Annotated in this window: 47 protein-coding genes (1 of these 47 only partly in view); 30 read left to right on the forward strand and 17 right to left on the reverse strand. The window is 43.0% G+C overall.

Annotated elements, in window-relative coordinates; genetic code table 11:
* Positions 1-148: 148 nt before the first annotated feature.
* Positions 149-1,504, reverse strand: coding sequence for a hypothetical protein (locus A136_RS19150; protein WP_017063834.1), 1,356 nt, complete (start codon positions 1,502-1,504; stop codon positions 149-151).
* Positions 1,505-1,532: 28 nt separating this feature from the next.
* Here A136_RS19150 and A136_RS19155 point away from each other — a divergent pair, with 28 nt between their 5' ends.
* The gene (locus A136_RS19155; RefSeq protein WP_017063835.1) at positions 1,533-2,441 is read left to right on the forward strand and encodes a CvfB family protein; all 909 of its coding nucleotides are present in this window, start codon (positions 1,533-1,535) and stop codon (positions 2,439-2,441) included.
* Between the two features lie 26 nt (positions 2,442-2,467).
* Here A136_RS19155 and A136_RS19160 read toward each other — a convergent pair whose 3' ends face one another.
* The 5 genes from A136_RS19160 to A136_RS19180 form a co-directional block, all read right to left on the reverse strand.
* Complete coding sequence (locus A136_RS19160; protein ID WP_017063708.1) at positions 2,468-3,661, reverse strand: ISL3 family transposase; 1,194 nt, start codon at positions 3,659-3,661, stop codon at positions 2,468-2,470.
* 379 nt (positions 3,662-4,040) lie between these two features.
* A complete protein-coding gene (rsmF, locus tag A136_RS19165) occupies positions 4,041-5,462 on the reverse strand; it encodes a 16S rRNA (cytosine(1407)-C(5))-methyltransferase RsmF (RefSeq protein WP_017063836.1) in 1,422 nt (473 codons plus the stop codon).
* 149 nt (positions 5,463-5,611) lie between these two features.
* Positions 5,612-8,269, reverse strand: a complete 2,658-nt coding sequence (locus A136_RS19170; RefSeq protein ID WP_017063837.1) for an MlaD family protein — start codon at positions 8,267-8,269, stop codon at positions 5,612-5,614.
* Positions 8,256-9,539, reverse strand: coding sequence for a paraquat-inducible protein A (locus tag A136_RS19175; protein ID WP_029235164.1), 1,284 nt, complete (start codon positions 9,537-9,539; stop codon positions 8,256-8,258). The genes A136_RS19170 and A136_RS19175 overlap by 14 nt, the downstream gene beginning before the upstream one ends.
* A 54-nt stretch (positions 9,540-9,593) precedes the next feature.
* On the reverse strand, positions 9,594-11,390 hold the full coding sequence (locus A136_RS19180; protein ID WP_017063840.1) for an ABC transporter ATP-binding protein: 1,797 nt from the start codon (positions 11,388-11,390) through the stop codon (positions 9,594-9,596).
* A gap of 89 nt (positions 11,391-11,479) precedes the next feature.
* On the opposite strand from A136_RS19180, the gene A136_RS19185 reads away from it, so the two are divergent.
* The 14 genes from A136_RS19185 to rmf all read left to right on the forward strand — a co-directional run bounded on the left by A136_RS19185 (position 11,480) and on the right by rmf (position 33,028).
* Entirely contained in the window at positions 11,480-11,971 is a 492-nt protein-coding gene (locus A136_RS19185; RefSeq protein WP_017063841.1) for a GAF domain-containing protein, read from the forward strand.
* Positions 11,972-12,068: 97 nt separating this feature from the next.
* Positions 12,069-12,692 (forward strand): RNA chaperone ProQ, encoded by a 624-nt coding sequence (proQ, locus tag A136_RS19190; protein ID WP_017063842.1) that lies wholly within the window; start codon positions 12,069-12,071, stop codon positions 12,690-12,692.
* A 17-nt stretch (positions 12,693-12,709) separates the two neighbouring features.
* Positions 12,710-14,704 (forward strand): carboxy terminal-processing peptidase, encoded by a 1,995-nt coding sequence (prc, locus tag A136_RS19195; protein WP_017063843.1) that lies wholly within the window; start codon positions 12,710-12,712, stop codon positions 14,702-14,704.
* A 322-nt stretch (positions 14,705-15,026) separates the two neighbouring features.
* On the forward strand, positions 15,027-15,710 hold the full coding sequence (locus A136_RS19200) for a hypothetical protein (protein ID WP_017059686.1): 684 nt from the start codon (positions 15,027-15,029) through the stop codon (positions 15,708-15,710).
* Positions 15,711-15,928: 218 nt separating this feature from the next.
* Positions 15,929-18,535: an aminopeptidase N gene (pepN, locus tag A136_RS19205; RefSeq protein WP_017063844.1), complete on the forward strand. Its 2,607-nt coding sequence runs from the start codon at positions 15,929-15,931 to the stop codon at positions 18,533-18,535.
* A 219-nt stretch (positions 18,536-18,754) separates the two neighbouring features.
* Entirely contained in the window at positions 18,755-18,973 is a 219-nt protein-coding gene (locus A136_RS22410) for a DUF2835 domain-containing protein (RefSeq protein WP_081325156.1), read from the forward strand.
* Positions 18,974-19,201: 228 nt separating this feature from the next.
* Positions 19,202-24,043, forward strand: coding sequence for an NAD-glutamate dehydrogenase (locus tag A136_RS19210; RefSeq protein WP_017063846.1), 4,842 nt, complete (start codon positions 19,202-19,204; stop codon positions 24,041-24,043).
* 330 nt (positions 24,044-24,373) lie between these two features.
* Positions 24,374-25,384 carry a quinone-dependent dihydroorotate dehydrogenase gene (pyrD, locus tag A136_RS19215; RefSeq protein ID WP_017063847.1) on the forward strand — a complete coding sequence of 337 codons (1,011 nt, stop codon included), beginning with the start codon at positions 24,374-24,376 and terminating at the stop codon, positions 25,382-25,384.
* A 206-nt stretch (positions 25,385-25,590) separates the two neighbouring features.
* Positions 25,591-26,139: a cell division protein ZapC gene (locus tag A136_RS19220; RefSeq protein ID WP_017063848.1), complete on the forward strand. Its 549-nt coding sequence runs from the start codon at positions 25,591-25,593 to the stop codon at positions 26,137-26,139.
* A 507-nt stretch (positions 26,140-26,646) separates the two neighbouring features.
* Positions 26,647-28,767, forward strand: a complete 2,121-nt coding sequence (rlmKL, locus tag A136_RS19225; protein ID WP_017059679.1) for a bifunctional 23S rRNA (guanine(2069)-N(7))-methyltransferase RlmK/23S rRNA (guanine(2445)-N(2))-methyltransferase RlmL — start codon at positions 26,647-26,649, stop codon at positions 28,765-28,767.
* A gap of 25 nt (positions 28,768-28,792) precedes the next feature.
* A complete protein-coding gene (locus A136_RS19230; RefSeq protein ID WP_019823251.1) occupies positions 28,793-29,053 on the forward strand; it encodes a glutaredoxin family protein in 261 nt (86 codons plus the stop codon).
* On the forward strand, positions 29,031-30,947 hold the full coding sequence (locus A136_RS19235; protein ID WP_017063849.1) for an ABC transporter ATP-binding protein: 1,917 nt from the start codon (positions 29,031-29,033) through the stop codon (positions 30,945-30,947). Before A136_RS19230 ends, A136_RS19235 begins: the two co-directional genes overlap by 23 nt.
* A gap of 9 nt (positions 30,948-30,956) precedes the next feature.
* Entirely contained in the window at positions 30,957-32,693 is a 1,737-nt protein-coding gene (locus A136_RS19240) for a DUF3466 family protein (protein WP_017063850.1), read from the forward strand.
* A gap of 161 nt (positions 32,694-32,854) precedes the next feature.
* Positions 32,855-33,028, forward strand: coding sequence for a ribosome modulation factor (rmf, locus tag A136_RS19245; RefSeq protein WP_017059676.1), 174 nt, complete (start codon positions 32,855-32,857; stop codon positions 33,026-33,028).
* A gap of 252 nt (positions 33,029-33,280) precedes the next feature.
* On the opposite strand, the gene fabA is transcribed toward rmf, so the two are convergent.
* Positions 33,281-33,796: a bifunctional 3-hydroxydecanoyl-ACP dehydratase/trans-2-decenoyl-ACP isomerase gene (gene fabA / locus A136_RS19250; protein WP_017059675.1), complete on the reverse strand. Its 516-nt coding sequence runs from the start codon at positions 33,794-33,796 to the stop codon at positions 33,281-33,283.
* A gap of 70 nt (positions 33,797-33,866) precedes the next feature.
* Entirely contained in the window at positions 33,867-35,519 is a 1,653-nt protein-coding gene (locus A136_RS19255; RefSeq protein WP_017063851.1) for an AAA family ATPase, read from the reverse strand.
* Between the two features lie 189 nt (positions 35,520-35,708).
* Between A136_RS19255 and matP the strand changes: the two genes are divergently transcribed.
* The 4 genes from matP (at position 35,709) to A136_RS19275 (ending at position 38,278) form a co-directional block, all read left to right on the forward strand.
* Positions 35,709-36,164: a macrodomain Ter protein MatP gene (gene matP, locus A136_RS19260; protein WP_017059673.1), complete on the forward strand. Its 456-nt coding sequence runs from the start codon at positions 35,709-35,711 to the stop codon at positions 36,162-36,164.
* A gap of 23 nt (positions 36,165-36,187) precedes the next feature.
* The gene (locus A136_RS19265) at positions 36,188-36,496 is read left to right on the forward strand and encodes a DUF3634 family protein (RefSeq protein ID WP_017059672.1); all 309 of its coding nucleotides are present in this window, start codon (positions 36,188-36,190) and stop codon (positions 36,494-36,496) included.
* A 105-nt stretch (positions 36,497-36,601) separates the two neighbouring features.
* Entirely contained in the window at positions 36,602-36,913 is a 312-nt protein-coding gene (locus A136_RS23065; RefSeq protein ID WP_017059671.1) for a hypothetical protein, read from the forward strand.
* A gap of 144 nt (positions 36,914-37,057) precedes the next feature.
* Positions 37,058-38,278 (forward strand): hypothetical protein, encoded by a 1,221-nt coding sequence (locus tag A136_RS19275; RefSeq protein ID WP_017063852.1) that lies wholly within the window; start codon positions 37,058-37,060, stop codon positions 38,276-38,278.
* 100 nt (positions 38,279-38,378) lie between these two features.
* Here A136_RS19275 and A136_RS19280 read toward each other — a convergent pair whose 3' ends face one another.
* From A136_RS19280 to A136_RS19300, 5 genes are all read right to left on the reverse strand, one after another.
* Positions 38,379-38,981: a DUF2971 domain-containing protein gene (locus A136_RS19280; RefSeq protein ID WP_017063853.1), complete on the reverse strand. Its 603-nt coding sequence runs from the start codon at positions 38,979-38,981 to the stop codon at positions 38,379-38,381.
* A gap of 338 nt (positions 38,982-39,319) precedes the next feature.
* The gene (locus tag A136_RS19285; RefSeq protein ID WP_017059668.1) at positions 39,320-39,922 is read right to left on the reverse strand and encodes a porin family protein; all 603 of its coding nucleotides are present in this window, start codon (positions 39,920-39,922) and stop codon (positions 39,320-39,322) included.
* A 932-nt stretch (positions 39,923-40,854) separates the two neighbouring features.
* Positions 40,855-42,576: an ATP-binding protein gene (locus tag A136_RS19290; RefSeq protein ID WP_017063854.1), complete on the reverse strand. Its 1,722-nt coding sequence runs from the start codon at positions 42,574-42,576 to the stop codon at positions 40,855-40,857.
* Entirely contained in the window at positions 42,576-43,760 is a 1,185-nt protein-coding gene (locus tag A136_RS19295) for an FIST signal transduction protein (protein WP_017063855.1), read from the reverse strand. Before A136_RS19295 ends, A136_RS19290 begins: the two co-directional genes overlap by 1 nt.
* 114 nt (positions 43,761-43,874) lie before the next feature.
* A complete protein-coding gene (locus A136_RS19300; RefSeq protein ID WP_017063856.1) occupies positions 43,875-44,240 on the reverse strand; it encodes a hypothetical protein in 366 nt (121 codons plus the stop codon).
* Between the two features lie 252 nt (positions 44,241-44,492).
* Between A136_RS19300 and ccoN the strand changes: the two genes are divergently transcribed.
* The 10 genes from ccoN (at position 44,493) to uspE (ending at position 53,497) form a co-directional block, all read left to right on the forward strand.
* Complete coding sequence (gene ccoN / locus A136_RS19305; protein ID WP_009846707.1) at positions 44,493-45,926, forward strand: cytochrome-c oxidase, cbb3-type subunit I; 1,434 nt, start codon at positions 44,493-44,495, stop codon at positions 45,924-45,926.
* An 11-nt stretch (positions 45,927-45,937) separates the two neighbouring features.
* Complete coding sequence (gene ccoO, locus A136_RS19310; protein WP_017059643.1) at positions 45,938-46,558, forward strand: cytochrome-c oxidase, cbb3-type subunit II; 621 nt, start codon at positions 45,938-45,940, stop codon at positions 46,556-46,558.
* A gap of 9 nt (positions 46,559-46,567) precedes the next feature.
* Positions 46,568-46,741 (forward strand): CcoQ/FixQ family Cbb3-type cytochrome c oxidase assembly chaperone, encoded by a 174-nt coding sequence (locus A136_RS19315; RefSeq protein WP_004733679.1) that lies wholly within the window; start codon positions 46,568-46,570, stop codon positions 46,739-46,741.
* Positions 46,741-47,715, forward strand: a complete 975-nt coding sequence (ccoP, locus tag A136_RS19320; protein WP_017063857.1) for a cytochrome-c oxidase, cbb3-type subunit III — start codon at positions 46,741-46,743, stop codon at positions 47,713-47,715. Before A136_RS19315 ends, ccoP begins: the two co-directional genes overlap by 1 nt.
* A gap of 108 nt (positions 47,716-47,823) precedes the next feature.
* Complete coding sequence (locus A136_RS19325; protein ID WP_017059641.1) at positions 47,824-48,303, forward strand: FixH family protein; 480 nt, start codon at positions 47,824-47,826, stop codon at positions 48,301-48,303.
* Positions 48,304-48,308: 5 nt separating this feature from the next.
* Positions 48,309-50,681 carry a heavy metal translocating P-type ATPase gene (locus tag A136_RS19330; protein ID WP_029235165.1) on the forward strand — a complete coding sequence of 791 codons (2,373 nt, stop codon included), beginning with the start codon at positions 48,309-48,311 and terminating at the stop codon, positions 50,679-50,681.
* Positions 50,681-50,917, forward strand: coding sequence for a cbb3-type cytochrome oxidase assembly protein CcoS (gene ccoS, locus A136_RS19335; protein WP_017059639.1), 237 nt, complete (start codon positions 50,681-50,683; stop codon positions 50,915-50,917). The genes A136_RS19330 and ccoS overlap by 1 nt, the downstream gene beginning before the upstream one ends.
* Positions 50,907-51,581 carry a sulfite exporter TauE/SafE family protein gene (locus A136_RS19340; RefSeq protein WP_017063859.1) on the forward strand — a complete coding sequence of 225 codons (675 nt, stop codon included), beginning with the start codon at positions 50,907-50,909 and terminating at the stop codon, positions 51,579-51,581. The genes ccoS and A136_RS19340 overlap by 11 nt, the downstream gene beginning before the upstream one ends.
* 86 nt (positions 51,582-51,667) lie before the next feature.
* Entirely contained in the window at positions 51,668-52,414 is a 747-nt protein-coding gene (locus A136_RS19345) for an FNR family transcription factor (RefSeq protein ID WP_017059637.1), read from the forward strand.
* 132 nt (positions 52,415-52,546) lie between these two features.
* The gene (gene uspE / locus A136_RS19350) at positions 52,547-53,497 is read left to right on the forward strand and encodes a universal stress protein UspE (protein WP_017063860.1); all 951 of its coding nucleotides are present in this window, start codon (positions 52,547-52,549) and stop codon (positions 53,495-53,497) included.
* A 103-nt stretch (positions 53,498-53,600) separates the two neighbouring features.
* On the opposite strand, the gene ttcA is transcribed toward uspE, so the two are convergent.
* From ttcA to A136_RS19370, 4 genes are all read right to left on the reverse strand, one after another.
* Positions 53,601-54,494, reverse strand: coding sequence for a tRNA 2-thiocytidine(32) synthetase TtcA (gene ttcA / locus A136_RS19355; RefSeq protein WP_017063861.1), 894 nt, complete (start codon positions 54,492-54,494; stop codon positions 53,601-53,603).
* A 319-nt stretch (positions 54,495-54,813) separates the two neighbouring features.
* Positions 54,814-55,464: a DUF2987 domain-containing protein gene (locus A136_RS19360; RefSeq protein ID WP_017063862.1), complete on the reverse strand. Its 651-nt coding sequence runs from the start codon at positions 55,462-55,464 to the stop codon at positions 54,814-54,816.
* Between the two features lie 122 nt (positions 55,465-55,586).
* The gene (locus tag A136_RS19365; protein ID WP_017063863.1) at positions 55,587-56,438 is read right to left on the reverse strand and encodes a glucosaminidase domain-containing protein; all 852 of its coding nucleotides are present in this window, start codon (positions 56,436-56,438) and stop codon (positions 55,587-55,589) included.
* Positions 56,431-57,246 (reverse strand): membrane protein, encoded by an 816-nt coding sequence (locus tag A136_RS19370; RefSeq protein WP_017063864.1) that lies wholly within the window; start codon positions 57,244-57,246, stop codon positions 56,431-56,433. The genes A136_RS19365 and A136_RS19370 overlap by 8 nt, the downstream gene beginning before the upstream one ends.
* 329 nt (positions 57,247-57,575) lie before the next feature.
* Between A136_RS19370 and potA the strand changes: the two genes are divergently transcribed.
* Positions 57,576-57,671, forward strand: partial view of a spermidine/putrescine ABC transporter ATP-binding protein PotA gene (gene potA / locus A136_RS19375; protein ID WP_017063865.1) — the start only. 1,020 nt of this gene lie beyond the right edge of the window; the window shows 96 of its 1,116 coding nt (coding positions 1-96); its start codon is at positions 57,576-57,578; the stop codon falls past the right edge of the window.

A 57,671-nucleotide genomic window follows, 5' to 3' on the forward strand; every position in this document is an offset into this window, starting at 1 on the left:
GCTTACGCTTTCAATTAAGAAAGTCCCTTCAAGAAAATAGCGATTAAATAATAGATTTTGGTTTAGAAGTCATGGGTAACGTTGAAGAGATAAAACAACGGTATGTGAATGGTTTCCACATACCGTTATAGAGAACTTTATAACGGCTCTATGACTCTTGAGTGATCTGCTCAATATCAACTATTTTTGAACGGTTCATAACGATCTTCCAACGGTAGTAGGTTGGTTCGTTATCATGGTTGTTCTCTTTAATGATCAGGTTGAGAAGATGACGCTTTTCTACTGATTCGCGGCTCACTTGTCCTTCATTCAAGCGGTAGATCTTGTTTGAGCCTTTATCCATCAACCGTGTCAGCGCTCTTAGGCTGATCGATAACGTTTCACGAGTCTCCTCATAACCACTCATAAAGGTCGATGTCGACATCTCAGTATGAGAGCGGTAATGCAAGATTTGCTCTTCACGTTGTACCACACGCTTTTTACGGATCGACTGAATGCGATCTGCAAGCTTAGAAAAATTTGCGTAGTCCAACCATTCCAGTTTATGGCCTACTGACTTGTTGGTCGTTGGATCATAGTAACGACGCTTCCATTTTGGCTTGCCTTTACGCAGCCAGCGCCAAAGGATGTCTCTCAAGTCATCTTTAAAGATCTCACGCAGTGCGTAAATGAAAGACATTGCCACGATGAAAGAGGCGGTAATCTCACCAAGAAAGTCACGAGCCAAGATCACAGTAGTGGTCACGACAACCATCACCAAACCGGTCGCGATGCCTTTCACGGCACGCTTAACGTTCTTACCCATCGACGTTGTCTTTTCTTTAAGCACGATAGGGTGTTCAATCAAACGACGCAGCAAACGCATCTTGTTACTCAAGCGGGTAACGTCCTCTCGAACTCTTGCTGAGTTGTAGCGGTTCAGTTTACGGTGCGCGGTCTCTTTATCACAAAGCGTTAAGAGTCGTTCTTTAATCGTTGAATACTCACTACCTCGTGGCATGTGTGAAACGAGCGATAGGAACTTTTGCTCGGTATACCAAGATAGGTAGTTATCGATATTAGCGTAGTAGCGCTTGAGATTTTCTTCGTAAGGGATGCTTCGGCGTAGCTTCTTCAAGATATCTAAAGCCAATTCAATGACTTCATCTACTTCATCAGCCGTTACGTCGTCACTATCAGTTTTATTTAAGCTGCTGACTGCTTTATCTAACGCGATAACATATTGGTAGGCAAACAGACTCAAACTGACACGATACTGTGTTGTAGATAAGCGTCCACGTTTTGCCAAGCGACTGTGTACCAAAGGTAAAAGTGTTTTGTCACTATAGTAGGCACGTTTTTGAGTGATTGAGCTGTAGAAAAAGGCACTTTCAGAAAGCACTTCAGGAGTCAGTCCAAGTTCACCGGGAATGAATAGATAAACGTCCATGTCGAGCTTTTTGGTCTTAGCCATGGCATGGTTAATTTTAAGTGTTATCGCATCTTGTTTATCAACGGTGATCAACGATGTCTCCTAGAATGTAAAAATATGAATGAAACTAGCGAAAGCATATCAGAGATCACGTATAATCTCCGCCAAATTTAAAGTAGAGACAACCTTGATGATTAATATTGGTCAAATAAACAACTTAGAAGTAGTAAAACAAGCAGACTTCGGTGTATTCCTTGACGCGAGCGACTATGGAACCGTGTTGCTGCCGAAACGATTTACTCCTGAAGGTGTTGAAATTGGTCAAAAGCTAGATGTTTTCTTATACATAGATTCTGACAACCAGATCGCTGCAACGACTGAAAAACCAATAGCTCAAGTAGGCCAGTTTGGTTTGATGACGGTTGGAGGTGTTAACAGCACTGGTGCATTCATGAGCTGGGGCGTGAAAGGTAAAGACCTTCTTGTTCCTTTCAGCGAGCAGCGTGGCCGTTTAAACGAAGGTCAGTCAATCTTAGTATATGTGTATATCGATAAAGCATCGAGCCGTATCGTTGGTACAACGAAGTTCAACAAATGGTTAGACAACACGCCTGCGACTTATAAGCAAAATGAGCAAGTCGATCTCATTATCGCTGAGCGCAGCCAGTTAGGTTACAAAGCGATCGTGAACGGTGAACACTGGGGTATGATTTTCCCATCTGACATCATCGGTAAGCTGTTCATTGGTAAAACACTAAAAGGCTACATTAAAAACGTTCGTGAAGAAGACGGTAAGATTGATTTGTCTCTTCAGAAGGTTGGTGTGGCTAAGATGGATGACTTAAGCACTAAGGTTCTTGACCTGCTTGAGAAGAAAGGCGGTTACCTGCCTTTGAATGATAAGTCTTCTCCTGAAGTTATTTTCTCTGCATTCAGAACCAGCAAAGGTACGTTCAAGAAGACAATTGGTGGTCTATACAAATCTGGCAAGATCACTATCGACAAAGAAGGTATCAGCTTAGTTAAGTAAGCGGTCCTTTCGGTCAAAAAAAAGGTTCATCGCGGCTTTCCGGGGAAAGCCGCTTTTATCTTCAAGAAGAAGTAGTCGGTATCTCGATACCCATACCCCATTCGCTTGATTAGCTTTATCTTGTTGTTTATCCCTTCTAGGGTGCAGGTGTTTAGCGGATAACTTGCCGATGCGATAATACCGTGAAGATAAGGACTCAGTTTTCGTGCGAACTCTTTCAATGGCTTAATTCCACTCTCTTGTACTTGTGCCCACCAAGCCTCCCAGAGCCCTTTAGCATGTGCTTCTGATTCACAATACCAAAGCTCTTTGAGTTGTGCCCCGAGTATATAAGTGGTCATTAAGTCCTTATTGATATTCAATATTTCTGTAAGATAGCTGTCTTGCCGTGGATTTAAGTTGCCTCTATTTTTCAACAACACCCAGCGTGAGCGCTTGACCCATTGCCTCGCTTTTTTATCTTGCTTGAGTTTGTTGGCTTGGTCGACTCTGACTCTATCCATTACCTCACGACCGAACTTAGCAACAACATGGAATAAGTCGTAAACGATTTTTGCGTTCGGGCAGTGCGCTTGAACTTCAAGGTCAAAAGCCGTATTCATGTCCATCGCGACCGCTTCGATATTATTGCCATGCTTGCCTAACAGCTCGAAGAACGGTCGTATGTCCTTGCGGCTACGGCCTAACCCTATCCAAATGACTTGATGAGTCTTAGCGTCAGCAATGACCGTGGCATACCTATGCCCTTTAAAGATAGCGAACTCGTCCATGACGAGTTGCCTTAGCTCTTCCCATTTCACTGACGGCACCACTTGTCGAAGTCGGCGTTTATCTATCTCTTTAATGGTGTGCCAATGTACGCTCGTTAACTGGGAGATATGCTTAATGGGAAGAAGAGGCAGCAGTTGTTCTATATAACTTTTTAGGCGCTTCGTTATACGAGCATAAGGCTCTAACCAAGATAGAGACTCTGTTTTGATGCCGCAGTCACGACACTTAATTCTTCGTGTTTGAACGGAAAGTTCAACAGGAACACCGAGCAACATGGCTTCTTTCACATGACGCCATTGATACTCGTGGATAGCTTCGGCTTCAAGACCACAAAGGCACTTAGCCTCAGAGTTAGGTTTAAGAGTCAGGGTAATAAGTGATGCTGTCTGGTGAGACTTTACTATTTGAAAGCCTTCCCAGAATGAAGATAGGAAAGTATGATTCGGCATGAAAACGGTAGTTTGTGTATGATTTTTGTTTGGCGACTAAACCATATCACTTACTACCGTTTTTGTTTTTAGTTCCCGCTAATCCGCGATGAACCAAAAAAAAGCCCAAACCTTCCTGTTTGGGCTTAGGGGAAAGGGCTCCGAAGAGCCTACGCTAATCGTTTTAATCTTTTGACTGTTAGATTGAAGTCTAGTTTAGATTCTCTAAAGTGCAATTTTTCTTTTTGGAAATAGTGACTTGAATTGATATTTATATAATTAGCTGTTGATTTACAAGCGCTCGCACACTGACTTATATGGCCGATAGAATAGAAAAAGCCCAAACAATTAACGTTGTTTGGGCTTTTTGTTTATTAAGGTGTATTCAGTGCGAACGCTTTTAGAAAAGGTTCTTATCGCGCACGAGTTCGCGTGGTAAACCGTTCTTCACTCGGTTGCCAACCCACTTACCAAGGCCGATGATTGCACCATTGTACTTCACTAGTACTTCACCTTTTCCTGACAAGTTTTCAGGGCGAACATCGCGGCCCATGAACCATTCACGAGCATCTTCAATACTAAGCTCTACAACATTAGCTTCATTACCTGTTGCGAGCGTTGTCGCTACTTGGTGCTGCCAGCGGTAACCTTTTTTATGGGTTTCAGCGATCTTGATTCCCATGCGAGAAAAACGGAACTCACCGATCATCGGCTCTAGCGCTTCTGGGAATAGCCAAACGTCTTTGTCGCGAATCCAAACCTGAGTATCGCTTGGCAATTCGATATCGAGAGTACTCATTAGTTGTTCAGCGACTTCTTGCTGAGTTTTCTTTGATGCTTTTTCAAATGGGAATTTACCCATACGTTTTTTAACTTCTGGTGGAGTAACAGACGCTAGTTTACGGATACGTGCAACAAAGAAACCTTCAGAGTCATAGACCTGTGGGAAGATGTGAAGAAAGCCTTCTTCTGTCGTGGTTGCTTTTGCGTTGTCGAATAGTGATTCAAGAGATTCAAATTCAACCGCATCACCAAAGGTTTCTTTTAAGTGATGACACACTTGTTGGTTCTCTTCGGTGCTAAGCGTACACGTTGAGTAAACCAAAACACCATTAGGTTTAAGAGCATGGAATGCACTTTCAATCAGATCTTTTTGCGTGTCGGCAATATCGACCACAGATTGATACGTCCAGTTCTTCATCGCATCGGCGTCTTTACGAATGGTACCTTCGCCAGAGCAGGGTGCGTCTAGCAACACAGCATCAAACTGTTCTGGTAACCAACCACCAAAAACTCGACCGTCAAAGTTACTTAGAGCGGCATTACGAACGCCACAACGTTCGATGTTAGCGTGAAGGACTTTCACACGGCTTGCTGCATACTCATTGGCAACCAATACACCGCGATTATTCATTAGCGCAGCGATTTGCGTTGTTTTAGAGCCGGGTGCAGCCGCAGTGTCTAGCACCGCTTGGTAATCAGCTTCGCCTTGGAAAAGTGCCGAGGGTGGCATCATCGAGCTGGCTTCTTGGATGTAGAAAAGACCAGACATGTGTTCTGCCGTATTACCTAGTGGCGCTTCACTTTCGTCCGCTGTAATCCAAAAGCCCGTTTCACACCAAGGTACAGGTTCCAGTTCCCAGCCTTTCTCTTTTGCTCGTACTAGGAAGTCTTCAACACTGATTTTCAATGTGTTGATTCGAATACTTTTACGAAGTGGTTTTTGGCATGACGCAACAAAAGAAGCCATATCTAGATGACTAGGCATGATTGCTTCGATGTGCGTTAGGAATTCTTCAGGAATATATACGTTAGCGTGCAAAAGAGTATCTCGATTTATTGCATTAATGCGGGGAGTTTAAAGCAAAATGAGGCCGTCCTAAACCATATTTGCAGCAAACAACAAAAATGCAGCCTAATGGCTGCATTTTGATGAAGAATTAATCATCCAGAAACGTCAGAGAGTTCACTCTATGGACGAGGAATTGCGGTTCTCCATGATTTCCACTCATCTTCGGCTTGAGGATAGAGGTAGAAAGACTGATCTTCGCTTGCTACTGGTTGAAGTTCATTTGTCGGTGGCGTTGAGAATGTAATACCACCTCTTAACAAGCTGTCTACCGTTCCGGCTTTGATGTTTGCGCCTGACAGGCCGATAGAGACATCGACGCCCGACACGTTCCAGAACACGGTGTTTGCGCGGATTAGATACGCGTAGTCAGGTTCTATTTGAATCGTAGATATGATGCGATCAGCAAACTCGCCCAGCTGAACATCTATAACACTGCCAATTTCTAGTTCACGGAATAGGATAGGTGTACCTTCAGATACTGAGCCGCGCGTTTCGCTTTGCAGTTGGAATATCTTGCCTTCAGGCTGCACAGGTCCTTTGCTAAGCTCAAATTTCGTGTTTCTTTCACCTTTGCCCGGGTCTACGTTGATGTGTTTAGAGAGCAGCGCAGAGACGTTTTTGATGCCATTAAGGCCAATCTCAGGTTCTGCCAACCAGAAGTGACTGTTCGTCACGGCAATCTTGTCGACGTACTCAGGTAAAATACGCGCAGTAATTTCAATGCCGCCCTTGTTGAAGTTCGGAATCACCAAAGTAACCTCACCAACAGTGACACCTTGATATTTGATCGCCATGCCCTTGTTGACTTCTTGATCGCCAGAAGAGGTGATAGTAATCGCGCGGCCAAATTTTCGAGCAGATTTTGAATCTTTGTAAAGCTTCCACACGTCACCAAGTTTGTTGTCGATTCCCGGCAGAGAGTCAAAAGCAATACCGCCTTGGATAAGGGTTTTAACTGGTGCCGCTTTAATGCTGATACCCGATAGCGACGCATCAACCTCAACGCCTGATCGGTTCCAGAAAACAGTGTGCTTGTTGAGTAAGTGCGTGTAACGATTTTCGATTGTGACTTTGATTCTTACGCCACCGTCGGCAAGCTGAAAATCAGAAATACTACCCACTTGTAGGTTGCGGTAGAGGAGTGGACTGCCTTTAGAAATTGAAGGTAACTCACTGGCAAACAAAGAAAGTGTCTTTGAACCAGACTGATTAAACTTAGCAATTTCTGCTAACGACTTACTTTGGAAAAGTTGGTAGTCCGTTCGAGCTTCAGATTTACCTTCACTCACAAAGCTAATCGAGCCGGTAAGAAGCTGTTTTGCTGGTGGGACCGTAACACTCAAGCCTGATTCGGTTAGCTCTGCAGTCGCACTACCTGTCACAAAGAAACGGTTGTGGCTTTTGATAAGGTGCGCGTACTCATTATCGATAAGTGCATCCATGAAGACTTCGTGTTTATCAGAGCCCGTACCAACACCATCAACTAATCCCACATGGATGATAGAGCCAACGGCAATGCCTTTGTAGAGAAGTTGTGTACCGACATCTAACCCGAACGAATTGTTCGACGTTAAGCGAATCGCAACGGATTTCTCTTGTTCCTGACTGAATTCATTTTTGCGGATTGCAGTAAATCGACGCGCCTTTTCACCTTCACCCGGTACCAAGGTTAAAAAGTTACCTGTCACTAAATTGGCGATGTTTTTCATGCCAGTAAGCGACAGTTCAGCCTCTTCTAGAACGAATTTACTGCCGCTGTTTAAAAAGTCACTGAATGCCGGTTGGATAGCGGCAGATGCAACGACGTTTTCACGCCCTTCACTTAGCGATAAATCAGTGATTTGACCGATTTCAATGCCGCGATACATGATCGGAGCACCCGTTGCACTGATTTTATTATCATCGGGAACGGCAATCTTGATAGAGATACCTCGACCCGCTGTTTTCAGATCTGGGTAGAGTTTGAACTTAGTATTCATCTCAACCGGTTGGCCTTCTCCTGGAGAGTCGACCGCAATTGAACCGCCAAGCAATGCACTTAGGCTCTCTAAGCGAACATCAACACCAGAAAAGCCAATACTGGCACCTAAGCCACTGACATTCCAAAAACGGCTTTGGTCGGTAATGATATGGCTGTATTCATCTTTAATCGACGCTTGAATCGTAACGGATTTCGCGTTGTCGTTTAACTGGTAGTTGTAAACCTCACCAATTGGGATTTTACGATAAACGATTTGAGAGCCAACAGACACACCACCCAGATCTTTGGTCGTCAGTGAAATATTCAAACCTTCAGAAGCCAGCAAATCAGAAGGAGACGACTCTAAAGCCTGAAAAACGGTTTCTGGCTCTTCTTTAGTTTCGCTAGGGTGTATAGCGATATAGTTACCTGAAACAAGTGCATCTAACCCAGAGATACCAGACAAACTGGCCGTTGGCTTTACGAGCCAAAAACGTGTGCCTTTTGATAGTAGTTTCTTCGCTTCTGGGTAGATGTCAGCATCGACATAGATGCTCGATAGATCTTTGGATAAGGTGATGTCGCGCACCATACCCACCTCTAAGCCTTGGTAACGAATCGTTGTTCGACCTGCGACTAAACCTGCGGCATCTGAAAAGTATATCTGAACACGTTGGCCTGCATCGTGGATCGATTTCATGACCAACCAACCGGCTAATGCGACGGTTAATATCGGCAGAATCCACAAAGGTGAGATGCCTTTGTTTTTCCTTACTTCTGGTGAATATGACGTTTGTGATTGGTTATCGTTGTTCATTCACTGACTCATCTTTAGAGGTGTAGTTATCCCAAATTAGCCTAGGATCTAAGCTTTCCGCTGCTAGCATCGTGAGAACAACCACGACGCCAAAAGCGACTGCACCATAACCTGGTGTAAAGTTTAAAATTTGTCCGCGGTCGACCAAGGTCATCATGATCGAAATAACGAATAGATCCATAACCGACCATTTTCCCACCCATTTCACGATGAAATAGATGGTCATACGTTGTCTGTGGTAAATCGTACGCTTCATCTTGATACAGATTAAGATGTACGCGAGGCCCAGTATTTTCGCGACGGGAACGACGATACTGGCAATGAAAATGATCGCTGCAATGCCATACATATCGCTATTTATTAGCGACGCGACACCGGAAATTATTGTGTCTTCTAGCCTTTGTCCGTTGGTGATAAGGATAGAAATCGGAATGACGTTGGCTGGCACAATAGCCACTGATGCGGCAAACAACAGTGCCCATGTCTTCTGTATAGAGTAGGGCTTGCGGTGGTATAAGTCATGGTGACAACGCACGCAAGTATGCCCATCCGGTTGAGATAGGTGGCAGTTGTGACAGTGTACGTTCTTACTTTCAGTAAATGAGTAGTCAGATTCTTTTGTCCAAGCTTCCCAGTAGCGACGCACGCTGATGCGGCTTACCAACAATACACTGAAAAGCTGCAGAAGAATGAGGCCAACCAATCCAGGGCCGACAAAAATATCTGAGTAATCTTGCAGTTTGAAACATGAGACCGCCAAACTTACCAGAAACACATCCAACATCATCCAATGTTTTAATGTCTGGATGATGGCTAACGCATACCTAAATGGTGTAAAAAATTTGAATCGCAATGATAAATGGGTAATGAGTACCGAGCTACATACAAGCAACGGAGCGATCGAACTGCAGAACAGAATCAGCAAACCAAGCAAAGGGAAACCTTCGCCCATTAAGGTAAAGACGCCGGATGGTAAAGTCGCGGGTATCATGACACCAATCAAGCGAATACTGATGAATTCGAAAAAGTGCGATGGGATAAATAGCAATAAACAAGTGACAGCGATTGCTAGGTTTCCAGACAGGCTAGGGGTGCCTCCTCTATAAAGCTGAGTGCCACACCTTGGGCAGTAAGCGGATTTCCCTAAAGGGATGTCCATTTTATCAACGGGGAGTTCGCAGCCCTGACAAAGGCGCACTGAGCTACTATCGCATTGATGCTGAGTTGATAAAGGGTTGGTGGGGAATGGGGAGGTCACGCGACCTCCCAAGTTGAAACGTCAGTTAGGCTCGATGCCCGACTTAAATGCTTAGGACTACAAACATCAGGCGTGCGATTGCACACTGCCGTAGAGTGTTTGATAAAGTCCTTGTTGTTCAACCAATTCACCATGTGTTCCCGTTTGTGTTACTTGCCCATCTTCTAAAACATAGATTAGATCGGCCTGTTTCACCGCTGATAATCGATGAGCCACTATCAAAGTTGTGCGATCTTTCAAAAACTCGCTCAACGCTTTATGCAGTGCTGACTCTGTTGCTGTATCGAGTGCAGATGTCGCTTCATCAAGAATAACAAACTTAGGATTGCTCAGCACCATACGAGCTATTGCTAAGCGTTGTCGTTGACCGCCAGACAGTCGGACGCCATTCCTACCAATCTGTGTATCTAAGCCATTGCTGAGTTGCTTGATGACATCTTGCATTTGAGAGACTTCAAGCGCACGCCACAACGACATTTCATCGTATTCAGCACCAAGGGTCAGATTATGCCTCAATGTATCGTTAAAGAGTATAGGTTGTTGTAAAACAACGGCAATTTGATTACGTATTACATCAAAGCTGATGTCGTCGGTTGTTTCACCGTTATAGCGAATGCAACCTGAGTCCGCTTGGTAAACCCCAATTAGCAACTGGATTAAGGTAGATTTACCACCACCACTCGCACCCACCAAAGCGACTTTCTTACCTGCAGGGATGTGTAGTGATAGCCTATTTAAAACAGTGTTTTCTAATGTGTAAGAGAATGTAACGTCTTCGATGTCGACTGTCACTTCTTGATCTTCATAAAACGGGTTTACTTTGCTAATCGGGCGCTTCTCTTCTTCTAATTGAAGTAGATCGTTGATGCGTTGCAGTGCCGCTTTTGCACTATACCAAGAGAATTGAATCCCTAGCAGCTCTTGAACCGGGCCCAACATGAACCATAAGTAACCAAATACCGCAAAAATCTGACCAATGGTTAAGTCACTGAATAGAACCATTAGCATAGCGACAGCGCGGAAAAGCTCGAAACCCAACAAGAAGAGGAGAAACGAAACGCGGCCAGCAGCTTCAGATTGCCAAGCGTATTTGCCGGCATCGATTCTTACTTGGTTTGCTTGAATCTTAAGCTCATCGAGAAAAATGCGTTCTTTATTCGCTGCACGCAGTTGGTAAATACCATCTAAGGTTTCCACCAAGCGATTCTGAAAACGTTCGAAAGATTGGTTCTCGTACTTTTTAAGGTGCTTAACCTTGCTGCCTAGTTTACGAGAGAAATAAATAACAACAGGATTGACCAGTAGAATGAACAATCCTAAACGCCACTCTAACCACAACAGCACGATCGCTGTCCCGAACACGGTCAGGAAGCTGATGATAAATTTAGAAAGAGTCGAGCCAATGAACTTATCTATTGTCTCTATGTCTGTTATTAGGTGAGCATTAATACCGCCACTGCCTTTGGTTTCGTATTGTCTAATGCTAATGCGACCAAGCTTATCTATCATCTTGCTGCGCATTTGATAGGTAATTGTTTTGGACACAAGCGTAAACTGACGCCCTTGCAGAATGTTCAACGCTTGGCTAACGGAGCGCATGATAATCACTAACAACAAAGTTAGTGCTATATAGCCAGTCGGTGTTTGTAATGAAGATGGAAGTAGGTGGTTCATCATCTCTAAGCCTGAAGCGGGCTTATCGAGTAATACTTCATCAACCATTAATGGCATGAGCAACGGGATAGGGACACTAATGAGAGTTGCAAATATGGCAATAATGTTAGCAAACAGTAATTTGGACTTGTGTTTTTTTACTTGAGTTATTAACCAAGAACGGCTAATAGTGTCTTCTGAATTGTTCATTGTAATGAGAATAAGTCCTATTTAGTTTGATGGCCGCATTCTACTGCGTTCTCTTGATAATGGAAGTCTCAATTTAATTGGAAGTTAATATGAAAATAGAACATTACCAACGCTTAACCAAACAAGCCGTTGCATTAATTGAATCAGAAACCGATCTAACTGCTAATCTTGCTAATATCAGTTCATTATTATTCATGGAATTGGATGACTTGAATTGGGCGGGTTTCTATTTAATGAAGCAGGACCAAGCTAAGGAAAAAGACGAACTTGTACTGGGTCCTTTCCAAGGTCAACCTGCTTGTGTGCGAATTCCGGTAGGGCGTGGAGTGTGTGGAACTGCGGTTGCGTCGAATACAGTTCAGCGCATTCATGATGTTCATGAGTTCGAAGGTCACATCGCTTGTGACGCTGCAAGTAACTCAGAAATCGTTATTCCGTTCTCGATTGGCGGAAAAATAGCGGGTGTTCTTGATATCGATAGCCCAAATGTTGGCCGTTTTTCTCAAATTGACGAGGACGGATTGACATTTTTCATGGCAGAAGTGGAAAAGCTGCTTAATTCGCACGCGAACAAGGCATAAATTATTCTCTTACTGTGGTTTTTCCCAAGCATCTCTCTATAATACGTAAAAATATTTTCTTAATGCTCGCGGAAAACCGCAAAAACCAGGAACCCACATGGAAAACACTGAAAAGTTAAAAAACAGCAAAGAAGTTATCGCATATATTGCTGAATGTTTCCCTAAATGCTTTACTCTAGAAGGTGAAGCGAAGCCACTTAAAATTGGTATTTTTCAAGATCTTGCTGAACGTCTAAATGAAGACGAAAAAGTAAGTAAGACTCAGCTTCGTGCAGCGTTAAGACAGTACACATCATCATGGCGTTACCTGCACGGCGTAAAAGCTGGCGCAGAACGTGTTGACCTAGACGGCAACGCGTGTGGCACACTAGAAGAAGAGCACGTTGAACACGCTAAAGCTACACTTGCAGAAAGCAAAGCGAAAGTTCAGGCTCGTCGTAAAGAACAAGCACAAAAAGCTCGTGAAGAAGGCAAAGCGAAACCTAAGGCGAAGAAAGCTCAACAGCCTCGTCGTGAAGCGCCTAAAGCACCAAAAGTAGAAAAGCCTGTAGAAACACGCGCTTTGAATGCTGACGAATTCATCGCTGGCAAAGAAGTAAATGTGAACATGGGTAAAGGAAACATGGCTGCGACCATTGTTGAAATCAATAAGGAAGATGTGCGTGTTCAGTTAGCAAACGGCCTACAAATGGTTGTTAAAGCGGAGCACTTGCGCGCTTAAAGGAGATACTCCTACGCATGAAATGCCGTTCAAAATTGACACTGATTGCTGCTAGCTTTTGGCTAGCAGCTTCAGCTCAGGCTCTTGAAGCCAAATTAGATCAGGACGATTTACCTCTACTCGCTCCTGGGGTCCAACACGAAACTGCTAGTAAACGTGTTACTTCTCGATTTACTCGTTCTCACTATAAACACTTCAATCTTAACGATGATTTCTCTCAAGCTATCTTTAATCGTTACTTAGAGATGCTGGATTATAATCGTAATATCTTCACTCAAGCTGATATTGACTCTTTCTCTGCGTCATCTAAACAAATTGATGATCAGCTGAAATCGGGCAATAACCAGATTGCATTCGATGTTTATAATCTGTCTATGCAGAAGCGTTTTGAACGTTTTCAATATGCATTGTCTTTGCTAGATACAGAGATTAAGTTTGATACCGATGAAAGTATTGAGCTCAATCGTAGTGAAGCTGAGTGGCCAAAAGATATCGCTGAAGTGAATGAGCTTTGGAGAAAACGCGTTAAATATGATGCGTTGAATCTAAAACTTACTGGTAAAGAGTGGCCAGAGATTCAAGAAGTTTTGGAAAAGCGTTACAACAATGCGATGAAGCGTATTACGCAATCGCATAATGAAGATGCTTTCCAGATCTACATGAACGCATTTGCGCGTGAAGTTGATCCGCACACCAGTTACCTTTCTCCAAGAAATGCAGAACAATTCCAATCTGAGATGAACCTATCTCTAGAAGGTATTGGTGCTGTGCTTCAGATGACAGACGACTACACCGTTATTCGCTCTTTAGTTGCTGGTGGCCCTGCGTCAAACAGCAAACAATTGAGTGATGGAGACCGCATTGTTGGTGTTGGTCAAGATGGCGAAGAAATTGTTGATGTTATCGGCTGGCGTTTAGACGATGTAGTACAACTTATTAAAGGCCCTAAAGGGACCAAAGTTAAGCTACAGATCTTGCCAGATGGTAAAGATGCAAAAAGTCACGTTGTCACAATTGTTCGCGATAAGATTCGTTTAGAAGACCGCGCTGTTAAATCAGAAGTGATCGAGAAAGACGGCAAGAAAATTGGTGTATTAGAAGTACCAAGTTTCTACGTTGGCCTTTCTAAAGATACCGATAAACTGATCACCGAGCTTAAAGAGCAAGGTGTTGAAGGTATTATTGTTGACCTCCGAAACAACGGTGGTGGTGCACTGACTGAAGCAACTGAACTCTCTGGTTTGTTTATCAAAGAAGGACCTGTTGTTCAGGTTCGTGATAGCTACGGTCGTGTCAAAGTGAACAGCGATACTGATGGTCAAATCAGTTACCAAGGCCCGTTAACGGTATTGGTGAATCGCTACAGTGCTTCAGCGTCTGAAATCTTTGCAGCAGCGATGCAAGATTATGGCCGTGCAATTATCTTGGGTGAAAACTCTTTCGGTAAAGGTACGGTGCAACAGCATCGCTCTTTGAATCATATTTATGATTTGTTCGATAAAGAGTTAGGCTACGTTCAATACACAATCCAAAAATTCTACCGAATCAATGGTGGTAGTACGCAAAACAAGGGTGTAGTACCTGATATTGCTTACCCAACGCCAATTGATCCTGCAGATACTGGTGAAAGTGTTGAAGACAACGCTCTTCCTTGGGACAGCATCGACAAAGCGAAGTACTCAGTGTTACAGCGTAACGATGAGCAGATCGCAGCGTTGACGGCTAAACACGAAGCTCGTATCGCAACAGACATGGAATTTGGCTTTATCGCGCAAGATATTGAAAAATATAAGGCAGATAAAGACGACAATGACCTTTCTCTGAATGAAAAGGTTCGTCAACAAGAGAGTGATGATGCGGATGCGCTTCGTCTAGAGCGTATTAACCAACGTCAAAAAGCCGCTAAGTTAGAGGCATTTAAAACGTTGGATGATATTCCAAAAGACTACGAAGCCCCGGATGCTTATCTTGATGAATCAGTTGCTATCATGCTGGATATGATCAAGAAATAAACAAAATACCTGTTATAAGGTGATTGTTTAAAGACGTACTATTTGAAAAGCGAGCTTAGGCTCGCTTTTTTTGTACCTGTGTTCTTGCCTCGAATAATGTCATGTTAACGGCATGCTTCCTCGCTTTTTAACTTGCTGCAGAACCACTGTTATTTGATTTTCGGCTGTGAAGTACACTGTAAAAATAACTAAACTTAAGTATTATTTTTCGAGTGATAATGACATTTAAGTTACTTCGCACTTAAAATTTAGTGACTTAGATCATATTTTTTCGCTTTCTATTCATTACGTGCCTAAGCTTAAAGAAAACGAGGGGACGCTTATGAAATGGATTCTACTATTTTTATCTTGTTTAAGTTTTGTGGCTTTTGGGAGCGAGGTCGCTTCGAGTAGCCAACAATCAAAAAGTGATAGTAATCTATCTCATTTTGACCTTCCTTTGCTGCTTGGTGATTGGTATTTGATGAATCCTGATCCTGAGCAAGGCACTGAAAACTTTAGAGCGATCAAGCTCACTCTTGATTCAAACTACTCATTCACTATCGATATCCAAAAGAAAGACTACAGTGTCGATCATTGGGAAGGTTTGTATAACGCCAATGAAGACACGATTATTTTGGGTTTGAATACCTCAGAACCTCAGGTTTACGCGTACAGCAGTAATCACAACATGCTGAATCTTAACGGTGTTATGTTCACCAAGGCCTTGCCAAATGCATTGGCGGGAATCTGGTCCAGTGCCCAACTGTCTGGAAGCGATCTACGTGCGAGTAACATTCAAAAAATGGATTTAGTCCTTCAGCCGGACTTTATATTCATGTTCCGAGTATCAGATGAAGAAGGTGGTGAAGTCATTCGTCGCGGGGTGTATTACACAGAAGGCGATCAACTAGTGTTACTTTATGAGAACGGTGAACACGGCACTCGATATACACTGAACAGCGATGTGTTAACGCTGCAAGGTGAAGAGGGAGATATGTTTGCGGTACTCAATCGCATTCGATAATCGTGAGTTTTAGCAGTAACGGCGTACTCGTTGATAATATTGTGCACAGTTCATTTCTTAGGCGTTCCTGTCTGATTTGATTGATAAAATAGCAAAACATGGAGGCATTTTCTTACAATGCCTCCTTTTTTTAATATTCCCCTTGTTTTATTGGCGCTCAACCTTTAGATATATACAGTTAAAAAATAATTACGTATAACGATCAAAAGGAACCCGTCATGGCACATACACCTCAAGCCAAGTATCGTAAAGATTATCAATCACCATCTCACACGATTTCTGAAATCGATCTTACTTTCGATTTGTACGACTCAGCATCCATTGTTACGGCTGTTTCTAGTGTTAAGCAGGAGAAAGACAGCACGACATTAGTACTTGATGGTGAAGGCTTGAAGTTGGTTTCTGTTTTGGTAGAAGGTAAAGAGTGGACTCAATATGAACAGTCTGAAACTCAACTTACGCTGAATGACCTTCCAAAAGAATTTACTCTAACCATCGTTACCGAAGTTAACCCTGAAGGGAACAGTGCACTTGAAGGCTTGTACAAGTCGGGTGGCGCGTTCTGTACTCAATGTGAAGCTGAAGGTTTCCGCCGTATCACTTACTACATGGATCGCCCAGATGTGTTGGCGAAATTCACTACAACGGTAATTGCAGACAAAGCAGAGAACCCATTCTTATTAAGTAATGGTAACCGTGTAGATGAAGGTGAAGGTGAAAACGGTCGTCATTGGGTGAAGTGGCAAGACCCACATCCAAAACCAGCGTACTTGTTTGCTTTAGTAGCGGGTGACTTTGATGTACTTCGTGACGCATACACTACACAATCGGGTCGTAAAGTTGACCTAGAAATCTTTGTTGATAAAGGCAATCTAGACCGTGCGAGCCACGCGATGGTTTCTTTGATTAACTCAATGAAGTGGGACGAAGAACGTTTCAATCTTGAATACGACTTAGACATCTACATGATCGTAGCCGTTGATTTCTTCAACATGGGTGCGATGGAAAACAAAGGCTTGAACGTATTCAATTCGAAGTTCGTTCTAGCAAACGACCAAACTGCAACGGATACAGATTACCTAGGTATTGAAGCAGTAATCGGCCATGAATATTTCCACAACTGGACAGGTAACCGAGTGACGTGTCGCGATTGGTTCCAGCTGAGCTTGAAAGAAGGCTTAACCGTATTCCGCGATCAAGAGTTCTCATCTGATCTTGGCTCTCGCGCAGTAAACCGAATCAACAATGTTCGTATTATTCGCGGGCCACAATTCGCTGAAGACGCAAGTCCGATGTCTCACCCAATTCGTCCAGAAAAAGTGATAGAAATGAATAACTTCTACACATTGACTGTGTACGAAAAGGGCAGTGAAGTGATCCGAATGATCCACACATTGTTGGGTGAAGACGGTTTCCAAAAAGGCATGACGCTTTACTTCGAACGTCACGATGGTACGGCTGCAACATGTGAAGACTTCGTCGCGGCAATGGAAGATGCGTCGGGCATCGACCTATCTCAGTTCCGTTTATGGTACAGCCAATCTGGTACGCCGACGCTGTCTGTTGAAAGTAAGTACGACGCAGAGAAGAAACAGTACACGTTAACAACTCGCCAAGTAACAGCGCCAACTCATGAGCAAACGGAAAAGCAGGCTCTGCATATTCCTCTTGATATCGAGCTGTACACAGCTGCGGGTGAAGTTGTTGAGTTACAATGTAACGGTAAGCCAGTTCATAATGTATTAGATGTGAAAGAAGCAGAGCAAACGTTCGTGTTTGAAAACGTTTCTGAGCAACCGATCCCATCATTACTTCGTGAATTTTCTGCGCCAGTGAAATTGGAATATGACTACTCAGATGAAGAACTGATCTTCTTGATGGTGAATGCTCGCAATGAATTCTCTCGTTGGGATGCGGGTCAAATGCTATTAGCGAAGTACATCCGCAGTAACGTGGAGAAAGTTCAGCAGGGTCAAGCGTTTGAGCTTTCTGATTCTGTTGTTGATGCATTCCGTGGCGTACTGCTGAGTGATTCACTAGAGCCTGCGTTTATTGCAGAAATGCTTTCTCTACCAAGCCACAATGAAGTATCGGGTTGGTACGAGCGCGTTGATATTGATGCGGTCGCATCGGTTCTTAACTCAATGAAAGTCACACTAGCTGCAGAACTTGAAGACGAGTTAGCGGCGGTTTATCACAGCCACGCACTAACAGAATACACGGTCGATCACGATTCGATTGGTAAGCGTACTCTACGTAAAGTTTGCCTAAGTTACTTAGCACATACAGAGCAGGGTAATGACTTGGTTGTTGCGATGTACCAGCAAGCAAACAACATGACAGATACGATGGCAGCAATGGGCGCGGCAAACAGTGCACAACTACCATGTCGTGAAACCTTGATGGTGGATTACAGTGACAAGTGGAAACACGATGGTCTTGTTATGGATAAGTGGTTTGCATTGCAAGGTACAAACCCAAGTTCAAACGCACTTGAAGTGATCAAAGCGTCGATGTCGCACCAGGCGTTCAGTTTGAAGAACCCGAACCGTACCCGTAACTTGGTCGGTTCATTCTTAAACATGAACCCGGTTCAATTCCACGACAAGTCTGGTCAAGGCTATGCATTTGCAGGCGAGATCTTACGTGAACTGAACAGCAGCAACCCGCAAGTGGCTTCACGTCTGATTGATCCACTTCTTAAATTCCGTAAGTACGACGATGAACGCCAAGCTCTGATCAAAAAAGAACTAGAGACGTTAAAGAACATGGACAACCTAGCAAAAGACTTGTTTGAGAAAGTGACGAAAGCACTAGAGGCTTAAGTCAGCGCGCATTCAGGTAACTGTTTGCTAATAAGCGGTTTACTAATAAACTGTTTGCTACAACGAAAGGTCATCAGTGGTAGAGAATATCTGCCACTGATTTTTTGTTTCTGGTTCATCGAATTTTCGATAAGCTAGAGCAGCTTCAAGTTCAGTTTCACTGTCAGACATCTAAAAGTGCCAAAAAACACTGGCACTGTATATTTATACAGGTATCGTATGAATCGCTATATTTTCCAACTTAACATCTCATATCAGCAGTTTTTGGCCAGCTATTCTGGTACGGCAAGTAAAGTTCAAGTGATAACAACAACAGGTTTACGCTTACAGTTACCTGCAACTCGATTCAGACCATTTCTTACACAAATAGGGGTTAGAGGGCAGTTTAGGCTGACAACTGACCAAAAAAATAAGTTTATTAAGTTAGAAGCTCTGTAAACCTTGGCATGCCTAGTGAGTTAAAAGGAATCTTAATCACATAATCAAACATTTCAGCTCTTACCACCTCCAAAACAATTAACTATTTTTCAATAATGCTTTTACAATAAATGAATGCATTACCTTTGCTTAACTCGTTAGTAGAAAAGCGCTCAACGGCACGTTTCAAACACCAGATTAAGTGATCCCCCTAATAATAAAATATAATTCTAATTGTGGAGTGTGACTATGACCGCACGTGAAACTGTGGTTCCAGTTTTACTTGAAAAAGTTTACAAGCTGATTCAAGACAAACTTGACCTTGCTCATCGACCTCTCGTAACTCAACTTGCTCAACACTTGTTTAGTAACGTTTCTCACGACGATCTGACTCAGAGAAACGAATCCGATTTATATGGTGCTGTAGTTAGCTTATGGCATCACATCAATGAAAAGAAAGCCGACGAAATCTCTGTACGCGTTTTCAACCCGACGGTAAGTCGTCAAGGCTGGCAGTCTACTCACACTATCGTTGAGATAGTCGTTCCAGACAGCCCATTCCTTGTTGATTCCGTAAAAATGGCACTTACTCGCCTAGACCTTTCTTCTCACCTTATGCTTCATAACCCAACACAAATCTCTCGCTCAGATAAGGGCAGTGTTGTCGGTGTAAGCAATAACGAAGGTGCATTCCAATCGCTTTTCCATATTGAGGTTGACCGTCTTAGCAGTAAAGCTGAAATGACAGCTCTTAAAACGGAGCTACTGGATATCTTTACCGATACTAGCTTAGTTGTGAACGATTGGTTGAAGATGGTAGAACGACTTGAAGAAGTAACCAATCAAGTAGAAAAGCAGAAAGAGAGCATTCCTGTAGATGGCCAACGTTTTGATGAAACGTTGGCGTTTCTTCGTTGGTTAGGTGAACACAACTTTACATTCATGGGTTATAAGGAATATGACCTAGTTTCAGTTAACGGCGACACTGAACTGCAACCGACCAAGGAGCAAGGCCTTGGTTTGTTTGCGAACTCAGATCGTGTACGTAACGTTAAGCTATCTGAGTTTTCTGATTCGGCACGTCTTGAAGCGAAAAAGCCTTATGTGCTTATCGTAACCAAGGGCAACACGGCTTCACGCATTCACCGCCCAGCTTACAACGATTACATTGGTATTAAGAAGTTCGATAAGAACGGTAAGGTCATTGGTGAGCACCGTTTTACTGGTCTTTACACATCTGCCGTTTATAACCAAACCGTTGAAACGATTCCTCTTGTTCGCGAGAAAGTAGAACGTATTTTGGATGCGAGTGGTTACCGTGAAGGTTCATACTCTTACAAAGCGCTGCACAACATTCTTGAAAACTACCCACGTGATGAACTGCTGCAAGCTCGAGAAGAAGAGCTACTAGAAGTCGGTACGGGCGTAGTACAAATGCAAGATCGCGATCTCCTGCGTTTGTTTGTTCGCAAAGACCCGTTTGGTCGTTTCTTTAGCTGCATGGTTTACGTAACAAAAGATCGTTACAACACTGAGCTTCGTCGCCAAACACAGCGCATCTTGAAACAGTACTTTGGTTGTGAAGAAGAGGTTGAATTTACAACGTACTTCTCTGAAAGCCCGCTAGCAAGAACGCACTATATTGTTCGTGTTGATAACAACAACATGGATGTGGACGTGAAAACAATTGAGCAAAATTTAATGGAAGTATCGTCTACGTGGGATGACCGTCTGTCTGAATCTATCATTGCAAACTTCGGTGAAAGCAAAGGTCTTCCATTGTCGAAAGAGTACATGCGTGCATTCCCACGTTCGTACAAAGAAGACATGATGCCAGGTTCTGCTGTTGCCGACATTGAACGTTTAGAAGCGCTAAGTGAAGACAACAAACTGGGTATGCTTTTCTACCGTCCTCAAGAAGAAGCGGCAGATTCAAAAGCCGTTCGTTTGAAGTTGTTCTACCACAGCGATGAGCCAATTCACCTTTCTGATGTTATGCCAATGCTTGAAAACTTTGGCCTACGCGTTATCGGTGAATCTCCATATGAAGTGCGTAAAACCAACGGTGTGACCTATTGGATCCTTGATTTCTCTATGCTGCACAAGAGCGATAAGACCATTGATCTTCGTGAAGCTCGCGATCTTTTCCAACAAGCCTTTGCGGCAATCTGGGCGGGTGAGTTAGACAGCGATGGTTTCAACCGCTTAGTACTTGGCGCTGGTCTTTCTGGCCGTGAAATCTCAATCTTACGTGCTTATGCTCGTTACATGCGTCAAGTTGGTTTCCCATTCAGCCAACAATACATTGAAGACACATTGTCTCATTACCCAGAATTAGCGAAAGGGCTAGTGAGCCTATTCGGCAAGCGTTTTGACCCGAAACTGAAGGGCAGCGTAAAAGGCCAACAAGATCTTATTAAGAAGATCACTGAACAGTTGGATCATGTAGAAAGCTTGGATGATGATCGTATCATTCGTCGCTACATGGAAATGATCACTGCAACGCTTCGTACTAACTACTACCAAGTAGACGAGAATAAGCAGTCTAAACCTTGGTTGGCTCTGAAAATGAGACCAAGCGAGATTCCAGATATCCCTGCGCCGGTTCCTGCGTTTGAGATCTTCGTTTACGCACCAGACATTGAAGGTGTGCATTTACGTGGCGGTAAAGTAGCACGCGGTGGTTTACGTTGGTCAGACCGTCAAGAGGACTTCCGTACTGAGATTCTAGGCCTAGTTAAAGCGCAACAAGTTAAGAACACGGTTATCGTACCGGTTGGTGCTAAAGGTGGTTTCGTTTGTAAGCGTCAACACATGATGTCTGGCCGAGACGAGATCTTTGCTGAAGGTCAACGTTGTTACAAGCGCTTCATCCGTGCATTGCTAGACGTTTCAGACAACATCATTGAAGGTGAGGTTATCCCACCTAAGAGCGTTGTTCGTCACGATGAAGATGACCCATACTTGGTTGTTGCAGCCGATAAAGGCACCGCGACATTCTCAGATCTAGCGAACTCAGTAGCTGAAGAGTACAACTTCTGGCTAGGTGATGCGTTTGCATCGGGTGGCTCTAACGGTTACGACCACAAAGCCATGGGTATCACGGCGAAAGGTGGCTGGGAATCGGTTAAACGTCACTTCCGCGAAATGGGTATTAACTGTCAAAGCACAGACTTCACTGCCATTGGTGTGGGTGATATGGCGGGTGACGTATTTGGTAACGGTATGCTGCTATCTAAGCACATTCGCTTGCAAGCTGCGTTTAACCACATGCACATCTTCATTGACCCGAATCCAGAATCAGCATCAAGCTGGGTAGAGCGTGACCGTCTGTTTAATCTGCCTCGTTCAAGTTGGGAAGATTACAATAAAGACCTGATTTCTCAAGGTGGTGGCATCTTCTCTCGCCGAGCGAAGTCTATCTCTTTGACACCTGAAATTCAGAAAATGCTGGGTACCAAGAAAGCATCAATGGCACCAAACGACTTGATCAAAGCGATCTTGTCTATGAAAGTTGATCTACTTTGGAACGGCGGTATTGGTACTTACGTTAAGTCTTCTAGTGAGACTCATACCGATGTGGGTGACCGTGCAAATGACGTGCTACGTATCGATGGCCGTGACCTGAAAGCTAAGGTTGTTGGTGAAGGCGGTAACTTGGGTATGACTCAATTGGGTCGTATTGAATACGCTCTAACGGGCGGTCGAGTTAATACTGACTTTGTCGATAACGTTGGTGGTGTAGATTGCTCGGATAACGAAGTTAACATTAAGATCTTCTTGAATGGCTTGGTGTCTAATGGTGATCTTACCGTTAAGCAACGTAACCAAGTTCTTGAATCTATGGAAGATGAAGTAGGTGAAATCGTACTAGACGACGCTTACTGCCAAGCTGAGTCTATCTCTGTTACTGAGCATCAAGGTGTAGGCTTAGTGAAAGAGCAAATCCGCTTTATCCACACAATGGAAAAAGCCGGGTACTTAGACCGTGGTTTGGAATACATCCCAGATGACGAAACGCTGCTAGAACGTGAGAAGCAGGGCCAAGCACTAACAAGACCAGAGCTATCAGTATTGATCGCTTACGGTAAAATGGTACTAAAAGAAGATCTTGTGAGTGATGACATTGCGAATGATGAGTTCCATGCTCAACAACTGATGCAATACTTCCCAACAGAGTTACGCCGTAACTACTCTCAGCACATGGATAACCATCCACTTCGTGCAGAGATCATTGCGACTGCGCTTGCTAACCAAATGGTTAACGAGATGGGCTGTAACTTCGTGACTCGCTTGCAAGAAGAGACGGGCGCGAACATTGTTGATATTGCGAATGCTTACGCGGCATCACGTGAAATCTACGGCCTGGGTAAGGTATTGAAGAGCATCCGTGAACTGGACAACATCTCAAGTTCTGAAGCTCAATACGAATTGCTTTACCATGTACGTCGTACGCTTCGTCGTCTAGCACGCTGGTTGCTAAGAAACCGTACCGGTAAACAGTCAGTGAATGCATTGATTGAGCTTTACCAAGGTGATGTCGTCGCAATTACTGAGAAGCTGGATGAAAACCTAGTGGCTTCAGAAGTAGAAGAGCATCAAGCAATGGCTCAAGTATGGATTGACCAAGGTGTAAACGCTGAGCTGGCTAATTCAGTGGCTCGTTTGTCTAGCCTGTACTCAGCACTGGATATATCTACAGTGGCTCGTGAAACAGGTAAAACAGTACAGCAAGCGTCTAAGCTTTACTTCAACCTAGGCGACCGTTTGTCACTGCACTGGTTCTTGAAGCAAATCAATGGCCAAGCTATAGACAACAACTGGCAAGCACTGGCGCGTGCAGCATTCAGAGAAGATCTGGATTGGCAGCAACGCCAGTTAACTGGTCAAGTACTTAACTGTGGTTGTGCTTCAGATATCGATGTGATTAAAGCGCTTGATGACTGGATGGAAAGTAACTCTGTTTCTCTACATCGTTGGGAAAGCATCCTAAACGAATTCAAAGTAGGTTCTGTTCATGAGTTTGCTAAGTTCTCAGTAGCACTGCGTGAATTGATGCTGTTGAATCTAAACTGCATGTCAAAAGACTAGTTACTAGATAAGACGAAAAAGTATAAGGGCAGGCCAAAAGGTCTGCCTTTTTCGTTTCGGTAAAGTGGAAACAATAGGCCTAACGACTTTTGAAGAACAAACTTCGACGCAAACGTTGTTTGTTGTTAAGTGACCTGATGGCTGTACTAAGGTTGAGATTAGAAATGGCTTAATAACTTGAAGAAACGATAACGTTTGCTTAATAATGAACCTCATTCGTTAGCAAACTTGATTATCTTACCCTTACAGACAGTAATAGATTGAATAGTTGGGTAAATAAGTAAATAATAGCGCCCCGTTTACACGGGGCTTTTTTCTATCGGAGGCACAATGCTTTACCGTCTAGCCAGAACTGGCTTTTTCCAACTTGATGCCGAAAAGGCACATGATCTTGCAATTCAAAATTTCAAGCGCTTCACAGGCACACCTATTGATCTTTTGTATCGCCAACAATTACCTCACCGACCTGTAGAGTGCATGGGTCTTACTTTTAAAAACCCAGTTGGCCTTGCTGCTGGCCTAGATAAAAACGGCGAATGTATTGATGCATTTGGCGCAATGGGTTTTGGTTTCGTAGAAGTAGGAACAGTGACTCCACGTCCGCAAGCGGGTAACGACAAACCTCGTTTATTCCGTCTTGTTGAAGCTGAAGGTATCATCAACCGCATGGGTTTTAACAACCTAGGCGTCGATAACCTTGTTGAGAATGTTAAGAAGTCGAACTACGATGGCATCTTAGGCATTAACATTGGTAAGAATAAAGACACACCAATTGAAAAGGGCGCTGAAGATTACTTGATCTGTATGGAGAAGGTATATCAATACGCTGGTTACATTGCTGTGAACATCTCTTCACCAAACACTCCAGGACTTCGTTCTCTACAATACGGCGAAGCTCTAGACGATCTATTGTCTGAACTTAAAACGAAACAATCTGAACTGGAAGAGAAGCATGGTAAATATGTTCCTCTTGCTCTTAAGATTGCTCCGGATCTAAGCGACGACGAAATTCGCCAAATTTGTGAATCATTGATCAAAAATAAGATCGATGGTGTGATCGCAACAAACACAACATTGGATCGTTCAATCGTTGAAGGTATGAAACATTGTGATGAAGCGGGTGGCCTAAGTGGACGTCCTGTTCAATCTCGTAGTACTGAAGTAGTTCGTAAACTTCACGAAGAGCTGGGTGACAAACTGCCGATCATTGGAGTAGGTGGTGTTGACTCGTATGTTGCTGCAAAAGAGAAAATGATGGCAGGCGCTAAGCTTGTACAAGTTTACTCTGGTTTCATTTACAAAGGTCCAGGCCTTGTAGGTGACATCGTTAAAAATCTTTAAACGGCAAGACGCTTTTATTTCTGAAAAGCGACAATCTGGCATCGTCTTAATAAAAGAGACACTGTAACTCACTGAGTTGTAGAGAAAAGCGACAAGAAAGAGGAATTCATTTCCTCTTTTTTTTTGCCTATTGCTCAGTAAAATTACTGTAATTGAAGGTAATTTTGCGTTTTACCTAATGGAATGGTTCAACAGTGTGAGACGAAATGATGCTTAAACCTAGCGATACATGGAGTTGGTATTACGATGAGCAGCAATGTTCATTAATGCTAAACCTCGGAGAGGATATGATTTTCAAAACGAATCTGGTCCGCAATAAGCTGGTGGACTGCGCGTTTCGAGATAATGAATTCACCGTTGATGACGCATCTTCATACCAAACCTTCAAAGAACAAATTTCTGGCTTAGAACTGTCTGAGCCTCGTCAAGCTGAATTAGCACTCTATTGTGTGGCAGCAAAGCGTTTCCATAAGCCTGTACAGCCTAAGAGTTGGTTCTTCGACTCACAAGGTACTGGCCATGAATATCCTCAAGAAGGGGATATTGTACAAATGAATAACGAGCATAGCTTAGGGTATTTCATTGTATTAGAAGTGGGAGAGTGTGCGAGCCTATGTGCATTTGTTGACCTAGAAGAGTTCCTGTTAACGCCTTCAAAAGGACTGCGATTTGGAGACTCAATCAAGGTGATGCACGATAGAATGGTAGACGCGAACGCTATCCTTCATCAGACACACATAGCGATGGTAGGTTAACCTCTAATCTAGCACATCATTTCAACCACGCATCGCAGCACACAAACGTATAAACCTTCCTCAGAATCGGCTCATTAGCCGATTTTTTTGTGCCTAAAAAACCTCATCCTGATAAATACATCACGGCTTAACCATTTAAATAGTGAACTTACGACTATTTTTTCACCTTAATTTCTGCCCGTTTTCATCGCCAGAAGAGTAAATCTACCGTCTTTATTCCCTGTTTTTGGTCTTTTGTAGCTAAATTTCATCCATAAATCTCCTTTGGTATATACCAGTTTTGAGGTGAATATAAATTCACATTGCTACTTTGGTTAATAAGTGGTCAGAAATGAAGTTGGTTTGATAGGTCTTATGTTCTAAGGGGATGTGGGTAAGCGATCGCTTCAAGACTGTGCATTTGCTAGCCAGTTAGTCGAAAGATTCAATGAAAAGACGTGTTTAGTGTGATGCTCTAGTTACAAATTCAGGTATAATCGAACTCATTTTTATCAATAAAAGAACACTATGAATCAATATCTAGCGGTTACCTCAAACGGCCTTGAGAATTTATTAGTTGAAGAACTAACCCAACTAGGGATTACAAACGCAAAACCTGTTCAAGCAGGTGTTAAATTCAAAGCGACCAATGAGCAAATTTATCGTTGTTGTTTGTGGAGCCGTTTGGCTTCTCGATTTGTACGTGTCCTTTCTGAATTCACTTGTATGGACGACATGGATTTGTACCTATCAACCACTGCGGTTAACTGGGTAAATCAATTCCATAGCTCTAAGCGTTTTGTTGTTGACTTCAATGGTACGAACAACGAAATCCGTAATAGCCAATACGGTGCGATGAAAGTAAAAGATGCCGTTGTTGATTGCTTTGAGAAGAAGTCTTTACCTCGTCCTTCTATTAGCAAAGAGAACCCAGACATTCGTATCCACGTTCGTTTACACCGTGATAAAGCGATTCTTGGTGTTGATATGGTAGGTAGCGGTCTTCACCAACGTGGTTACCGTCCTGAATCAGGTCGAGCACCACTACGTGAAACTCTTGCTGCCGCGATTCTTCTTCGTAGTGGTTGGGACGCAACTAAGCCTTTCCTAGATCCAATGTGTGGTTCAGGTACGTTAGTGATTGAAGCGGCGATGATGGCTGCAAACATGGCTCCAGGTGTTAAACGTCAGAAGTGGTGTTTTGAATCACTAGAAGATTTCGAACCAGAGCTATGGGCTGAAGTGAAAGCTGAAGCGAACGTTCAAGGTCGTCGTGGTGTTAAGAAAGTGGAATGTAAGTTCTATGGCTACGACAATGATGAACGTATGATCAAAACTGCGCGTGACAATGCTCGTCGTGCCGGTGTTGAAGAGTTGATTGAATTCGAAGTAGGCGATGCTGCAAAGCTTAAGCGTCCTACAGAGTTTACTGATGGTGTGATTGTTTCTAACCCGCCTTACGGTGAACGTCTTGGTACCGAGCCGGGTCTTATTGCACTTTACACAGCATTCGGTGCACAGCTTAAAGCTGAATTTGGTGGCTGTAACGCATCTATCTTCTCTAGCTCAGACGAGCTACTAAGCTGCTTACGCATGCGTGCAGATAAACAGTTCAAGTTGAACAACGGTGCGTTACCGTGTCACCAAAAGAACTACTCAATTTCAGATCGTCCGATGTCAGAGCGTCCATCAGGCGAGCAAGAACAATTGATTGCACCTGATTTCGCGAACCGTCTTAAAAAGAACATCGGTAAAATTGGCAAGTGGGCTAAGAAAGAGCAATTAGATTGCTACCGTATCTATGACGCTGACCTACCAGAATACAATGTAGCGATTGATGTATACCCAGGTCACCTTGTGATTCAAGAATACGCAGCGCCTAAAGATGTACCGGAAGAGAAGGCAAAACGTCGCTTAACCGATATCATCCGTGCTTCTATTCAAGTAACAGGCGTAGAAGCAAACAACGTTGTGCTTAAAGTTCGTCAGAAACAGAAAGGCCGTTCTCAATACCAGAAATTGGCTCAAGACTCATCGAACTTAGAAGTGAACGAGTATGGCGTTAAGCTGATTGTTAATCTTCATGATTACCTAGATACCGGGTTGTTCCTAGATCATAAGATCACTCGTCGTCGTATCGGTGAGATGGCCGCAGGTAAGGATTTCCTAAACTTGTTTGCTTATACAGGAAGTGCATCTGTTCATGCTGCTGTGGGTGGTGCTCGTTCTACAACTACTGTTGATATGTCTAATACCTACCTAGAGTGGGCGAAAGAGAACATGGAGCTTAACGGTCGTGTTGGTCGTCAACATCAGTTTGTTCAAGCTGACTGTCTACAATGGCTAGCTAAAGAGCAGGGCTCTTACGATCTGATCTTTATCGATCCACCTACGTTCTCTAACTCAAAGCGTATGGATCAATCTTTCGATGTTCAACGTGATCACATTCAGCTGATGGAAAACCTTAAACGTCTTCTTCGTGAAGAAGGCACGATTGTGTTCTCTAACAACAAGCGTCACTTCAAAATGGACTTGGAAGCTTTAGATGAGTTAGGTCTTAAGGCTCAGAATATCTCAGCGAAGACACTTCCATTGGACTTCTCTCGCAATAAGCACATTCATAACTGCTGGTTGATTACACATAAGTAGTTAAGAGATCGTATAAGGATATATAGTGCTGACTCTCTACAGTACAGAAGGGTGCCATCTATGTGAGATGGCATTCCAACTCACGGAACAGTTAAACATTAGCCATCACGTCAACGTTGTTGACATTGCATTTGATGATGAGCTCTTTTCCCGTTACGGGGTCACTATTCCGGTGCTCAAATTTGAAAGCTCTGACCTTTCTCAAAGCTCAGAGCTTAACTGGCCATTTGGCTTGTTAGAACTTAATGATTGGTTAAAGAAGAATGGCATTACTTACAATTCATAATGGGCAATTAGCGTTTGGCGATCACCCGTTATTAGATCGTGCGGACTTCGCACTGCAAGAAAACGAACGTGTGTGTTTAGTAGGGCGCAATGGCGCTGGTAAGTCTACGTTGATGAAAATCCTGTCTGGAAACATCATCATGGACGACGGCAAGATGCAAATCACACAAGATGTGGTTGTGTCGCGCCTTGAGCAAGATCCACCGCGCAATGAGCAAGGTACCGTTTATGATTACGTTGCTGGTGGCCTAGCTGAAATCGGTGAACAGCTGAAGATCTATCATGATCTTCTGGATCTCATCGGTACTGACCCTAGTGAAAAGAACCTAAATCGTCTTACTCGTGTTCAAGAGCAATTGGATCATGCGAATGCATGGCGCTTTGAAGATCGCGTAAGCAACGTATTGGCGGCGCTTAAGCTAACTGCAGAAACCAAACTGACGGATTTGTCTGGTGGTTGGCAACGTAAAGCAGCACTTGCTCGTGCGCTTGTATGTGACCCTGACGTGCTTCTACTTGACGAACCGACTAACCACTTAGATGTTGCGACCATTGAATGGTTAGAGGGTTTCCTGAAAGACTTCCGCGGTTCAATCATCTTTATCTCGCATGACCGTGCGTTCATTAAATCGATGGCAACACGTATTGTCGATCTTGATCGCGGTAAATTGAGCTCTTTCCCGGGTGATTACGAAAACTATCTTGTTGAGAAAGAAGAAGCGCTTCGTGTAGAAGAAATGCAAAACGCTGAATTCGATAAGAAGCTTGCTCAAGAGGAAGTTTGGATTCGTCAGGGCATCAAAGCTCGTCGTACTCGTAACGAAGGCCGTGTTCGTGCGCTTAAGAAGCTACGTGAAGAACGTTTGAACCGTCGTGAAGTGCAGGGCAAAGCGATTATCCAAATCGACGATGGCCAGCGTTCAGGCAAGATTGTATTTGAAGCTGAGAATCTTAACTTTGGCTTTGAAGGCAAAGAGATTGTTAAGGACTTCAGCTTCAACATCATGCGTGGCGATCGTATCGCTCTGATTGGTCCTAACGGTTGTGGTAAGAGTACGGTACTTAAGCTGCTTCTTGACCAGCTTAAGCCTGATTCAGGTCGTTTGCATTGTGGTACTAAGCTTGAAGTCGCTTACTTTGACCAATACCGCGAAATTCTAGACCCTGAGAAGTCTGTAATTGATAACCTCGCGGATGGTAAGCAAGAAGTGACCGTAGGTGGCCGTGAGCGTCATGCTCTAAGCTACTTACAAGATTTCTTATTCTCTCCAAAACGTGCTCGCACTCCTGTTAAAGCACTATCTGGTGGTGAGAAAAACCGTCTGTTATTGGCGCGTATTTTCCTTAAGTCGAACAACTTGTTGATTCTCGATGAGCCAACCAACGATCTAGATATCGAAACTTTGGAACTTTTAGAAGATTTGCTTGCCAACTATCAGGGTACGCTGCTTTTAGTGAGTCACGATCGTCAGTTTGTTGATAACACAGTGATGACAAGTTGGATCTTTGAGGGTAATGGCGTTATTGAAGAATTTGTTGGTGGTTACCACGATGCTCAGCAGCAAAGAAAGCAAGCATTAGAGTACCGACAGGTTGAAAAGCCATCAAAGCCTGAGAAAGTAGTTGAGGAAACTCCCAAAACTGCGCCAGTTAAGGCTAAACCTAAGAAGTTATCGTATAAGCTACAACGAGAACTAGAAGCGCTACCAATGCGTTTGGAAGAATTGGAAACTCAAATTGAAACTCTTCAGGAAGAAGTCAACGATCCAAGCTTCTTTTCAAAATCTGTAGAGCAGACACAACCAGTATTAGATAAGCTATCTGCAGCAGAGCAGGAGCTTGAAGTTGCTTTTGAGCGCTGGGAAGAGCTCGAGGCACTACAACAGGAAAGTTAAGAAGTAATAATGACTTGTACTAAATTCAAATTAACAACTGTTGCAGCCCTAGTTTTGGCTGCAACTAATGCCAACGCTGCGCTTTACAAGGTAGTTGAAGTAACGCCTTCAATTACTGGTGCGTCAGAGATATTTGGTGTCGCGATTCAGCCTGGTGTTGCAAAGGATGCTGGTGGTGTAGTACTTGCGAAAGGGTGTTTTGCGTCAAATGCGGAAAATTGTGGTGACAGCTCATTTAAACTCGCCGGCGAAACACGCGATACTGTTGAAGCTGTTAGCTATCGTGAAGAAGTACCATTCGCGATGGACGCTCCGTTTCAATATATTCAAGAGTTTGATGATTTTGAAAACTACTGCTATCGAGAGCTAAGATATTCTACATGTGAAAGCTGGGCTCAAAATCGTTGGAATGATACTTGGAATAAGGAAAGAAACGACCTTACTCATGTCAATGCGAAAGCCTTTGTTGAAGGTGGCGAAACCTTTGATAGCCGCAATACGGTAATTAACTCGCTTTATATAAACGATGCCGATGAAGTTGAGCCTTTGGGGGTTAAATCTGAAGGTGGTATTCGTAATAACGCGATGTTCACAACTACACCAAATGGGCCAACAGGCACTTCGGAAACTCGTGCATGGCACGCTATCAAAGCAAGTAACGACAAAGTTTACAATGTAGGTAGTGTATCTACGGAAGGAGCTAAAACGGATACGTCAGATACAACGTTTAGTTCAAAGGCGGCTATTTGGGATGGCACAATAACGAAAGAGATCGACTGGATTAGATCTGGTAACGCTCAACAGGGCGATTATTTTGCCCAAGGCAGCATGCGTTCAATTGTTGAATCGGACTCTCTTTTTTATGGTGTAGGCTATAATACTGCTGATGGAAACGGCGATCTACAAGATATGAATGCAAGTGTCTTTGTGAGTACTTCACTCGATCTCGCTACGGCAACGTGGACAACTACACAAATTAGCGGTGCAGAGGTTAAGTCTGGTTCATCTAACGATGATGCTAGATACAGTAACTCAGTAGCAACCGATATTAACGACAACTTGTTTGCAGTTGGATATTCAAAACGTAACGGTTATGTTCCTGAAAATGGTAGTGCCGGTAATAAGCCTTTTATTGTAACGGATGCTAAAAACCCAACAGCAACGTATTTGTCTGGCGGTATCTTCTTCAGTGGCTCAAGCGGTGAAGCTAAAGCGGTAAATAACTACAATGAATTTGTAGGCCAAATTGATGCGGAAACGACTCGTGAAGTTGATGGTAGTGAGCGTAGACACCGTGGTTTTATTTACCCTTATGCTGTTGAGGCTCCAAATAATGTGAGAGTTGACGCAGTATTTAACAATCAGGCTTGGTGGCTAGATGATCTGACCAATGGTGCAAATGCTGATGGTCAAGACTACTCTGATGCTAATAATTATTTCCGAATTATTGATGCAACAGATATTAATGATGCAGGTGTTATCTCTGGTACTGCTATAAAATGTACCGTGGGTGGCAAGGCACAAGCGTATGATACAACATCACACAACTCTTACTGTGGTGGCGCTTCATCTAACGCGGTAGAAGAGGTTGTAGCCGTTAAACTGGTTCCAATTGCTGGTGCAACTAAAGATGATATTCAAACTCGTAGCGCAGATACCGAGAAAGTAGATCGCCAAGGTGGTAGCCTAGGTTGGTTAACTTTGACTGTGCTTGGTCTATTAGGGTTCCGCAGAAAATTTAAATAATTTTATCTCCTGAGCCCGAGTTCACAATTCTGAACTCGGGCTTTTTTTCGCCTTGAGAAAAGTGAAAATTTGACCGATTCTTAAAGTTGGAGTCACAAAAACTCCGTAAAGTTGTAATCATTGTATGTTAGTAAATGGAACACCCGTATGAGGACTGCACTATGAAGAGACAAAAGCGTGATCGACTAGAGCGAGCACAATCTCAAGGTTACAAGGCTGGTTTAAATGGACGGTCGCAAGAAGCTTGCCCATATAGCCAAATGGATTCTCGCTCTTATTGGTTAGGTGGATGGCGTGACGCCAAAGATGATAAGCAATCAGGTCTCTATAAGTAGATAGGGCGTAAAGAATTCAAGGTCAGGGCTCCATTGTCTGTTGATTACAACGGCTGGAGCCTTGTTAGTTTCAGAACAATACAAAGACTCCCAGAGCTATGTAGCATTCTAGTTTCGCTATCATAAGCGTATCGCTGGTGGATTTATCCTGTTTCAAGCTTAATACGGGATATTTTAATGCACTATAACTAAGTTTATTGGAACGAAAATAAAGCAGCCATGGGCTGCTTTACTAAAAATCTAACTATTAGATTAGAATGCTGACGTATCTTGGAAAAGGCCAACTTTCAAATCTTTAGCAACGTAGATCTCTTTACCATCAACAAGTACGCGACCATCCGCAAGGCCCATAACTAGACGACGGTTAACAACACGCTTCATGTGGATCTCGTAAGTTACTTTTTTCGCTGTAGGCAGAATTTGACCAGTGAATTTCACTTCGCCAACCCCTAGAGCACGACCTTTACCTTCGCCGCCAACCCAACCAAGGTAGAAACCAACCAGCTGCCACATTGCGTCAAGGCCTAGACAACCAGGCATTACAGGGTCACCTGGGAAGTGACAATCGAAGAACCATAGGTCAGGAGTAATATCCAGCTCAGCAAGAACTAAACCTTTACCGTAATCACCTTCAGTTTCAGACATCTTAGTGATGCGATCCATCATTAGCATGTTCGGTGCTGGTAGTTGAGGGCCTTGTGGCCATAGTTCGCCTTGGCTTGATGCTAGAAGCTCTTCGCGAGTGTAAGAATCACGTTTGTTTTGCATTATCAATTACTCCGATTTTTGATAGGTGCATATTAGTGAACAGGTGTACGCTAAACAAGTCCGATCAGTACTAGACAAACCAGTTTTTAATGCGTCCAACGATTCCAATAGGGTGCTCATGTCTTTCAAAGTTTTCAATACGTTCCGCGATTTTACTCAGAACGCTTTCTTGTTCATCGTCTCTAAATGGCTTGTTTATAATGAGAGGAATTGCTTCGTCTACATTAGACACAGACCAAATATGGAATTCTTCATTCTTAATGCTTTCAATAAGGTCAGGCTTTAGTGCGAGGTGCCTTAAATTCGATCTTGGAAGGATCACACCTTGTTCGCCAGTTAAGCCGTTGTGCTTACACACATGGTAGAAGCCTTCGATTTTCTCGTTTAGCCCGCCAACAGCTTGCACACGTCCAAATTGGTCAACTGCACCTGTAACCGCAATTTGTTGATTGATAGGGTATTCAGACAAAGCACTCACCAAAGAGCAAAGCTCTGCAAGAGAAGCACTATCGCCATCTACTTCGCAATACGATTGCTCAAATACCACAGAAGCGGCATAAGGTAGCGGATCTTCAAGGTTGAGTGCGCTGCTCACAAATGCTTGCATGATCATCATACCTTTTGCATGAAGATTACCACCAAGTTCGGCTTTGCGCTCAACATCGGCAATATCACCATCACCAAAGTGAATAACACAGGAAATTCGTGCAGGTTCACCATACGATATCGGGTGTCCCGGTACATCGATGACCGTCAATCCATTAACTTGACCAACTTGTTCACCTTCAGTTTCGATAATGACTTGGCCATCACGAATATCATCAAGGGCGCGTTCTGGTAGATAAGATTCACGGTTGTATTTGTGCTGTTGAGCTTGCTGGATATGGTGAATATCAATCTCACCATTGTCGGCTTCAATCAAAGCTTCGTTCAATAACGCGTTGTGCCAAATAGGGCACAGTGGGATATAGCTTTGATCTTCGGTTTCTCTTGCTCCGGCAGTAAGAATGCCAGTCAACGCTTGTTGCGTGATGTTTGGTAATTCATAGCGTTGTTGAAGCCACTTAAGGTAACCAAGATATTGAGTCAGAGTGTCTTCTGAGAGCTTAATGTCCTGTTCAATTTCGCTGAATAGGCAAAAACCGGTTTGAATATCGCTGTCTAGGTAATCAAGGTCACCTAGTTGAGCTCTGTCTCCAACTACAATTAACTTAATATTGTAAGTAAGAGGTAAGGTTGGCGACTGATTCAAGTGTTCAGGGTTACTGCTGATAGGCTCTACAGCTTCACCAAGCAGCGCAGATTTAAGCAGTAACCAGCTTCCTGGGTTTGCCAAGATCAGGTTTGCTGAAACGATCAGATAACCGTTGTTTGCTCTAGCCAGTAGGCCAGGTTTTGTCGCAATAACCTTACCGTCTTTCGATTGAACTTGGTCAAATAGAGAGGCAGCATTTAAAGACTCAGTTTTGATAACCGGCAGAGTGTGATCATCTAAAGCAGTGACTAGAGATTCAACAATCATTTGACGATAGATCGAATTGTCTGGAGCGTTTACAAGTAAAACACGCGAAAGGTTAGACAAACGGACAAAGCGGGTTAACGCATCTTTGAATCTATGTTGAATATCTGAAAACGGGAAAGGCGAGATGTCAGGGAATTGCTCTAATTGAGCGCTATATTCGTCGTACTGAGGCGTAACATGTCGCCAATCTACTTGAGTCATTTAAGTTTCTGATTATGATAATGAGGTAGGGAGTATATAGAAAAACCGATCTCGCTTGTAGCTCTATGTTGTAGTTACTAATCACTAAGCTAATATAAGTATGATCTTGGTCTATTCTTTCAAGATCATAATTGTTAAATAGCCTATTTTGGGTTACGCTGTCACTAGGATTAACTCTCGAGATTAGACATGAAATATCAGCAACTTGAAAACTTGGAATGTGGTTGGAAATGGAACTATCTGGTCAAAAAATGGAAAGAAGGCGAGTCGATCACCTGCCACATAGATTCAAGTGAAGCTGACGTTGCTGTTAAAGCCTTATTGAAGCTGGAACACCAGCCTACGGGTGTTCTTGAGTGGATCTCTAACAACATGTCTCCTGAGCTCGATAACAAGCTTAAACAAGCGATCAGAGCTAAGCGAAAACGCCACTTCAATGCTGAACAAGTTCATACAAAGAAGAAATCAATCGACCTTGATTACCGTGTATGGGAAAAGCTATCTCAACGTGCGAACGAGCTAGGTTGTACGCTCTCAGATGCCATCGAGTATTTGGTTAGCGAAGCGTCTCGTAGTGAGCAGGCCAGCAAGACGGTGACTAGCCTCAAAGAAGACTTAAGCAAGCTCCTTTCTGACGATAAATAACCATCAACAGTAGTGGTGACATTATGATGTACGTAATCTTAATCGGTGCGGTATTAGTTTTTTGGTTAGTAGCAGTCGATCGACCGGTATTGAAAATTAAATTTAGCGACGGGGCGATCGAACAAGTTAAAGGGCATCTTCCACCGAGCTTTAAGCACAACCTTCAAGAGATTGGTCATAACAATACCTTTAAAGGCGAGCTAAAAGTGTATGCAAAACGTTCTGGTTACAATCTCAAGTTCACTAAAGATGTTCCTAAAAACGTACAGCAACGTATTCGTAACGTGTTCCCGCATAATGGTTTTAAGTCTAAAGGCTCAAAGAAAGCGTAATCGTTGAGAGTTACGCGTTAGCTGGTCAATCCTCATACTAAGTTAATCCTTCATTTCTCTTAAATCTCCGCATACTGTTCTCACCCTCAACAAAGAGAGAGCAGTATGAGATATCTAGTATTACTATTATGTTTTTTATCCCCAGTCGCTTTTCCCGACGATGCATTGGTTAATCCTGTAGCTAAAAAGATAAAAGTCACCGTCATGAAAGGGCTCAACAAGAGTAATGTTGATTTCGAGGGTTATTGCGATCTGATGATTGAGATGAAGCACTCTAAAGGTTATGCAAGAATCAAAAAGGTGAGAACGTCTGGAGATAGTAAAGTTTGCAAGCAGGCGAAAAAACACCTACCGACGAAGAAAAGGTTCAAATACAGCTTTCCAGAAAAGTATATCCGGCTACATATCACACACTAGCCACTCTCAACGCACTATAACTAAATATCCTTAATTTTATTGAAACAATTTCGTGAACCAATCTCTAATTTCTATTAATATTAGTTTTGTTATAAAGGCAGGATATGCCGATACAAGAGCATTTACGGCAAAGGAAAGTCACGGTTGTTGTTAGCAAATAAAAGTTATACCCCTGAAGTAGTTGAGATCTCAAGGAAGGTCTCAATCAATGTTGAAGCTCGCTTTAATCGATGGTTAATCTCACCTGAATATAAGCTCGCACAATCTACAGTAGACACGTTACTAAGTTTGGAAAATAGGTATTGTGATAGTGTCATATTTGATGAATCTGACCGCATATCTCACAATCAACGTATTTTATTGCGCTGCGAGCAGGATAGAGTCAATGCTCGTCGTGAAAAAGTCGACGCGAAGCAACAAACCTTACGATACGTTATCGATGATGTCAGCAATGCCGCTTCTGCGCTAATGCTTGAGAAGCTTCAAGGTACCTTAATAAGTTCGTTGTTTTCAGACTTACCCGATTACAATCAGTTCGCTAGTGTTGCGTATTCGCCATCTTTAAACTTTTCCAAACTCCATGAAATATCCGCGAAAAGTAGGCCATTGAGCTCAAGTTTAATCGAGTTTGTTTCCAATCAAGAGTTTGCAGATAAATATGGAAAGAAATCTAAGGTAATTCTCGATCCAAAAGTTGCAGCACGACAAATAGGAATAGAAAATTGTCGTTTATTGTTCCCATTGTTAATGAGTCAACAGCTGATTAAGTGGAATGATGGCAACATTAAACACATCACACCTAAGGTTTGGCAACACTTGGTCGTGACGTCAAATGCGACTCGAATTCGACTTCAAGAAACGTCGGTTAAAGATCCTAACGTAGGCATTTTACTTGGTGTGTTGAGAGTTCTGCCTTTGTTTTTAATTTGTAACCACTTTTCTTCAACGTTTGAAGACGCATTGGTAAAAACGATGCTTGGTTATCGTGAAGCAAGTGACAAGCATGACGAATATTATGCTTGTACTGAGGTGATGCCAAACACACAGTTTCTTGAATCAATGGTCGAGCAGCTAGAGCTTAAGCTACTAAAAAACCTCGTTGAATTTATAGATTGGAGCCCTGGAAATCAGTTCATCAAGAGGGCACTTCTAGAGGAAGTGAATGACATTCCAGTACTTGAGCGAACGGTTTATGGTGCAGCTTTGGCTCAAGGTAGAAAATATTCTGTTTTCGAGGCGTTAGATAATAGTGAACTATTTAACGTTAAGCACCGACCTTATTGGTTTTCAACTGTTCAAATGTCTATCGCGACGATTGAGCAGATGCAAGATAAAGGATTGGGAAAGCTTACGGTGAACATGTAATAAAAAGAGAGAGTCTCATTAATGTCGCTCTCTTTTTTGTTGCGCTGTAACTTTATGTGAATGTCTTGTTTTGGCGCTAAACAGTAGGATTACACTCTACTTAACTGACCACTTCGAAGGTAAACGACTCTTGCTTTGCTATTGCGTGTTTAACAGGGATACCAAGGCGCTGGCAAGTCATCAGAACTTTCAATTTCCTGTCGGCAGGAGCGTGCTCTGACAGAATCACCGAGCTTAGGCACTCTCTATTAAGGTAGAGTTTATTTCCGATCATCTCGTCATCAGGTAATACCCAGCGGTATTCCTTTTCATAACGCCAATTAGAATGCTTAATTTTGAATATCTCAGCTCCCAGTCTTGATGTTTGTAAACCTCTTAGCGATGTCGGGCGGAACATATTCGGTTCGTCTTCATACTGGACTTCAAAACAGTTGAGATTGGCCTCGCCGTTATAGCAGTTGAGATCATACTCGATACACATGCCTTTAAAGTTGTCACCATACTGCGACCATAGTATTGGGTGGTCGTTCGACTGAGAGAAACACATGATCTTAAAGTTTTGTTGAAGCTCTTTGTTGAATGCGTGGTTAGATTCAAAAGGGTTATTAAAAGTTTTAGCGTAATCAAACCACAACGAACACTCGGAAATAGATTGTATGTTTCTGTCGTGGAGCGATCTGAACTTATAAAGTTTAGGCAACATATCAAACACCTAGTTTACAAAATTGCCTGATGTTAACACTTTAATTTATTTTTAAGGATTGAATGCATAGCATTTGATTGCTTAATCACCAAATTTATTCGTATAACTGTTTGATAGATAAAAATTTAAACACGAAATAGTAGCCTGTTAAAGTGGTTTATTTTGCGTTAGGGCAAAGCTTTCAAGTTGTAACTTTTTACAGAAGATACAACGTAACTTTATTTATGGTTGAATTGTCTTGTCAAAGTAGAGGTCGAGTAGGGAAATAGGTGATTAAAATTAAAGCCGAGCTTTAAAAGGACGGCTTTAGTAGTATTGAGCCTACGAGTGAATCAAGTTTAGAAGTGGTACCTTGCACCTAGGTAAGCGGTTTGAGGTGACACATCGATGGATTCAATTTCAACGTTTGCATAGCGGTAACCAATATGGATATCGATGTTGTCTGTTACCATCGCACCAAGCTCAGCACCAACTTGGTAGGCTGCTTCAGACTTAGAGTCTGATACTCCAAAAGCTTTCGCTTCCATATCCATAGAGCCAACACCGGCTAATAAAGATACATACAGATCTAATACGTCACCTTCAACAATAAACTTTGGTTTAATGTTTACGAAGAAAGCATGGCCTTCAATATCCATTAAGTCGTTATAGCTAACTTTTCCGATTTTTCGGTACTCGGCTTCTAGCCCCAGTTTGACGACATCATGTGTATTGAATTCGTAGCCTCCAACCAAGTTATAGCTAAAGTCTGATAGATCAGATGAATCTTCAATGGCGCTGCCACGATATTCTAATTCAGTTTCATTATAAAAGCCGATATCAACACCAGCATAAAAATGACCATGCTCTCTAGGTGAGTTTTCGTTTTCACTAGCAAGCGCCTGCGAGCTGATGCCAAAAAAAGCGGTGAATAGCGATAGGGCGATTGTACTGATTTTCATGTAAAGCCTTCTAAGATAATAAGTTATTCTGTTCCAGAATATGTTAACAAACAAAAGATACTCTAACTAATTGAGAACTAGCCTAAAGATCTGATTTTAAAGACTTGTTGGTAATAGAAGTGTCATTATCGCAGTTATGAGACAAGTTAATATAGTCCAGACAGAGGTTAATAGAATTTATGTTGCACTGTAACTTACGATTAGCCAAGTCGTTTATAGAAGTTCGTTTTGGATGGCAACGCAGTTTGGTAACAATGACCGTTGGGCATCAGAAAATTCAAAGTTAGTGGTTTGAAAAACGAGTACGGATGTTACTGATGACGTTGATAGTTGATTCAATTTGGTGAAGAACAAGCCAACATAGGTAAACAAGACTAGATGATTCGGGAGTTCGCTTGGTCTTTTGGGACCGTTAAATCTAGCGAACAAGAGTAACCAAGTCTTTTCAGTTTATTGGTAGTACGGACAATAGACCGAGAGTTAGTGGAAGCGTTAATCATCTAGGTTCTTTTGGTAAGCAAAATCAGGGTAATAGCTTTTAACACTCAACCAGCAGAGACTCTGGACTAACTTTGGAGAGGCATCCGTAATTAGAAGTCTTAATTAAGTTTGAGCAGACATGTGATAAAGCCATCACGATTTAATCCAATTAACGCGGAGTCAAAGCCAGCCAGTAATTAAATAGATACATTCATGCGGTGCTGTACGTAAAATTACAACAGGCCCTGAAACCTCTCAGATTTCAACCTCCTTTTTGGTGCGTATTATGTATATTATGTTAAATGGGTTTTGATGTTTATAAGGCAGGTATCTTTGTGCGATGCCCTGCCTCTTGTTTATCTACCAAATCGATGTTCTATTTAACAGTAAGGCTATTTACCATAAAATACCTAATAAACATATTTCCTAATCTTCGATTAAGAATACGTTTATTAGACTTCAAGCATTAATCGATCAATTGCTTCTGTGATCTCTTTAGTTCTTACTGGCTTGGTCACGAAATCATTCATGCCGACATCTAAGCACGAACATTTGTCTTCTACTGATGTGTGTGCTGTTAGCGCAACGATTGGTGTTTTGATGTTTGCGTCTCTCATGTATTTGGTTGTGGTTAATCCATCCATGACCGGCATCGACACATCCATTAAGATAATGTCTATTGATTCGTTGCCTCTTTCAATAAAGCCAATCGCTTCTTCACCATTACTTGCGATGAAAACCTCGTGGCCTTGTCTTGTAAGGATTAACTTTATCACCATTTGATTCGTTGGATTGTCTTCGACAACTAACACTGAATAACGGCTTCTTAACTCTCGTGAAGATTCGTCTTCTTTGTTAGCCAGATTATTCGTAACTCTAGTAAGCACTGGCAACTGTACTTCGAATTTGGAGCCTTTTCCAGGCTCACTCTTTACCGATATGCGCCCGCGCATCAGTTCAACCAGTCTTTTAGTGATGGCCAAGCCTAAACCTGTGCCACCAAATCTACGTGTGATTGTGCTATCAGCTTGCACAAATGGACTGAACAGCGACGAAAGTTGTTGCGAGCTAATGCCAATCCCTGTGTCTTCCACCGTTATATAGAAAGAGCTCTGCTGGTACTTTATAGAAACATGGACATGCCCACGCTCAGTGAACTTAATCGCGTTACCGATCAAATTAAATAGGATCTGTGCCAAGCGACTTGGGTCGATGTAATGAAGTTCACCTTCAGGGATATCGCTAGTTACTGTTAGCGGCAAACCTTTATCGTCTGCTGTCTTCTTTTGTTCAGATAATACAAAAGTTACAGTGTCTCTTACGTTGCTCCATTGAGGAGCCAACGAGAAACACCCAGATTCAATCTTAGAAAAATCCAATACGTCACTGATAATTGCCAGCAATAGCTCAGATGATGTGCTCATATTAAGCAGTATAGACTGTTGTTCTTCGTTCAATGATGTGGATTTTAGGGTGTCTATTAGGCCAATTATGGCATTTAGCGGTGTTCTTAATTCATGACTCATCATCGCGAGGAATTCAGACTTGGCCTTGTTGGCTCTTTCTGCGTCTTTTCTTGCTGTGACAAGCTCTGCGGTACGTTCTCGAACGGTTGCTTCAAGCTTTTCTTTGTTCTCAATATCGAAAACAGCACGCTCTATCAACGGTCGAAAACGGTTTAGTGTGGCCTTAGTTTCAATACTAAAGTGCTTGGTATTCGAGTGGATAAAGATGATGACGGATTGTGTTAGTCCGCTATCGATACCAGTAATTAGAACAGAGTTGATTTGATCGAGGATAATGGGATGTAAGGAATTGAATTCACCCAGAGACTTGGGTTCAAAAAGGATGGCGCATTCTCCATTGATCACTCGAGATAACTTGCCACAATCACTCCAATTCATCTGTTCGAAGACTTTGTTATTGCTTAGCAGGGTTTTGAAACTGCCTTCGTTCCCTACCCTTGATACCACGATAAAGTCATCAAACTTAATGTATTTTTTGAGCACGAACTCGAGACTGGAGAATATCTTATATATGTTACTTGCCTTACTGATCGCAGAGATGGTTGATAAGATCACCCTGTTCTCTTCAGCCAGCTTTCGCTCACGGGCTTTTAGTTTTTGCAGTTCAATACGTGCTTCTTGCAGCGCTTCTTGACCTTCAGAACCCATTACTTTTTCAACCTATAAAACGTTGCAGACGATACCATTAAATTCCCGTGTGCATTCTCGCCACCAGAGAGCCTGCCTTGTTCACCAAACGTAAATGGACATATGTATGGGAGCCCATTAAGTGCTTGATTTATTTGGTCACAAACCTCATCCATATCTTGTTTAAGGTTCAACATTGGGCCTGCACAAAAGATATTGATCGCCCCTAGTTTCTCTTCAAGATCCATGTCGTTGTAGTATGAGGAGTGAATGATATTCGCGGCGCGGCTAATCAACTGCTGCTTAGACCCTTGCATCAGGTAGATGGTGTCGCCTTCACTGATGTCTGTGAACAGCTCAATCCCATTACACTCCGTCTCTCTGATCGAATGAGACAATTTGAAATATGGGTAATCGTAAGAAGAGCCGACTTTCCTGCCTAATGGGTAGACTGACGACTTTTCGAATATGTAGCCATCATCACTGCCATCTAAGTGGAAATTAGTCCATTCGTTGTAAACGGTGACGGCTGGCCTGTGGTCTATCTCCAACAAAATTCGGTTTCTTACTTTGGTCACGGTGCCTGAATACCGCGTAGGCGTATGACCCGCGCTGAAAGAGGAATAGATGGACTGAGACGCAAACACTACCGTTAAAGACACACCATTTATAGACAGCGACTCTTCGGTGAAGATACTCCAATTTCCGGAAACCTGGTTGTCTGCAGCACTGCCACCAATAATTGGCACTTCAGTACCAAATTTCTTATCGATAGCCGCCATCACCTTTTCTTCGTTACCCGGTGTGGAATGCAGCAAGATAAGATCAGGAATTTCACCTTCTCGGTTGGCGTTCTTGAGTGCTTTGTCTATCGCGCTGAAGGTACTGCGGTCTATGGAGTCGCTGAAATGTTCGATTCCCGTACCATAGGCGTTGATCCCCGAGTCATGAATAATGAGGACGCCAATGACTGGACCAGAATGAAAACCAGTTTCGGTCATAATGCCGTGACAAGTAGTACAGCCATGTATGGGAGTGTTCGGGAGAGCATCTACGAAATATCTCTGCACAGCGAGTGTCGAATACTCTTCTGTGCAGTAGCAAATAAGACAAGCAATATCGTCAGGGTTTTCCACCCCGCTGAGCAACTCATCTACTGCGATTTTATCGTCTAGGGAGTAAGAGACTTTTGATAGAAATTTCATAGATTCTGGGTAACTTTATTAATGCTCTCTTTATAACACTTTAATGCATTGTGTTTCACTGATTTGGTACATGTTTCTATCAAAAGAACCGAGGTGTGCCCCAGTTTCTCTCAGTTACTCCTTAGAAAGGTTTACAGAAAACGTGCTCACCTGTTGTGGAAATGTAACCGTTATTGAGGAGGTCTTATCACTAGTTTGTAACAGCCAATTTGATGGTCCTTTTTCTTCCAGAATTCCGCTTTCATTATAGCTAATGATAAATTTGCCAGTTTTAGATGTTTCGATCGAATACCCTAGGTTATTGCTTGAAACTGAAATATTATGATTATCAATACCAAATTTACAAGGTTTTGAAACTATACAGTTTACTGTTTCGTTATTATCGTATGTTACTGTTCTCCAAGTAAATGCAGCTATTAAAACAACCAACATGACGATAATTTGAACAAGCCTGCCTTTTGTTAGCTTTTGTGCCGCCATTATAATCTTTACTCCTTGTTACAAAGTTCAAAGTTTTTAAATAAAAATCCAATTCCAGACCAAGCGTAAGGTTACTACTCTGTCATTGATTTGTTAATTCAAGTATAGTGTCGCGTTGAAAATGCCACTTTTTTTTAAAATCAGCAAGTGGAAATAAAGCCCTGAATAGGCTGAATTTCCTTTTCTAATTTGGGTGGCATTACGACGTGAGTCGTGTTGGAAGTAAAGTGTAGTAAATAAGAAATTGGAAGCATGCAAATGAGCCAAGAAAAGCAGCTTGAACAAAACTACAACTATACGGTCGTCCGTCAATTTACCCTAGTTACAATTTTGTGGGGTATTGTCGGTATGGGCGTTGGTGTTTTGATTGCCGCTCAATTAGTTTGGCCACAGCTAAACTTTGATACGCCGTGGTTGACGTACAGTCGTTTACGTCCCCTGCATACTAATGCGGTTATTTTTGCGTTCGGTACAAGTGCGCTGTTTGCAACATCATATTATGTTGTACAACGTACCTGTCAGACGCGTCTCTTTGGTGGCCCTCTCGTAGCCTTTACCTTTTGGGGTTGGCAAGCGATTATCCTGTCCGCTGCAATTACTTTACCGTTAGGTTTAACCTCTGGTAAAGAATACGCAGAACTTGAATGGCCAATCGATATTGCTATTACTCTTGTGTGGGTAGCTTATGCGGTCGTGTTCTTCGGAACCATGATTAAACGTAAGACATCGCACATTTACGTAGCAAACTGGTTCTTCGGAGCCTTCATTATCACGGTTGCCGTGTTGCACATCGTTAACAGCCTAGCTGTTCCTGTCTCTGCGTTTAAATCGTACTCGATTTATTCCGGAGCGATCGATGCAATGGTGCAATGGTGGTACGGACACAATGCGGTAGGCTTCCTATTGACAGCTGGTTTCCTAGGCATGATGTACTACTTCGTTCCTAAACAAGCTGGTCGCCCTGTTTACTCTTACCGTTTGTCGATTGTTCACTTCTGGGCTCTCGTGTCTCTGTATATCTGGGCTGGTCCTCACCACCTACACTACACTGCACTTCCTGACTGGACTCAATCTCTAGGTATGGTTATGTCTTTGGTTCTGTTTGCTCCATCTTGGGGTGGCATGATCAACGGTATTATGACTCTATCTGGTGCGTGGCATAAGCTTCGCTACGACCCAATCCTACGTTTCCTAATCGTTTCTCTATCATTCTACGGCATGTCGACTTTCGAAGGCCCAATGATGGCAATCAAAACGGTTAACGCACTATCTCACTACACGGACTGGACTATCGGTCACGTTCACTCTGGTGCGTTAGGTTGGGTTGCAATGGTTTCTATCGGTTCGGTTTACCACTTAGTTCCTAAACTATTTGGTCAAGAGCGTATGTACTCTGTATCCCTAATCAATGTTCACTTCTGGTTAGCAACGATTGGTACGGTTTTCTACATTGTAGCAATGTGGATCTCTGGCGTGATGCAAGGTCTGATGTGGCGTGCAGTTAACTCTGACGGTACATTAACTTACAGCTTCGTTGAATCTGTAGAAGCGTCTTACCCGTTCTACTTTGTACGTTTCTTAGGTGGTTTCATCTTCCTATCTGGTATGTTCTTAATGGCATACAACACGTACAAAACTGTTTCTGCACCTAAAGATAGCCTTAAAGCTATCCCTCAACCGGCTTAAGGAGATTTAGAATGAGCTCAAATTCAAATAATCGCCATGAGTTGGTAGAGAAGAATGTTGGCCTACTAGCGATTCTTATCGTTATTGCTATCAGTTTTGGTGCTTTAGTAGAAATTACCCCACTTATTTTCCAAAAGCAGACTACTGAACCTGTAGAAAATCTACGTGTTTACTCTGCTCTGGAAATGGAAGGTCGTGATATCTACATTCGCGAAGGTTGTAACGTATGTCACAGCCAAATGATTCGTCCTTTCCGCTCTGAAACTGAACGTTACGGTCACTACTCTGTAGCTGGCGAAAGCGTTTGGGAACACCCATTCCTATGGGGTTCTAAGCGTACTGGTCCTGATTTAGCGCGTGTTGGTGATCGTTACTCTGATGAGTGGCACCGCGTTCACCTTATCGACCCTCGCGAACTTGTTCCTGAATCAAACATGCCTGGTTTCCCATGGCTTGCTGAGAATGTACTTGATGGCAAATTGACTAAACAGAAGCTTGAAATCTTCCGTAATCAATTTGGTGTTCCTTACACAGACGAACAAATTGCTAACGCTAAACAAGATGTTGAAGGAAAAACAGAGATGGATGCAATCATCGCTTACCTTCAATCGCTTGGCCACGCAATGAAATAAGGAATAATTATGGACATTATTACATTTCAAAGTGTTTGGACTGTTACTGTTTTTGCTTGTTTCATCGGCATCGTTTGGTGGGCTTTCGGTAAAAATCGTAAGTCGCGCTTCGACGAAGATGCAAACCTAGTGTTCGCTGATGAAGCACCTGCGAAAGATAAAAATCAAGGAGTGACGAAGTAATGAGTACATTCTGGAGTATTTGGGTAACAGTAATCACAATCGGTACATTGATTGGCTGTGCAGCCTTACTTCGTTGGTGTTCCAACGATAAAACAGGTGTAGAAGAAGGTCAGGATATGGGCCATGAATACGATGGTATTCGTGAGCTTAATAACCCGCTACCTAAATGGTGGACATACCTTTTCGTTAGCACAATTGTGTTTGCAGCTGTTTATCTAGCTCTATACCCAGGCCTTGGCAACTTTAAAGGTCTACTAGGTTGGACGAGTTCAAACCAAACAGTTCGTAGCGTAGAAGAGTCTCGCTCTGCAATCGCTGCTGCGCAAGCAAACAAACAGTTAGACGCATACGCGAAAGAGCTTGATGATGCAGACACCTACTTTGGTGAAGCATTCAGAAAGCTAGCTCACGACGAAAATGGTCTACGTTCCGTCCCTGACATTGCATCAGATGCTGATGCAATCAAAGTGGGCCAACGTTTGTTCCTACAAAACTGTTCTCAGTGTCACGGCTCTGATGCACGTGGTCAGAAAGGTTTCCCGAACCTAACTGATGACGCATGGTTATATGGTGGTGAACCACAAGCTATCGTTACTACCATCATGCATGGTCGTGTCGGTCAAATGCCAGGTTGGAAAGACGCTCTTGGCGAAGAAGGCGTAAAAGAAGTAGTTAGCTACACGCTTAGCCTTTCAGGTCGTAGCGTAAACGCACGTGAAGCAGAAGCTGGTAAAGCGCGCTTTGTAGTGTGTGCAGCGTGTCACGGTACTGATGGTAAGGGTAACCCTGCTGTTGGCGCCCCTGACCTGACTGACCGCGACTGGCTATTCGGCGATTCTCGCGCTGATGTGACGGAAACAGTCATGTACGGACGTTCTGGTGTAATGCCGGCTTGGAAGGACATCCTCGGTGAGGATAAGGTTCAGCTCGTCTCTGCCTACGTCTGGAGCCTCAGCAACTCAGATAAAGAGTAACATAATAATAACAGCCCCTTCTTAAGGGGCTGTCTTTCTTTTACAGTTATAACCTTAAGTGTTTGTAAAAATTAGTTTTATTTCATTGTATATATTGAGAATAATAATATGGAACAACCTTGGTATAAGCAGTTTTGGCCGTGGTTTTTGATCTTCCTAACCGTTGGCGTTTCTATGCTGACATTGGTTCGAGTCGCGATACTTACCAACCATTCAGTTAACGTTGTCACTGAAGATTACTATAAAAAAGGTAAAGGTATTAATGTCGACATTTCGAAAGTAAATGTTGCTAAAGAGCTTGGCCTGTCAGCTTCAGTTAGCGAGAAAGGTAACTCAGTTATCATTACCCTAGACAAAGGCAAGCTAGACCACTTCCCTGCTATTAGCGCAATGTTCGTGCACCGAACGCTGCCTGACCGTGATTTTACTCAGCTACTGACCGCTGATGCGAGAGGCAACTACACGTTGACTCTGGACCATGAAATGCAAGGTCCATGGTTTATTGAGCTTTCTCCGCATGATTCTGAATGGTTAGTGCAAGGTCGCATGAACTTCCCTATTGATACTCCTACTCAACTAACGAACTAAAGCTTATGTGTGAATCCTGTTATCACTGCGGTGAAGATGTACCAGCGGAAACGGATTTTAAAGTAGAAATCTTAGGATCGGTGCGACCTATGTGTTGTCCGGGTTGCGAAACCGTAGCCCAGACAATCGTTGATAGCGGTTTGGTCTCTTACTACCAATATCGTACCGCTCCAGCTGAAAAAGCGGATCTCGTGCCAGAGCAACTTCTGGCACTCAGTCATTACGACAACGAAGATGTTCAATTGGAGTTCGTCCGTAACTCTGAAAACACCTCTGAAGTGACATTGTCACTAGAAGGTGTATCTTGTGCTGCTTGTGCATGGCTTATTGAGAAGCAAGTCTCTTCAAAGTTAGGGGTTGTTAGTATTCGTGTTAATACCACGACTAACCGCGCCCTGCTCAGTTGGGACAACACTCAGACGAAACTGAGCGAGCTGTTGTCTTCAATCCATACCCTAGGCTACAAAGCCGCACCTTTTGAGGCTGATCAACAAGAAGCCGCCTATCATCGTTCGATGAAGAATTATCTCTATCGTCTTGGTATTGCTGGTTTAGCAACCATGCAGGTCATGATGCTGGCTGTTGCGCTTTATCTTGAAGTCTTTGGTAACCTTGAGCCCGAATTCAAAAGCTACTTCCGTTGGGTGAGCTTAATCTTTGCAACACCGGTTCTGCTCTACTCTGCATTGCCTTTCTATATCAACGCGTGGCGTAGCCTCAAAGGTCGAACATTGGGTATGGATGTACCTGTGTCGATCGCTCTTTTGTTTGCCTACGTTGCAAGTTTGGTCGCAACGTTGACAGAGAAAGGTGAAGTATTCTTCGAATCTATCTCGATGTTTACCTTCTTCCTACTGCTTGGTCGTTTCCTTGAAATGCGCGCTCGTCGTAAAGCCGCCGCTGCTAGTGGTAACCTGCTTAAGCTCGTTCCTGCTATGGCAACAACGTTAGATGGCGAACAAGTTCCAGTCAAAACCTTAAAAGTTGGCGACCAAATTCGCGTTCTACCGGGTGAGCACATTCCTGCCGATGGCAAAGTATTGTCTGGCAGAGTTCATATCGATGAATCGATGCTGACTGGCGAATCTATCCATGTGGTCAAAAACGAAGGCGATACTGTCTACGCTGGTACATTGAATGGTGATGAGTCGTTTGAACTGGAAGTGATGACATCAAAAGCGGATTCGGTGATTTCCAACATCGTTCGCCTGCAAGACGAAGCGCAACTGTCTAAACCTCGCATTGCAGAAATTGCTGATGTTGTGGCTCGATACTTTGTTGCGGTTATCTTAATCATCTCATTCGGCACTTGGTTTTACTGGCACCAAACACGACCAGAAGACGCTTTCTGGATCATGCTTTCGGTATTGGTAGCAACGTGTCCTTGTGCTCTGTCACTGGCAACACCGACGGCGATTACTTGTTCAACGTCTCGCATGGGTAACTTCGGTATTTTGCTGCGCAAAGGCCACGTATTCGAAACCTTGTGCAAAGTGAATCACTTGATCATCGATAAAACAGGTACATTGACTGAGGGTGATATTCGTATCAGCCAAGTTGAAACCTTCGCTGAACTTGATAAAGACACTTGTCTCAAAGTAGCGGCGAGCCTGGAACAACACGCTAACCACCCTATCGCTAAGGCGTTCAAGACTCATCTTTCTGATGAGATCGAAGTAGAGTCAGTTAATAACGTGATTGGTTCAGGTATCACTGGTGAGTGGAATGGCCAAGAAGTTGCGATTGGTAGTAGTGAATTCATTCTAGGTGAAGCTCAACCATCGGAAAGCAACGGCATTTACTTGTCGATGGCGGGTCGTCATATCGCTACATTTACTTATGAAGATCCAATCCGTAAAGAAAGCATCGAGTTTATTAAGCAATTTAAAGAAGCGGGCATCAAAACAACTCTGCTTACTGGCGATTCTTTGATTAACGCGAAGCCTGTTGCTGAAGAGATTGGTATTACTGATATTGTTGCTAACGCGAAACCTGAAGATAAACTTGCTTACCTGAACTCTCGAGATGCAAGTGACATTACCATGATGGTTGGCGATGGCATTAACGATGCCCCTATTCTTGCAGGTGCCCACCTTTCTGTCGCTATGGGCGGCGGTACAGACGTGGCGAAAGCTTCTGCGGATATGGTGTTACTGGGTGATAAGCTCGATAGATTACTTAAGTCGCGTACTTTGGCGTTAAAAACACGTAAGATAATTCGTGAAAACCTAGCTTGGTCATTAGGATATAACTTACTTATCCTTCCATTGGCTGTCGCGGGTTTGGTTGCTCCATACATTGCCGTTGTGGGCATGTCTGCCAGCTCTATTATTGTTGTGTCTAACTCGTTAAGGCTTTTAAAAGAGCAAGGTAAATAATGGAAAGTTTATACATCCTGATCCCCATTGCGATTGTACTGGTGTGCATCGCTGTTGGTATTTTTCTATGGGCGGTGAAGAGCGAACAGTTTGAAGACCTAGAACGTCAAGGTCACAATATACTGTTTGATGAAGACGAAAAGGCTCACAACCATTCTGATAGTAAACCTGTCAAGAATGAGAAAGCTAACAGCGAAAGCCAAACTAACGTAGACAAAAAGAACGATGACGCCTGATTGGATCGGAGCCTTTGTTGTTGGATTGATCGGCGCAGGCCATTGCATGGGAATGTGTGGTGGTATTGCGTCGCTTCTTTCGATTGGCAACAGTAAACCTTCCCCTGTTATTCCCCTACTTTATAACCTAGGGCGCTTGCTAAGTTATGCCGTGATTGGTGGTGTGATTGGCGGTGCAATCTCTTCGATAGGTCAGCTAAGCGATTTTAACGCTCTGCTAGGTTGTCTGCGATTATTTGCAGCTGGCTTTATGATCGTCTTAGGTTTGTATATCGGTAAATGGTGGTTCGGCTTGTTGTTCTTTGAAAAAGCCGGGCAGAAACTATGGCGCTATATCTCTCCTTTAGGTAAATCATTTCTACCCTTGAAGCACCCTAGCCATGCTTTGCCGTTTGGCTTTATTTGGGGTTGGCTACCATGTGGCTTAGTTTACTCAATGCTTACGTGGGCGGCCGTATCAGGAAGTTGGTACAACGGTGCCGGTATCATGCTTGCTTTCGGTTTAGGTACGCTTCCAGCAATGCTCACAGTAGGCATGGGCGCTAATTTCCTCAAAAAACTGCAACAAGCTGACTTATTTCGCCAATTAGGCGCAATTTTAATCCTCCTTTACGGTTTCTATACCGGATATATGGCATTGCAGCTCATTATTTATACCGTATAGGTAACCTTTAAATCCGGTTTTTTTACTACCCAACTGGATAAAGGAATGCTAAAATATTGACGTATATCAAATAGTGAAAGATTGTTATGATTTCTGAAAAGCCTGTGACGAAACGTGTTCAGTCTGGTGGCTGTGCGATCCATTGCCAGGATTGTAGTATTAGCCAGCTCTGTATTCCGTTTACTTTGAATGAATCTGAACTCGATCAACTTGATCAGATCATTGAGAGAAAAAAGCCTATTCAAAAAGGCCAAGAGTTATTTAAAGCCGGTGACGAGCTTAAATCTCTATATGCTATTCGCTCTGGAACGATCAAGAGCTACACGATTACCGAGCAAGGTGATGAGCAGATTACTGCATTCCACCTAGCGGGCGATCTTGTTGGCTTCGATGCGATTACTGGTGACCAACACCCTAGTTTCGCACAAGCGCTAGAAACTTCTATGGTATGTGAAATCCCATATGAGATTCTTGATGACCTATCAGGAAAAATGCCTAAATTGCGTCAGCAAATTATGCGCCTGATGAGTAACGAGATTAAAGGTGACCAAGAAATGATTCTGCTTCTTTCTAAGAAGAACGCGGAAGAGCGCCTTGCTGCATTCCTTTACAACCTTTCTACTCGCTTCTCTCAACGTGGCTTCAGCCCGCGTGAGTTCCGCCTAACGATGACTCGTGGTGATATTGGTAACTACCTTGGTTTGACTGTTGAAACAATCAGCCGTCTTCTAGGTCGTTTCCAAAAAGCAGACATCTTGAGCGTTAAAGGCAAATATATCACTATCGAAGATCACGATGCGTTGATGGAACTTGCTGGCGTTTCAAAAGAATAATCTAGATATCAATGATGTAGTTCAATAATGAGCTACATCATGTTTCTCTCTTAAAACCTCTTATATTTCTCTTAATCTCTCCATAACTACGCTACATTATTTATATGTTCGGTCTGAAAAGTAGGCTTAGTTATGAGTATCTATAACAAAATTTTAGTTGTCGCAGACATTAATCACGATGAGCAGCCTGCTCTATTTCGTGCTATCCAACTTGCTAAGAAAAGCACCTCAACAAGCCACATCACTTTCTTTTTGTCGATATACGACTTCTCGTATGAAATGACATCTATGCTCTCTATCGATGAAAGAGACGCAATGCGCAAAGGCGTAATTCATCAACGCGAAATTTGGATGAATAAAGTCGCAGAACCTTACCTAGATGATTCTATTGAATTTAATGTACAAGTGGTTTGGCATAACCGCCCATACGAAGCGATCATTGCCGAGGTTTACAGTGGTGAGCACGACATCTTAATCAAAGGTACGCGTAAACACGATACTTTGGAATCTGTCATCTTCACTCCAACCGATTGGCATCTGTTGAGAAAGTGCCCTAGCCCAGTGCTATTGGTTAAAAACGATTTCTGGCCAGATCACGCGAAGATTTTTGCTTCAGTTCATGTAGGTTCTGAAACAGAAGCTCATTTAGAGCTTAACGATACGATGGCCGACAGATTGCTAGAGATCACCGGTCGTTTGGATGCGGAACCGTTCTTGGTGAATGCCTACCCTGTGACACCTGCGAATATTACCATTGAACTGCCAGAGTTTGATCCAACGTCTTATACCGATGCGGTTCGTGGCCATCACTTAACGGCAATGAAAGCATTGCGCCAGAAGCACGGTATGTGTGAAGAACAAACTGTGGTTGAACAAGGCTTGCCAGAAGATGTTATTCCTCGCGTCGCTTCTGAAAATAACGCTGCGATGGTGATTCTGGGTACAACGGGTCGTACTGGCTTGTCTGCCGTGTTTATTGGTAATACCGCGGAACATGTTATCGATAAGATTAACTGTGATGTGTTGGCTCTTAAACCGTCTGGTTACGTCAGCCCACTAGACCCTAACCTTTCGAAAGGTTAGGTCAGGGATAGTTTAACTTATAAAAAAACGCCTCAAGCATTGCTTGAGGCGTTTTTGTTTGTCTGTTGTAGGCGCATCTATTGCTCTACAACGATTATTCTTATTATACGTTCGTTACGTCGATGAACATTGACTCATCGATGTTAGAAGATGAAATTTCAGCTTCTTCGAATTCGTACGCTTTGCGGTCTTCACTACGGTCTAGTGGAAGGTTCACGAAGTCAAACAGCTCGCGGTCAGCCAGTTGGCTTGGACTTACGTTCTGGATTGACTTGAAGATCTTCTCAACACGACCTGGCGTTTTCTTATCCCAATCAATTAGCATCGCTTTAATGTTCTGACGCTGTAGATTCTCTTGAGAGCCACATAGGTTACAAGGAATGATTGGGAACTCTTTATGTTCTGCGTATTTGATTAGGTCCGTTTCACGACAGTAAGTCAGTGGACGAATAACAACGTTACGACCATCATCTGAACGAAGCTTTGGTGGCATAGCCTTTAAGCGCGCACCGTGGAACATGTTTAGGAACAGGGTCTCAACGATGTCGTCTAGGTGGTGACCCAGAGCGATCTTAGTTGCACCAATCTTCTCTGCGAATGAGTACAAAGTACCACGACGAAGACGAGAACATAGGCCACACGTTGTTTTACCTTCTGGCACTTTCTCTTTAACCACTGAATACGTGTCTTTATCTACGATGTAGTAAGGAATGTTCAGTGTTTCAAAGTACTCAGGAAGAATGTGTTCAGGGAACCCAGGTTGTTTTTGATCTAGGTTTACTGCCACAACATCAAATTTGATCGGTGCTGCTTCACGTAAACGTAGCAAAATATCTAACATCGCAAATGAATCTTTACCGCCACTAATACATGCCATTACTACGTCATTCTCTTCGATCATGTTGTAGTCGATGATGGCATTTCCAACATTTCTTCTCAGACGTTTCTGAAGTTTGTTGAATTCAAGTGTTTCTTTTCTATTATCGTTTTGGTTCATTGCGACTCTCACACCGTCGTATTACCGACTGTAGATTGCTAGTGGGACTGTTTTAGGGCGTGGATTATACGGATTTTTATTTGATGTTGAAATAGTAACGGCCGGATAAACAAGCTGAGTAATAGAAAGATTCTGCTTTTATTGTTCGATAAGCGCCTAAACGGCAGAGAAACGCGGCTTCACAAGCTCTCGCTTGGTATCATAGATAAAGAAAAGCAGCCTGATCTTATTCGATGAGGCTGCTTTAAGATATGTCGCAAAAACTTAGGGGGATAATTTCGCTAAGCTTTTACTTCACTAACAATGATTCTGTTAAAAATTATTGCGCGGGAATGTACGGCAATACGCGAACTGTTGGTTCTGGCAACGTGATGCTGTCACTTCCATTCAGTTCTTCTAAGGTGAATTTCGCACGTCCTTCTTTGATTGGTAGTTGCTTGCCATTTGAAAGCTCGATGTTGCCTTCCAGCTTATTAGCGAACTCTAGCGTTAACCCTTGGATATCTGGCGTGAACCAACCAGAGAACATACCGCTGACGTCTTCAAGCATCGCCTGCATCTGTGGCAATAGGTTTTCTATCTGTGCAACTTCTACTGTGCCAGCTAAAGGCTCTTGAGTCATCACCACAAAAGAATACGCACATTCCTGTTCTTGAGTTTGTACAAAGATAAGAGGGTTTGCTGAGCGTAGGTTTTGATCTACCGGTAGAAGCAGTTCATTGGCCGGAGAGACTTTTAGCTCTTCGTAGTGCTCTTCTTTTTCCATCCAAGCTTTGCTGATGTGACAGGTTTGCTGAGCTTGTTGATCAACAAAGAAGACCGCAACTTTGACATCATCATGCCCTTCTTTGGTGTTGTTTTTCAGCTGAGTATAAAGCTTAGAATACGTGAACATGTATTCTTGCGCTGAAGCAGGAAGAGAAACCCCAAGGCTTAATGAGGCTAATAAAGCGAGTGCTGTCTTTTTCATTATTATAATCTTGTCGAAGTTGAGCGTTTATAAATAGAAAGAGCAGCTAATGAGCTGCTCTTTTTGTGATATTACTGGTATAAGCCGACTATCGAAGGCAACCAAGTTGGTATCAAAATGAGTTACTTTTTCCAGTATACCTCGTTGTGACGGATCATAGCTTGTAAATCAGTCACATAGTCGGAACCTCGCTCAGAATATTTTAACAAGCCATTGGTGAGCTCTGTCGCCGTTGCAGTTGTTAAAAGATCATCACCTTGCGCATCAAGTTTTGCACGAATCACTCTTAGATCGGCGTAAGCACGATTACGATTAAGGTTCATGAAATACCGATGTACGGATTCTTGGCTTGAAGAGAATGTTGCGACTTCATGCGAGCTACCTTCGTTACGTTGTAGCGGAACAAGGCCACAACCTTTGGTGTAACACCAGTGTCCAAAATAGTTATTTGCTTTAGTGGCGAAACGAGATGTACCCCAAGCTGATTCATTGGCCGCCTGAGTTAACACAAGCGCTTCAGGTAGCACGTTTACACGATTCAACATTTCTTTCAGCCAAGCGTCATCTAAGCCCGATGAAGGTACAGGCAGGCTATACAGCTTCCCTAGTCTCTTTGCGTATGACGCGTCTTCAGAGTCAACATTGTTCAACCCCGTCTCTGAAAGCTTGGTTAGAAACGCCCGTTCTTTGGTGATTCGCTTGTTTTCGATGTTGATACTTGGGCGAAGATAAGAAAAGAAGGTGTCTTTCTTTTTATTTACATCTTCAATCGCTGCGAAATCTGGCTTATCAGAAGAGACGGTCAAGTCACCAAAGTTTTGCTCTGAGTCTGAAGCCTTTTGCCCCGCTCGCCTGCGCTCTTCTTCTTGTTGGTAAAGCATTGGGCCAACTAACGAGATCGAGCCAACTAAGGCTAATGCTGTCACTTTTAGCGCAAGTGATTTACTTGAGCTTAATTTAGAGTTGTTATGCATCGAATACCTGTGGGTCTTTATTGTTGCTACCGTTGTGGTCGTCGTCGCTCTTTGGTCTGTCTGACGCGATCAGTTTGAGTTTAATGCCAAACATCTCGCGGTAAAGAATCCCTTTCACGTGGAAGAAGAAAGGTAAAACGAAGATAAGGCCAATGCCGTACATCATTGCCGCGACGATGAACATCAGCATTACTAATAGGTAGATAGAAGCAACGGTGAAGATTTTTTTGTTGACAGCACGCAGAGAAAGCAGCAGCGATTGCATTGGCGGCACTTTCTTATCACAAATCAGCAGAATCGAATGGCTGAACGCCAGTGAGAAGTAGATAGACAAGAACGGCAGAATCATACCTGCGATGCCTTGAAGCATTAGGCTAAACAAAGTCACTAGAATAACCGGAACCGTAAACTGCAAACCTTTACCGATGTGGCGTACTTTGGTTTGTAGGCCAGCGGCGTGACTCATTGCCATTAAACAGATACCCGCATAGATAGGCGCACTGATCACTTCATAGCTAAAGTTCGCAATAAAAATCGATTCAACGATTTGTGGCGTGAACGACTCTGGGTCGATAACTGCATCTAAGATAACCGCGGGATCACCAAGCTGTAGTTTTAGTGCGATATAAAAGATAGCGAGCTGCACAAACATCAAAGCAATAATCGCTGGGGAAAACGAAAGAAAGTGACTTATCGTATGTTTCCAAGCTTCTTGGAATACAGCCGTTGCTTTGAGCTCATAATCGCCAGAAAGTGCACGGTTGATACTACCGCCCAAATTAAAATCTTTTTCGATGTCGTTGTTCATATTGATACCTAGGTGTGCCGATTAAGCGAAGCCACCTAACTTATTGATAAAAAATTACCTTCATTATACTCATATGTCGGATACAAACTAAAATATGAATCTGTAACAAGGCTTGCTTTTGCGTCTTGATGGTTAATAATTAGACACTTGTTAGGGTGTAAACCCAGTAAATAACAGTATGGTAAAGGATGTTTACTTTTACCTGCGAAATTTTTTATCTTCGAAAGGTAAAAAATGCTTTGAATTCACGTTTTTGGTGATTATGATGCGCGCCTTAAAGGTGTATAGCAACAGGTCTCAAATAGAACCAAGGTGGAGAAAAACAGACGTTGAACGCTAAAAAATCAGTAGGAAAGCCAGTAGTACAGCTAACTGGCATCAGTAAAAGTTTCGATGGTAAGGAAGTCATCGGCAATCTGGATTTA

The sequence above is a fragment of the Vibrio crassostreae 9ZC13 genome (assembly GCF_000272045.2).
GTDB classification, from domain to species: domain Bacteria; phylum Pseudomonadota; class Gammaproteobacteria; order Enterobacterales; family Vibrionaceae; genus Vibrio; species Vibrio crassostreae_C.

Excerpts from the sequence above, each read along its gene's own strand:
- A136_RS19235 (WP_017063849.1), top strand. The coding sequence starts at position 29,031 with ATGGCATTACTTACAATTCATAATGGGCAATTAGCGTTTGGCGATCAC.
- A136_RS23065 (WP_017059671.1), top strand. The coding sequence starts at position 36,602 with ATGAGATATCTAGTATTACTATTATGTTTTTTATCCCCAGTCGCTTTT.
- fabA (WP_017059675.1), bottom strand. The coding sequence starts at position 33,796 with ATGCAAAACAAACGTGATTCTTACACTCGCGAAGAGCTTCTAGCATCA.
- A136_RS19295 (WP_017063855.1), bottom strand. The coding sequence starts at position 43,760 with ATGAAATTTCTATCAAAAGTCTCTTACTCCCTAGACGATAAAATCGCA.
- A136_RS19340 (WP_017063859.1), top strand. The coding sequence starts at position 50,907 with ATGACGCCTGATTGGATCGGAGCCTTTGTTGTTGGATTGATCGGCGCA.
- A136_RS19325 (WP_017059641.1), top strand. The coding sequence starts at position 47,824 with ATGGAACAACCTTGGTATAAGCAGTTTTGGCCGTGGTTTTTGATCTTC.
- ccoS (WP_017059639.1), top strand. The coding sequence starts at position 50,681 with ATGGAAAGTTTATACATCCTGATCCCCATTGCGATTGTACTGGTGTGC.
- A136_RS19200 (WP_017059686.1), top strand. The coding sequence starts at position 15,027 with ATGAAATGGATTCTACTATTTTTATCTTGTTTAAGTTTTGTGGCTTTT.
- A136_RS19210 (WP_017063846.1), top strand. The coding sequence starts at position 19,202 with ATGACCGCACGTGAAACTGTGGTTCCAGTTTTACTTGAAAAAGTTTAC.
- A136_RS19185 (WP_017063841.1), top strand. The coding sequence starts at position 11,480 with ATGAAAATAGAACATTACCAACGCTTAACCAAACAAGCCGTTGCATTA.
- A136_RS19360 (WP_017063862.1), bottom strand. The coding sequence starts at position 55,464 with ATGAAAAAGACAGCACTCGCTTTATTAGCCTCATTAAGCCTTGGGGTT.
- ccoP (WP_017063857.1), top strand. The coding sequence starts at position 46,741 with ATGAGTACATTCTGGAGTATTTGGGTAACAGTAATCACAATCGGTACA.
- A136_RS19160 (WP_017063708.1), bottom strand. The coding sequence starts at position 3,661 with ATGCCGAATCATACTTTCCTATCTTCATTCTGGGAAGGCTTTCAAATA.
- pyrD (WP_017063847.1), top strand. The coding sequence starts at position 24,374 with ATGCTTTACCGTCTAGCCAGAACTGGCTTTTTCCAACTTGATGCCGAA.
- A136_RS19285 (WP_017059668.1), bottom strand. The coding sequence starts at position 39,922 with ATGAAAATCAGTACAATCGCCCTATCGCTATTCACCGCTTTTTTTGGC.
- A136_RS19240 (WP_017063850.1), top strand. The coding sequence starts at position 30,957 with ATGACTTGTACTAAATTCAAATTAACAACTGTTGCAGCCCTAGTTTTG.
- A136_RS19315 (WP_004733679.1), top strand. The coding sequence starts at position 46,568 with ATGGACATTATTACATTTCAAAGTGTTTGGACTGTTACTGTTTTTGCT.
- uspE (WP_017063860.1), top strand. The coding sequence starts at position 52,547 with ATGAGTATCTATAACAAAATTTTAGTTGTCGCAGACATTAATCACGAT.
- matP (WP_017059673.1), top strand. The coding sequence starts at position 35,709 with ATGAAATATCAGCAACTTGAAAACTTGGAATGTGGTTGGAAATGGAAC.
- A136_RS19365 (WP_017063863.1), bottom strand. The coding sequence starts at position 56,438 with ATGCATAACAACTCTAAATTAAGCTCAAGTAAATCACTTGCGCTAAAA.
- A136_RS19345 (WP_017059637.1), top strand. The coding sequence starts at position 51,668 with ATGATTTCTGAAAAGCCTGTGACGAAACGTGTTCAGTCTGGTGGCTGT.
- A136_RS19155 (WP_017063835.1), top strand. The coding sequence starts at position 1,533 with ATGAAACTAGCGAAAGCATATCAGAGATCACGTATAATCTCCGCCAAA.
- A136_RS22410 (WP_081325156.1), top strand. The coding sequence starts at position 18,755 with ATGAATCGCTATATTTTCCAACTTAACATCTCATATCAGCAGTTTTTG.
- A136_RS19330 (WP_029235165.1), top strand. The coding sequence starts at position 48,309 with ATGTGTGAATCCTGTTATCACTGCGGTGAAGATGTACCAGCGGAAACG.
- prc (WP_017063843.1), top strand. The coding sequence starts at position 12,710 with ATGAAATGCCGTTCAAAATTGACACTGATTGCTGCTAGCTTTTGGCTA.
- A136_RS19220 (WP_017063848.1), top strand. The coding sequence starts at position 25,591 with ATGATGCTTAAACCTAGCGATACATGGAGTTGGTATTACGATGAGCAG.
- A136_RS19180 (WP_017063840.1), bottom strand. The coding sequence starts at position 11,390 with ATGAACAATTCAGAAGACACTATTAGCCGTTCTTGGTTAATAACTCAA.
- A136_RS19265 (WP_017059672.1), top strand. The coding sequence starts at position 36,188 with ATGATGTACGTAATCTTAATCGGTGCGGTATTAGTTTTTTGGTTAGTA.
- A136_RS19170 (WP_017063837.1), bottom strand. The coding sequence starts at position 8,269 with ATGAACAACGATAACCAATCACAAACGTCATATTCACCAGAAGTAAGG.
- pepN (WP_017063844.1), top strand. The coding sequence starts at position 15,929 with ATGGCACATACACCTCAAGCCAAGTATCGTAAAGATTATCAATCACCA.
- ccoO (WP_017059643.1), top strand. The coding sequence starts at position 45,938 with ATGAGCTCAAATTCAAATAATCGCCATGAGTTGGTAGAGAAGAATGTT.
- ttcA (WP_017063861.1), bottom strand. The coding sequence starts at position 54,494 with ATGAACCAAAACGATAATAGAAAAGAAACACTTGAATTCAACAAACTT.
- A136_RS19255 (WP_017063851.1), bottom strand. The coding sequence starts at position 35,519 with ATGACTCAAGTAGATTGGCGACATGTTACGCCTCAGTACGACGAATAT.
- rlmKL (WP_017059679.1), top strand. The coding sequence starts at position 26,647 with ATGAATCAATATCTAGCGGTTACCTCAAACGGCCTTGAGAATTTATTA.
- ccoN (WP_009846707.1), top strand. The coding sequence starts at position 44,493 with ATGCAAATGAGCCAAGAAAAGCAGCTTGAACAAAACTACAACTATACG.
- proQ (WP_017063842.1), top strand. The coding sequence starts at position 12,069 with ATGGAAAACACTGAAAAGTTAAAAAACAGCAAAGAAGTTATCGCATAT.
- rmf (WP_017059676.1), top strand. The coding sequence starts at position 32,855 with ATGAAGAGACAAAAGCGTGATCGACTAGAGCGAGCACAATCTCAAGGT.
- A136_RS19290 (WP_017063854.1), bottom strand. The coding sequence starts at position 42,576 with ATGGGTTCTGAAGGTCAAGAAGCGCTGCAAGAAGCACGTATTGAACTG.
- A136_RS19280 (WP_017063853.1), bottom strand. The coding sequence starts at position 38,981 with ATGTTGCCTAAACTTTATAAGTTCAGATCGCTCCACGACAGAAACATA.
- A136_RS19370 (WP_017063864.1), bottom strand. The coding sequence starts at position 57,246 with ATGAACAACGACATCGAAAAAGATTTTAATTTGGGCGGTAGTATCAAC.
- A136_RS19300 (WP_017063856.1), bottom strand. The coding sequence starts at position 44,240 with ATGGCGGCACAAAAGCTAACAAAAGGCAGGCTTGTTCAAATTATCGTC.